Source organism: Rhizobium sp. ZW T2_16 (genome assembly GCF_044987325.1).
GTDB classification, from domain to species: Bacteria; Pseudomonadota; Alphaproteobacteria; order Rhizobiales; family Rhizobiaceae; genus Neorhizobium; species Neorhizobium cellulosilyticum.
This window is the reverse complement of the sequence record NZ_JBJDRG010000005.1, coordinates 1-57,671: the sequence shown is the minus strand read 5'-3', so window position 1 is coordinate 57,671 and position 57,671 is coordinate 1. Positions and strand designations below refer to the sequence as shown.

General features: G+C 59.6%; 50 protein-coding genes (1 of these 50 running past the window's edge). 22 read left to right on the top strand and 28 right to left on the bottom strand.

The genetic code is table 11. The annotated features are described in order from the left end of the window. Positions 1–1,212 carry the 5' portion of a 4Fe-4S binding protein gene (locus tag ACI3K0_RS15045; protein WP_404945547.1) on the bottom strand. Its footprint begins 249 nt before the window's first position, so 1,212 of the gene's 1,461 nt are visible here — the first part of the coding sequence; the start codon lies at positions 1,210–1,212; its stop codon lies beyond the left edge, outside the window. Positions 1,213–1,440: 228 nt separating this feature from the next. Here ACI3K0_RS15045 and ACI3K0_RS15040 point away from each other — a divergent pair, with 228 nt between their 5' ends. From ACI3K0_RS15040 to ACI3K0_RS15030, 3 genes are read left to right on the top strand one after another with little or no spacing between them, the layout of a single operon-like run. Then, positions 1,441–1,992 (top strand): iron transporter, encoded by a 552-nt coding sequence (locus tag ACI3K0_RS15040; RefSeq protein WP_206826657.1) that lies wholly within the window; start codon positions 1,441–1,443, stop codon positions 1,990–1,992. A gap of 40 nt (positions 1,993–2,032) precedes the next feature. After that, positions 2,033–2,365, top strand: coding sequence for a cupredoxin domain-containing protein (locus ACI3K0_RS15035; protein WP_148147068.1), 333 nt, complete (start codon positions 2,033–2,035; stop codon positions 2,363–2,365). 1 nt (position 2,366) lies between these two features. Next, on the top strand, positions 2,367–3,209 hold the full coding sequence (locus tag ACI3K0_RS15030; protein ID WP_206826655.1) for an FTR1 family protein: 843 nt from the start codon (positions 2,367–2,369) through the stop codon (positions 3,207–3,209). 65 nt (positions 3,210–3,274) lie between these two features. On the opposite strand, the gene ACI3K0_RS15025 is transcribed toward ACI3K0_RS15030, so the two are convergent. The 9 genes from ACI3K0_RS15025 to ACI3K0_RS14985 form a co-directional block, all read right to left on the bottom strand. Beyond that, entirely contained in the window at positions 3,275–4,723 is a 1,449-nt protein-coding gene (locus ACI3K0_RS15025; protein ID WP_206826653.1) for a M20 family metallopeptidase, read from the bottom strand. 125 nt (positions 4,724–4,848) lie between these two features. Then, complete coding sequence (locus ACI3K0_RS15020) at positions 4,849–6,393, bottom strand: ABC transporter substrate-binding protein (RefSeq protein ID WP_206826651.1); 1,545 nt, start codon at positions 6,391–6,393, stop codon at positions 4,849–4,851. 31 nt (positions 6,394–6,424) lie between these two features. Further along, positions 6,425–7,267: a serine hydrolase gene (locus ACI3K0_RS15015; RefSeq protein ID WP_404945546.1), complete on the bottom strand. Its 843-nt coding sequence runs from the start codon at positions 7,265–7,267 to the stop codon at positions 6,425–6,427. A gap of 13 nt (positions 7,268–7,280) precedes the next feature. Further along, on the bottom strand, positions 7,281–8,915 hold the full coding sequence (locus tag ACI3K0_RS15010) for an ABC transporter ATP-binding protein (protein WP_206826838.1): 1,635 nt from the start codon (positions 8,913–8,915) through the stop codon (positions 7,281–7,283). An 8-nt stretch (positions 8,916–8,923) separates the two neighbouring features. Beyond that, positions 8,924–9,742 carry an ABC transporter permease gene (locus ACI3K0_RS15005; protein WP_206826649.1) on the bottom strand — a complete coding sequence of 273 codons (819 nt, stop codon included), beginning with the start codon at positions 9,740–9,742 and terminating at the stop codon, positions 8,924–8,926. After that, a complete protein-coding gene (locus tag ACI3K0_RS15000; protein ID WP_148146885.1) occupies positions 9,739–10,683 on the bottom strand; it encodes an ABC transporter permease in 945 nt (314 codons plus the stop codon). The genes ACI3K0_RS15005 and ACI3K0_RS15000 overlap by 4 nt, the downstream gene beginning before the upstream one ends. A gap of 177 nt (positions 10,684–10,860) precedes the next feature. Beyond that, the gene (locus tag ACI3K0_RS14995; RefSeq protein WP_148146883.1) at positions 10,861–11,766 is read right to left on the bottom strand and encodes a LysR family transcriptional regulator; all 906 of its coding nucleotides are present in this window, start codon (positions 11,764–11,766) and stop codon (positions 10,861–10,863) included. A 186-nt stretch (positions 11,767–11,952) separates the two neighbouring features. After that, complete coding sequence (locus ACI3K0_RS14990) at positions 11,953–13,338, bottom strand: heparinase II/III family protein (RefSeq protein WP_404945545.1); 1,386 nt, start codon at positions 13,336–13,338, stop codon at positions 11,953–11,955. Then, positions 13,287–13,592, bottom strand: a complete 306-nt coding sequence (locus ACI3K0_RS14985; protein WP_206826641.1) for a hypothetical protein — start codon at positions 13,590–13,592, stop codon at positions 13,287–13,289. Before ACI3K0_RS14985 ends, ACI3K0_RS14990 begins: the two co-directional genes overlap by 52 nt. 288 nt (positions 13,593–13,880) lie before the next feature. On the opposite strand from ACI3K0_RS14985, the gene ACI3K0_RS14980 reads away from it, so the two are divergent. Next, the gene (locus ACI3K0_RS14980) at positions 13,881–14,879 is read left to right on the top strand and encodes a LacI family DNA-binding transcriptional regulator (protein ID WP_404945544.1); all 999 of its coding nucleotides are present in this window, start codon (positions 13,881–13,883) and stop codon (positions 14,877–14,879) included. Positions 14,880–15,017: 138 nt separating this feature from the next. Here the strand turns inward: ACI3K0_RS14980 and adhE are convergent, their stop codons facing one another. After that, the gene (adhE, locus tag ACI3K0_RS14975; RefSeq protein WP_206826637.1) at positions 15,018–17,672 is read right to left on the bottom strand and encodes a bifunctional acetaldehyde-CoA/alcohol dehydrogenase; all 2,655 of its coding nucleotides are present in this window, start codon (positions 17,670–17,672) and stop codon (positions 15,018–15,020) included. A 303-nt stretch (positions 17,673–17,975) separates the two neighbouring features. On the opposite strand from adhE, the gene ACI3K0_RS14970 reads away from it, so the two are divergent. After that, a complete protein-coding gene (locus ACI3K0_RS14970; RefSeq protein WP_404945543.1) occupies positions 17,976–19,841 on the top strand; it encodes an adenine deaminase in 1,866 nt (621 codons plus the stop codon). Between the two features lie 40 nt (positions 19,842–19,881). Then, the gene (locus ACI3K0_RS14965) at positions 19,882–21,084 is read left to right on the top strand and encodes a M24 family metallopeptidase (RefSeq protein WP_404945542.1); all 1,203 of its coding nucleotides are present in this window, start codon (positions 19,882–19,884) and stop codon (positions 21,082–21,084) included. Between the two features lie 113 nt (positions 21,085–21,197). Here ACI3K0_RS14965 and ACI3K0_RS14960 read toward each other — a convergent pair whose 3' ends face one another. Beyond that, positions 21,198–22,208 carry a GlxA family transcriptional regulator gene (locus ACI3K0_RS14960; protein WP_404945541.1) on the bottom strand — a complete coding sequence of 337 codons (1,011 nt, stop codon included), beginning with the start codon at positions 22,206–22,208 and terminating at the stop codon, positions 21,198–21,200. Between the two features lie 210 nt (positions 22,209–22,418). Here ACI3K0_RS14960 and ACI3K0_RS14955 point away from each other — a divergent pair, with 210 nt between their 5' ends. After that, positions 22,419–23,312: a LysR family transcriptional regulator gene (locus ACI3K0_RS14955; protein ID WP_206826629.1), complete on the top strand. Its 894-nt coding sequence runs from the start codon at positions 22,419–22,421 to the stop codon at positions 23,310–23,312. Between the two features lie 229 nt (positions 23,313–23,541). Next, positions 23,542–24,399 (top strand): VOC family protein, encoded by an 858-nt coding sequence (locus ACI3K0_RS14950; protein WP_206826627.1) that lies wholly within the window; start codon positions 23,542–23,544, stop codon positions 24,397–24,399. 120 nt (positions 24,400–24,519) lie between these two features. Here ACI3K0_RS14950 and ACI3K0_RS14945 read toward each other — a convergent pair whose 3' ends face one another. The 5 genes from ACI3K0_RS14945 to ACI3K0_RS14925 all read right to left on the bottom strand — a co-directional run bounded on the left by ACI3K0_RS14945 (position 24,520) and on the right by ACI3K0_RS14925 (position 28,379). Further along, the gene (locus ACI3K0_RS14945) at positions 24,520–24,681 is read right to left on the bottom strand and encodes a hypothetical protein (RefSeq protein WP_404945540.1); all 162 of its coding nucleotides are present in this window, start codon (positions 24,679–24,681) and stop codon (positions 24,520–24,522) included. Positions 24,682–24,744: 63 nt separating this feature from the next. Further along, the gene (locus tag ACI3K0_RS14940; protein WP_206826625.1) at positions 24,745–25,026 is read right to left on the bottom strand and encodes a hypothetical protein; all 282 of its coding nucleotides are present in this window, start codon (positions 25,024–25,026) and stop codon (positions 24,745–24,747) included. 20 nt (positions 25,027–25,046) lie between these two features. Further along, positions 25,047–26,360 (bottom strand): NAD(P)/FAD-dependent oxidoreductase, encoded by a 1,314-nt coding sequence (locus ACI3K0_RS14935; protein WP_404945539.1) that lies wholly within the window; start codon positions 26,358–26,360, stop codon positions 25,047–25,049. 94 nt (positions 26,361–26,454) lie between these two features. After that, positions 26,455–27,000, bottom strand: a complete 546-nt coding sequence (locus ACI3K0_RS14930) for an OsmC family protein (protein WP_404945538.1) — start codon at positions 26,998–27,000, stop codon at positions 26,455–26,457. 275 nt (positions 27,001–27,275) lie between these two features. Beyond that, complete coding sequence (locus tag ACI3K0_RS14925; RefSeq protein WP_206826619.1) at positions 27,276–28,379, bottom strand: NADH:flavin oxidoreductase/NADH oxidase; 1,104 nt, start codon at positions 28,377–28,379, stop codon at positions 27,276–27,278. A 198-nt stretch (positions 28,380–28,577) separates the two neighbouring features. Between ACI3K0_RS14925 and ACI3K0_RS14920 the strand changes: the two genes are divergently transcribed. Next, complete coding sequence (locus tag ACI3K0_RS14920) at positions 28,578–28,937, top strand: helix-turn-helix transcriptional regulator (RefSeq protein WP_148146848.1); 360 nt, start codon at positions 28,578–28,580, stop codon at positions 28,935–28,937. Between the two features lie 60 nt (positions 28,938–28,997). On the opposite strand, the gene ACI3K0_RS14915 is transcribed toward ACI3K0_RS14920, so the two are convergent. The 7 genes from ACI3K0_RS14915 to ACI3K0_RS14885 all read right to left on the bottom strand — a co-directional run bounded on the left by ACI3K0_RS14915 (position 28,998) and on the right by ACI3K0_RS14885 (position 38,850). After that, positions 28,998–32,171 carry an efflux RND transporter permease subunit gene (locus ACI3K0_RS14915; protein WP_404945537.1) on the bottom strand — a complete coding sequence of 1,058 codons (3,174 nt, stop codon included), beginning with the start codon at positions 32,169–32,171 and terminating at the stop codon, positions 28,998–29,000. After that, a complete protein-coding gene (locus tag ACI3K0_RS14910; RefSeq protein WP_404945536.1) occupies positions 32,168–33,577 on the bottom strand; it encodes an efflux RND transporter periplasmic adaptor subunit in 1,410 nt (469 codons plus the stop codon). The genes ACI3K0_RS14915 and ACI3K0_RS14910 overlap by 4 nt, the downstream gene beginning before the upstream one ends. Then, the gene (locus tag ACI3K0_RS14905; RefSeq protein ID WP_183685562.1) at positions 33,574–33,975 is read right to left on the bottom strand and encodes a FixH family protein; all 402 of its coding nucleotides are present in this window, start codon (positions 33,973–33,975) and stop codon (positions 33,574–33,576) included. The genes ACI3K0_RS14910 and ACI3K0_RS14905 overlap by 4 nt, the downstream gene beginning before the upstream one ends. 121 nt (positions 33,976–34,096) lie before the next feature. Then, complete coding sequence (locus tag ACI3K0_RS14900) at positions 34,097–34,471, bottom strand: hypothetical protein (protein WP_206826615.1); 375 nt, start codon at positions 34,469–34,471, stop codon at positions 34,097–34,099. Between the two features lie 166 nt (positions 34,472–34,637). Further along, on the bottom strand, positions 34,638–37,427 hold the full coding sequence (locus ACI3K0_RS14895; protein WP_148146840.1) for a bifunctional aconitate hydratase 2/2-methylisocitrate dehydratase: 2,790 nt from the start codon (positions 37,425–37,427) through the stop codon (positions 34,638–34,640). A gap of 293 nt (positions 37,428–37,720) precedes the next feature. Beyond that, positions 37,721–38,497 (bottom strand): DUF1194 domain-containing protein, encoded by a 777-nt coding sequence (locus ACI3K0_RS14890; protein WP_148146837.1) that lies wholly within the window; start codon positions 38,495–38,497, stop codon positions 37,721–37,723. A gap of 110 nt (positions 38,498–38,607) precedes the next feature. Continuing rightward, a complete protein-coding gene (locus tag ACI3K0_RS14885; RefSeq protein WP_404945535.1) occupies positions 38,608–38,850 on the bottom strand; it encodes a hypothetical protein in 243 nt (80 codons plus the stop codon). A 446-nt stretch (positions 38,851–39,296) separates the two neighbouring features. On the opposite strand from ACI3K0_RS14885, the gene ACI3K0_RS14880 reads away from it, so the two are divergent. Both ACI3K0_RS14880 and ACI3K0_RS14875 read left to right on the top strand, forming a co-directional pair. Then, on the top strand, positions 39,297–39,614 hold the full coding sequence (locus ACI3K0_RS14880) for a hypothetical protein (RefSeq protein WP_206826613.1): 318 nt from the start codon (positions 39,297–39,299) through the stop codon (positions 39,612–39,614). Positions 39,615–39,727: 113 nt separating this feature from the next. Continuing rightward, the gene (locus ACI3K0_RS14875) at positions 39,728–41,260 is read left to right on the top strand and encodes a DegQ family serine endoprotease (protein ID WP_404945534.1); all 1,533 of its coding nucleotides are present in this window, start codon (positions 39,728–39,730) and stop codon (positions 41,258–41,260) included. A 140-nt stretch (positions 41,261–41,400) separates the two neighbouring features. On the opposite strand, the gene ACI3K0_RS14870 is transcribed toward ACI3K0_RS14875, so the two are convergent. Beyond that, positions 41,401–42,489 (bottom strand): LacI family DNA-binding transcriptional regulator, encoded by a 1,089-nt coding sequence (locus ACI3K0_RS14870; protein WP_148146831.1) that lies wholly within the window; start codon positions 42,487–42,489, stop codon positions 41,401–41,403. A gap of 241 nt (positions 42,490–42,730) precedes the next feature. Between ACI3K0_RS14870 and ACI3K0_RS14865 the strand changes: the two genes are divergently transcribed. The 7 genes from ACI3K0_RS14865 to ACI3K0_RS14835 all read left to right on the top strand — a co-directional run bounded on the left by ACI3K0_RS14865 (position 42,731) and on the right by ACI3K0_RS14835 (position 49,891). Beyond that, on the top strand, positions 42,731–43,708 hold the full coding sequence (locus ACI3K0_RS14865; protein WP_148146828.1) for a substrate-binding domain-containing protein: 978 nt from the start codon (positions 42,731–42,733) through the stop codon (positions 43,706–43,708). A 115-nt stretch (positions 43,709–43,823) separates the two neighbouring features. After that, positions 43,824–45,314: a sugar ABC transporter ATP-binding protein gene (locus ACI3K0_RS14860; protein ID WP_148147064.1), complete on the top strand. Its 1,491-nt coding sequence runs from the start codon at positions 43,824–43,826 to the stop codon at positions 45,312–45,314. Beyond that, entirely contained in the window at positions 45,307–46,335 is a 1,029-nt protein-coding gene (locus ACI3K0_RS14855; protein ID WP_404945533.1) for an ABC transporter permease, read from the top strand. The genes ACI3K0_RS14860 and ACI3K0_RS14855 overlap by 8 nt, the downstream gene beginning before the upstream one ends. Further along, positions 46,335–47,330, top strand: coding sequence for an ABC transporter permease (locus ACI3K0_RS14850; RefSeq protein WP_404945532.1), 996 nt, complete (start codon positions 46,335–46,337; stop codon positions 47,328–47,330). The genes ACI3K0_RS14855 and ACI3K0_RS14850 overlap by 1 nt, the downstream gene beginning before the upstream one ends. Position 47,331: 1 nt before the next feature. Continuing rightward, positions 47,332–48,198, top strand: coding sequence for a sugar phosphate isomerase/epimerase (locus tag ACI3K0_RS14845; protein WP_148146823.1), 867 nt, complete (start codon positions 47,332–47,334; stop codon positions 48,196–48,198). 21 nt (positions 48,199–48,219) lie between these two features. Next, a complete protein-coding gene (locus ACI3K0_RS14840) occupies positions 48,220–48,909 on the top strand; it encodes a nucleoside triphosphate hydrolase (protein WP_404945531.1) in 690 nt (229 codons plus the stop codon). Positions 48,910–49,021: 112 nt separating this feature from the next. Then, complete coding sequence (locus tag ACI3K0_RS14835) at positions 49,022–49,891, top strand: sugar phosphate isomerase/epimerase family protein (protein WP_148146819.1); 870 nt, start codon at positions 49,022–49,024, stop codon at positions 49,889–49,891. A 248-nt stretch (positions 49,892–50,139) separates the two neighbouring features. Here the strand turns inward: ACI3K0_RS14835 and kduI are convergent, their stop codons facing one another. Beyond that, positions 50,140–50,964: a 5-dehydro-4-deoxy-D-glucuronate isomerase gene (gene kduI / locus ACI3K0_RS14830; RefSeq protein WP_148147063.1), complete on the bottom strand. Its 825-nt coding sequence runs from the start codon at positions 50,962–50,964 to the stop codon at positions 50,140–50,142. A gap of 233 nt (positions 50,965–51,197) precedes the next feature. Between kduI and ACI3K0_RS14825 the strand changes: the two genes are divergently transcribed. The 3 genes from ACI3K0_RS14825 (at position 51,198) to ACI3K0_RS14815 (ending at position 54,665) form a co-directional block, all read left to right on the top strand. After that, the gene (locus tag ACI3K0_RS14825) at positions 51,198–52,346 is read left to right on the top strand and encodes a mandelate racemase family protein (protein ID WP_148146817.1); all 1,149 of its coding nucleotides are present in this window, start codon (positions 51,198–51,200) and stop codon (positions 52,344–52,346) included. Between the two features lie 4 nt (positions 52,347–52,350). Continuing rightward, the gene (locus tag ACI3K0_RS14820; RefSeq protein WP_148146815.1) at positions 52,351–52,980 is read left to right on the top strand and encodes an SGNH/GDSL hydrolase family protein; all 630 of its coding nucleotides are present in this window, start codon (positions 52,351–52,353) and stop codon (positions 52,978–52,980) included. Between the two features lie 89 nt (positions 52,981–53,069). Continuing rightward, positions 53,070–54,665, top strand: a complete 1,596-nt coding sequence (locus ACI3K0_RS14815; protein WP_206826607.1) for an ABC transporter substrate-binding protein — start codon at positions 53,070–53,072, stop codon at positions 54,663–54,665. Between the two features lie 135 nt (positions 54,666–54,800). Here the strand turns inward: ACI3K0_RS14815 and ACI3K0_RS14810 are convergent, their stop codons facing one another. Beyond that, on the bottom strand, positions 54,801–55,778 hold the full coding sequence (locus ACI3K0_RS14810; RefSeq protein WP_206826606.1) for an MBL fold metallo-hydrolase: 978 nt from the start codon (positions 55,776–55,778) through the stop codon (positions 54,801–54,803). A gap of 136 nt (positions 55,779–55,914) precedes the next feature. On the opposite strand from ACI3K0_RS14810, the gene ACI3K0_RS14805 reads away from it, so the two are divergent. Next, the gene (locus ACI3K0_RS14805) at positions 55,915–56,811 is read left to right on the top strand and encodes a LysR family transcriptional regulator (protein WP_148146809.1); all 897 of its coding nucleotides are present in this window, start codon (positions 55,915–55,917) and stop codon (positions 56,809–56,811) included. A gap of 85 nt (positions 56,812–56,896) precedes the next feature. On the opposite strand, the gene ACI3K0_RS14800 is transcribed toward ACI3K0_RS14805, so the two are convergent. Next, on the bottom strand, positions 56,897–57,658 hold the full coding sequence (locus tag ACI3K0_RS14800) for an ABC transporter ATP-binding protein (protein ID WP_148146808.1): 762 nt from the start codon (positions 57,656–57,658) through the stop codon (positions 56,897–56,899). Positions 57,659–57,671 lie beyond the last annotated feature (13 nt).

Genomic DNA, 57,671 nt, shown 5'->3' with positions numbered 1-57,671 from the left:
AATCAGCGCAATCGGAGCATATTGATAACCGAGTTCGGTAAACAACTGCCCGAAGCCGCCATCTGCCCCTGCACGCTTCGCCAGAAAGGCACTCGCCGCAGTCAACAAGGCAAGGACAGCGGTCAATGCCGCCATGACCGCCAACATGAAGAAGACGATCATGACGAAATCGAGCCAGCGGAACACTTCCGCACGCGCCGGATGAATACTCATCAGCCAGGATGGGCCGACAGTAGTGACCCAGTTCCAGTGATGCTGGATTGCAAACACGCCAAAAGCCTGCCGCCATTGCTGATATTGCGGCAGCACCAGCCAGAGGAAGCCGCCGAGGGCGACTCCGGTATCCAGAAACAGGAACCAGGCCTCCGCCTTGTTGGCGCGATGATCACGAATATCCTCGATCTCGCGGCCCGGACGACGGATATCCAGCCGGATACTGCCAGCCGCGTGCGGGTGGACGCAGCGAAAGCACTCGATACAGTGCCGGCTTTCACTCTTGCGCGGCAGGTCGATCATCGTCGGGCAGGCACCTTTCTGGCTATAGGCATCGCCGCCCGGCAGCCGGATTTTCGGCGTGAACTGAACCGCGCCAAGCCGGGAATAAAGCCCGAGCACCCGGCCGATCGGGCAGAGATGCCTGCACCAGACGCGTTTCTTGCGGCCATAAAGGCCGCCGATCGCGATTGCCAAAAGCATGGTGCCGCCGAAAAGTCCGGCAGCAGCTTCTGGATGATCCCGCACACCGATCGTCTGGCCGTAAAGCGTCATTACGATGAAGCTGAGCGCAGGCGTGCCTTCCCAGCGGATCCAGGCCGGGATCCGGCGCTGCAGCCCGTAACGATTGGCAAGCTCGGACGCAGCCCCCATCGGGCACAAAAGACCGCACCAGATCCGCCCGAAGACGATGACCGACAGAAAGACAAGCGGGAACCAGATGCCCCAGAGCAGATATTGCAGCGCCAGCGTTCCATTCGACAGCGGCGTCGTTTCCGGCGGCGGATCAGGCAGCAGAAGCGGCAGGCCGAGCACCAGAAGAAACACGAGAAACATGATGCCCTGGATGATCCAGTAATACGGGCGCGTCCGCACGCAGAATGCTTCGAGTGCGATGAGCCAGTTCGGGCGTTCGGGCAGTTCCTCCGCCTCAACCAGCAGCGATGGCGCGAACGTTGCCGCCGGAGCGAAATCACGATGACGGTAAACCTCTGTCATTTCATCTCTCTCGGCACAACAACAATTCCAGCGTGTAAATATGTCGCACGCCCGAATTGGAATGAGATACCAATCAATCAGGATAAACACTCTCATATTTAACATGGAGATCAGCCGAAGTACTTGAATTTTGTCATTTATATCATGACCTTGATGAAAACTTTCAGGCTTGACTCCACATTTTTCCAGGCAGATGTTCGCGCCACATTTTCCCGAAAAGGACCTGTTATGCGCGAAACCCAAATTTTCAAGACGGCATTCCTGCCCGCCGCTTTTGCTGCTGCAACACTCTTTTCCGCCGGCTCGGCATCTGCCCTGGAATATCCGATCGGCGAGCCGCAGGAAGCAGGCGGTATGGAAGTGGCTGCGGTCTATCTGCAGCCGATCCTGATGGAGCCGGCTCACATGATGCGCGCAGCCGCCGATTCCGACGTGCATCTGGAAGCCGATATCCACGCGACGAAGGATAACAAGAACGGGTTTGCCAATGGCGACTGGGTGCCGAACCTGACGATTAGCTATGTGCTGACCAAGGGCGGCGTGAAAGTGTCGGAAGGCCCGCTGATGCCGATGGTTGCCTCCGACGGGCCGCATTACGGCGACAACGTCAAGCTCGACGGCCCCGGCGACTATAACCTCGTGTTCAAGATTGCAGCGCCGGACGGGATGATGTTCGGCCGCCATGTCGATGACGAAACCGGCGTCGCCAAATGGTTCGAGCCGTTCGAGACCAGCTATGACTTCACTTTCACGGGCGTGGGCAAAAAGGGTGGCTACTGATCACTCTTCCCCCCGTAAGGAACAGTGCCTTGGCCTCACCATGGCGCTGTTCCTCGCGTTTTCGATTGTTCCGCCGGCAATAGTGGCGGCCGCTGACGATCCAAGCTTCACCATAACGTTCAACGATGGCGTGGTTTCGCCGTCGCGTCTCGAAGTGCCGGCCGAAACCCGCTTCGAAATCCGGCTGATCAACAACGGCAAGACACCGGCGGAGTTCGAGAGCATTCCGTTGAGCAAGGAGAAGGTGATCGGACCGGGGGTCTCCACCTTCATCGTCATCAAATATCTTGATCCGGGCGAATATTCGTTCTTCGACGATTTTCATCCGGACGCTCCGCCCGCCGTTCTCGTCGCGGTTCCTTCTGAGGACTGACATGTTTGCCTCCATTGCCTTTGTCGTCTGGCGCGAGAGCGTCGAAGCCCTTTTGGTGATCGGCATTCTCGATGCCTGGCTGGTCAGCCGGAGCGTGGAGACGCGCCGCGCCCGCGGTTTTCTCTGGGGCGGCGCAGCGGCGGGGCTCGGCGTCGCCGGTGTGCTTGCAGGACTCCTGCTCTGGCTGGGCGAAACAGTCTCCGACGACGCCCAGACGATCTACCAGACGGTGATCGCGCTGCTCGCAGCCGGGCTGATCCTGCAGATGGTCTTCTGGATGCGCAGCCACGGCCGCTCGATGCGCGGCGAGCTCGAAAGTTCGCTCAGCACGGCGGTTGCCGCAGGCAGTTGGTGGGGTGTCTTCGCCCTTGCGCTCATTGCGGTTGCCCGCGAAGGCAGCGAAACGGTCGTGTTCATCTACGGTATTCTGTCTGCTGGTGTCATGGGCTCGCTGCTTGCCGGAATTCTTGCCGGAGTGACCGGTTTCGTCGCGGCTGCAATCACCTATGCCCTGCTGATGACCGGCAGCCGGGTCATCTCCTGGCGGGTTTTCTTCCGGATTTCCGAGATCGTGCTGCTCTTCCTCGCCTGCGGCCTGCTGATGACAGGGATCGACGGATTGATCAATCTCGATATCCTGCCGCGCCTGTCGCACGCGCTGTGGAACAGCAATTTCCTAATGTCCGACGGCACGACAGCCGGCGGTTTCTTCGCATCCATGACCGGCTATCGCGCCCGGCCGAACCTGATGCAGCTCATTGTCTTCTTTGGCTACTGGATCGCGGTGCTGGCCATCATCTACCGGCCACGCAAAGGTTCGTTCTCCACCGCTGCGCATCACTAGCGATTTGCCCGGGTGCTTTGTGTCAGCATATGGTGTGGCCATTGCCTGAATGGCCGTATCTCTTTTCACACAGAGGAATGTGTGGCGGGCATCACATTGTCGGGGATCGGGCACACATATTTCCGGCCATCGGTCTTCTCTGTCCATTCCGCCTTTGCGGCTTCCAGAAGTTCGGGAGACGTCATAAGCGAGAGGCCAGTCGCCGCCAGCGTCTTTGCTGCATGTGCCATGGCTTTGTGAGCCCCCGCGCTTTTTCCCTGTGCCACCACCTGCCAGGTGTGAGGATTGGTGCCGATTGCCCAGGTGGGCGTCCAGCATTGCGCTGTCGGCGTTACCCAGCTTACATCTCCCACGTCCGTAGATCCGGCACGGAAATGCGAAGACCCCTCGAAGTCGCGCAGACCCAGATGCAACGGTGTCGAACCATCGACCTTTGCATTGGAAAAAACATCGCCCTTGATCTGATAAAGGCGGATGCTGCTCCTGATAGCTTCGTCAGTAAATGTGTCTTGGATAGACTTGGCGAATGCGAGATCCGTTTCATCGAAAGCGATGGGACCGAGCGCCACCATGTTGTCATGCATGGCCGTTTCAAGGGTGATGTTTGGCAGAAGATTGGTGGAGGCCGTGTCGAAGACGATTTCGACCTCTGTCTCGGTCATCATTGCCGCGCCGCGGGCGACCTTGTCGACACGCTTGGCAAGATCGAGCGCCTGCGACATTTCCGGCGCGCGAACCAGATAGACAACTTCCGCATGGGCCTGCACGACATTGGCGGCGCGCCCTCCGGTATCGGTTATCGCATAATGCACGCGGCAATCCTGCGGCATGTGTTCGCGCAGGAAATTGACGCCGACGTTCATCAGTTCAACGGCATCCAGCGCCGAACGGCCGAGATGCGCTGCATTCGAGGCATGGGCGGCGAGGCCCTTGAAGCGATAGAAATATTCAAGAACCGCCAGATTGTTGGTGGAGCGTACGCCGTTGAATGGCGCCGGATGCCAGGTAAGCGCCGTATCGACGTCATCAAACAGGCCCGCACGCACCATGAACGTCTTTCCCGAGCCGCCTTCTTCCCCGGGGCAACCGTAATAACGCACGGTGCCAGCTAGGTTGTTGTCCCTCATATGCCGGGCGAGCGCGATGGCCGCCATCAGGGAACCGACACCCAAAAGATTGTGGCCACAGCCGTGGCCGGTCGCGCCGGAAACGATCGGCTTGGGCTCGGCCACATCCGCAGCCTGGCTCATTCCCGCCAAGGCGTCGAATTCTCCGAGCAGCGCGATCACCGGCTTGCCGCTGCCGAATTCGCCGATGAAGGCCGTGTCCATGCCCGCCACGCCACGACGCACAGCAAACCCATTCTTCTCCAGCGCCTTTGCCAGCATATCCGACGAACGCCTTTCTTCGAACTTCAACTCGGCAAAATCCCAGATTCTGTCGCTGAGTTCGGAGAATTCCGGTTTCATCTCTTCGATCGCGTTGGCAATCGACGTCACGGCATCGCGGTTCATGGCCTGTCCTCGCATGAATGTGTGAGCGCCCTCAGGACGCAGAAAAACATCCGGCGATCTCCCGTCGGTTGAATTTCCTTGAAAAGGTAGACAGGCGCGCCGATCCTTGCCGGCGCGCTCAAGACTCAGTTTTCGACCGAGACTTCCCAGAGGCGGGCATTCGACTGCCAGACCGGCTGGCCTTTCAGCTTCTTCGTCGCGCCCCAGACGTCCACCATGTCGTAGAGAAAGATGCCCGGCATTTCCTTCAGCATCAGCTCATGGAACTCATCGAAGATCTTCTGACGCTTTTCCTGATCGGCTTCAGCATAAGCGGCGTTCATCAGTTCGACGGCTTTCGGATCGTCCCACATCAGCGATGCGTTTTTGTCCTTGTTGCCGACATAGAAAGAATACATCAGCGCCGGGTCGAGACGCGGCGCGACCGACTGCGAGATCACCTGATAATTGCCGGAGCGGCGGCGGTCGACCTGGGTCGCGTAATCCAGCACTTCGATCTGCACGTTGAGGCCCGCCTGCTGCATCATCGCCTGCGCCATGACGGCCGCCGGGAAGCTCGGCACGTTGCCGCGCTTGTTGGCGATGATCGAGATCGGCTCACCCTTGTAGCCGGCATCTGCCAGTTCCTTCTTGGCAGCCTCGATATCGTAGGGAAGACGCGTCTTCTGGGCCTCGTCGAAATAGACGCTGTCCTGCGATACCATCGAGCCGTTCGCCTCGCCGGTCCCGTTCGATGCAGCGGCCACCAGTTCATCGAGATCGAGCGCCATTGCCATGGCGCGACGCACGCCAGGATTGCTCAAGACCTTGTCGCGGGTCTGGATATAGAAAAGGTTCTTGCCGTTGTTGCGCGAAACGATCAGCTGCGTCTTATCGCTGGCCTTGAACTCCGGGATAAGATCGGGTGAAATTTCGGCCGTATCGAGTACACCGGACTCCAGACCGGCCTTCACGGTCGATGCATCCGGGATAATCATGAACTTGATGCCGTCGGCCAGCGGCCGTTTGGAGCCGACCATGCCATCCGGCTTGCCGTCATTCTCCGGCGAGACGTAATCAGCGAATTTCTTCAGATGGATATACTCACCCTTCTTCCACTCGTCCCATTGAAACGGTCCGGTGCCGATCGGCTTGACGAAGCTGCCATCGGCAGCAACGGAATCCGGTGAGATCATGCCGGTATAACCGCATTCCGGACGCGACATCAGGCCGAGGAAAACCGCAGATGGCTTTTCAAGAGTGATTGCGACGGTCGAAGCATCCGCGGCCTTCACGTCCGTAACCGGTGCTGCACCGCCCTTGGCGAAGTCGTTGAGGCAGGTCCATTTGGTTTCCGGCTTCAGGTACCGCGTCCAGTTCCAGACGACCTCCTCCGCCGTCATCGTCTTTCCGTTGTGGAATTTCACATCCGTGCGCAGTTTGAACGTATAGGTCAGGCCGTCGGCGGAGGTTTCGAAACTCTTGGCCAGAAGCGGCTTCACCTCGCCGCTATTGTTGTAACCGACAAGCCCCTCGACGATATGCAGGATGACGCCATCGGTATTGCCATCGCGGTTGACGCCGGGATTGGCGCTGCGCAGATCGGAACTCTGCGCGATCGTGATATCGCGGGCATTGGTTATGCTGGTCATTGCAAGCAGAGCCGTGCCTGCCAGAAGAAGCTTTTTCATTGTTCTACCCTCTTTTTGCTATTGTTGATGTCTACGACTGGAACCTGTTCCAGCAGGCCTGCGCCAGCCGGCCGATCGTTTCGAGCGAAAGCGTGTATCCCGGCGTGCCATCGGCCATGACCTGCGGCACGTCATCGGTATAGGCGGTGATGATGAAGAACGGCGCGCCACCTTTGTAAACGATGCCGGCATCCATGCGGCCGCGCTTGCCGCGCCCGCTTTTGCTCGCCACCAGCGTTTCGAACGGCAGGCGTGAACGGATGCCGTAACGCAGGATCTGGTGCTTCAGCGTCTCCATGGCGAAGGAGCACAGTTCGGCGCTACATCCGAGCTTCTCCTGCGCCTGCGTCGAGGATTGCGCATCGAGAATGGTCTGCAGCAGCAGAACCTGATCGGCGGCCGATGTCGTCGTCACCGTCGTCAGCGCATGGTCGGCCGGCAGGGCGAGCGGCGGAATGAGGAAACGATGATGTGTATTGGCCATGCCGAGCGCCTTGCAATAGCCATCCACCTCTTCCAGCGTCAGCCGCTCCAGCACCATTTTCGTGCAGACATTGTCGCTCAGCGTCATCATGCCGGTGATCGCGTCTCTCAGCGAAATCACGATACCCGGCGTCATGTAGCGGAACATGCCGCTCGCCACTTCCTTGGCCAACCTTTCCTCGTAGGTCACCGGTTCATCCAGATCGAGCCGCCTTTCATGTGCCGCCTTGAGTGCGGCCATCATGATCGACGTCTTGCGGGTGCTGCCGGAAGGCGTTTCTTCGTCGGCGCCACGGCGGATTTCCTCACCCGTCAACAGATTGCGCACCATGAAGCGCGTGACAAAGGGCTGGGCGTCGCAGATCGCGAACAGCTGGTCGGCAGTAGTCATCGTATTCATCCTGTTATGCATCGTTTTCGAGCCGCCATTTGAGTGTCACGCCGCCCCGCTCGTTGTGGCCGAGCGCGGGAATGGCCGAGAGCAGGCGGCGGGTATAGGCTTGCCTGGGGTTGTCGAAGATCGTGTCGCGATCTCCCTCTTCGATGATCCGGCCGTCCTGCATGACGACGACACGGTCAGCCACCTGCTCGACCACGCCGAGATCGTGGCTGATGAACAGGCAGGAAAAGCCGTAGCGTTTCTGCAGGTCGGAAAAGAGGTCGAGCACCTGTGCGCGCACCGTCACGTCGAGCGCCGAGACCGGCTCGTCGGCGATCAGGAAGCGCGGCCGGCGGGCAATCGCGCGGGCAATCGCCACACGCTGCCGCTGGCCACCGGAAAGCTCGTGAGGATAGCGGCTGGCGTAATCGGCGTTAAGGCCTACTTCCTCCAGCGTTTCCAGCGCCCGCTTGCGCTTTGCCTGAGCGTCGAGATCGGGCACCAGTCGGAGCGCCTCCTCGACCAGCGCCAGGATCGTCATGCGCGGATCGAGCGAGGAATACGGGTCCTGAAACACCATCTGGCAGTTCAGGCGATAGTCGCGCCAGTCCTCGTCGCGTGAACGCCCCTGAAAGCGGATATCGCCTTCGCTTTCCTTGACCAGACCGGCAATCGTGCGGCCAAGCGTGGTTTTGCCGGAACCGGAGCCGCCGACCAGCGCGACGACCTCGCCCTCGTGGATATCGATGCTGATGCCATGCAGGGCGCGCTTGGGTTTCGCCTTCTTGAGCAAAGATTTGCGTCCCGCATAATCGACAACGATATTGCGGGCCGAAACCATCGGTGCCTTCGACGTATCGAGCGCACGCGCCTCGCCGCGGAAGGGCAGAGAGGACAGAAGCTTCCTCGTATAATCGTGCTGCGGGGCATCGAGCAGATCTTCGGTGCGCCCCTGTTCGACGATCGAGCCCTTTTCCATCACCACGATGCGGCTCGTATAACGCGCCACCATCGGCAGGTCGTGGCTGATCAGAAGAACGGCGGTGCCTTCGGCCCGCGTCAGCTCGACCATAAGCTCCATGACATCGCGCTGGATGACGGCATCGAGCGCCGTGGTCGGTTCGTCGGCGATCAACAGCGCCGGTTTCAGCAGCATGACCGACGCGAGCATGATACGCTGGCGCATGCCGCCGGAAAACTCGTGCGGATAGGCGGCAAGCGCTCCCTCCGGATTCTTGATGCCGATACGCTTCAGCATGTCGAGAATGCGGGCGCGACGGTCCTGTGGCGACAGTTTGGTGTGAAGGACAAGCCCCTCCTCCAGCTGCCGGCCGATGGTCATCGACGGGTTGAGCGATGTCATCGGCTCCTGGAAAACCACGCCGATTTCGCCGCCGCGCAGATGCCGAAGCTCCCTGTCCTTCATTGTCAGGACATCGCGGCCCTTGTAGCGGACGGAGCCACCCGTAACCTTGATCGCCGGAGGCAGAAGCGAGATCAGCGCACGGGTGGCCAGCGTCTTGCCGGAGCCGCTTTCGCCGACGATGCCAAAGATTTCGCCCGGCGCGATGTCGAAGGAGATGCCCTTGACCACCTCGAGACCGGTATGGGCAACTTCAAGCGAAAGGCTGTTGACGCTCAAAAGCGTTTCTGCGGACATGTCCTTGGTCATTTCAGGCCCCTCATGCGCGGGTCGAGGCGGTCGCGAAGGGCGTCGCCGAGCAGATTGATGCCGAGCAGGGTCAGCGCGATGCAGATACCGGGGAAAAGACCCAGCCAGACGGCCTGCTGGATGAAGGGACGGCCGGCGGCCAGCATATTGCCCCATGTGGGTGCCGGTGGCGGCACGCCGAGACCGAGGAAGGAAAGCGCGCTTTCCGACAGGATCGCCCAGCCGAACATCGAGGTGGCAAGCACGGTGATCGGCGCAAGGCAGTTCGGCAGGACATGTCGGAACAGCGTGAACAGCTCCCCATTGCCCATCACCCGCGAGGCTTCGATGAACTCGCGTTCGCGCAGCGACAGCACGGCGCCGCGCACCACGCGTGCCATCGACGGCGTGTAGGCAATACCGAGCGCAAAGATGATGCCGTATTGGTTGGCGCCGAAGACGGCAAGCAGGCCAAGCGCCAGAAGAATGCCGGGAAAGGCCAAAAGCGCATTGTTGACGGCCATGATGACACCATCCATCCAGCCGCGGGCATAACCGCTGACAAGGCCGATGAGAGTGCCGAAGATCGTGGCGAAGCTGACGGTCAGAAAGCCGATCCAGACGCTCGCCTGGGCTCCGACCATCAGGCGGCTCAGCACATCGCGGCCGAATTCATCAGTCCCGAGAAGATGCGTGGCGCTCGGCCCGGCAAGACGGGCGGTGAACGACAGTTTCATCGGGTCGAACGGCGTCCAGAACAGGCCAAGTGCGGCGGTTGCGATGAGAACGGTGATGAGAAACCCGCCGATAAGGCCGTTGAGAGTGAACTTTTTCATTCGGCGACAACCCGCGGATCGAACAGGGGATAAAGCAGGTCGACGACGAGATTGACCAGCACGTAGGAGAGGGAGACGAACAGCAGGCAGCCCTGGATAACCGGGTAATCGCGGGCAAAAATGCTGTCGACCATCAGGCGGCCGAGACCGGGAATGGTGAACACCGTCTCGATGACCGCAATGCCGCCAAGCAGGTTGCCGAGAATGAGGCCGATCATCGTCCATGTCGGGCCGAATGCATTCTTGAATGCATGCCGCCATAACACGGCGCTTTCCGAAAGACCCTTGGCGCGGGCATGGGTGATGTAGTCGAGACGCAGCACTTCCAGTGTCGAGGCACGCGCCATGCGGATCAGCACGCCCGCCTCATGGATGACAAGCGTCATCACAGGCAACACCAGATAGAGCAGGCCGCCGACTACATTGTCGCCGATCGACACGTAACCGAGAACCGGCAGCCAGCCGAGTTTCAGCCCGAACAGAAGCAGCAGCAGAAGGCCGAGCCAGAATGTCGGGATCGACAAAAGCACCGTCGCGGTACCGACCAGCGCCAGATCGGTTGCGCTATTCTGCCGCCAGGCGGCAATCACACCGGCAGGCACCGCAATCAGGCTGGCCAGCAGAACGGCGATCACGACGATTTCCGCGCTGACCATGAAACGCGAAACAACGAGCGGCAGGACTTCCTCGTCATTGACGATCGAGCGCCCGAAATCACCCTGCAGGACATTTCCGGCCCAGATGGCGAATTGCTGCGGCATCGATTTGTCGAGGCCAAGCTCGGTGCGCATGGCGGCGATCTGGTCGGGCTGCGCCATGTCGCCCAGCATCAGCGCTGCGGGGTCACCGGGAATGAAGCGGATCAGCGCAAACACCGTGATCGAGACAAGCACGATCGTCGGCAGCGCCATCAGAAGACGGCTCAGGATAAATCTCAGCATTGTTTCCCCACGATTGAAGGCGGCTTTCCATTCCGCCAGCATCGGTTTCGTTAATTAAGACTATGACGAAATGACTTTTGATACGCAATATTATGCGATTTTGTCATATGTCTATGCATCTCGCGGGCCGCACTTCGTCGGCCGGAAAGCCCGAGTTTCAGGATTAATTAGCTAATCTCATTCGATTTTTTGAGAAAGCTGAATTTGCCGCTGCAATGCATCGCTCAAGGCTTGCGCCGCGATCGACAGCGGAAAGCCCGCAGCCCGCGCCAGGCCGAAATCCTGCCTGGCCTGTGGAACGAAAGGGCGCTGCACGACAGGCAGATGCCGATACAGATTGGCGTAGAAACTGCTGATGATCGACACACCCAACCCCTGCGCAACATAGGCACAGGCCGAGCTGTTGGTATGCGTCTCGATCTTCACCATCTGCTTCACACCGGCGCGTGCAAACTGCTGGTCGAGTGCCATCCGGTTCGGTCTCTGCCGGCCAATAAGAACCAGCGGCACATTGCGCAGGTCCTTTGCCGAGATCGTTTCCAGTTCCGCCAATGGGTGGTCCTTGGGCACGACGCAGACACTCGTGCCGCTTGCCACCTTGTCGACCACAATCCCCGGCCCTGTCTCCCCTTCCATGCGCAGGAAACCGAGATCGATGATACGTTCCCCAACCAGCTTGTTGATCGCCGTCGTGGTTTCGAAAAAAGTCTCTATGCGCACACCTGGAAAGTCACGAATATAATCCACCAGCATGGCCGGAGCGAAATTTTCCCACATGCTGCTTGGCAGCCCGATGCGCACGATATCCGGGCCGGATGCACCGCTGCGCAGATCTTCCGCATGGCTGGACATACGGTCCACGGCAAGAAGAACATTTTCCGCGTCATGGCCCAGCGCAAGCGCCTCGGGCGTCGCGATGAGACGGCCCTTGTCACGCACAAACAACGTGATCGAGAGATCCTGCTCCAGCTGCTGCAGCATGCGGCTGACACCGGACTGACTGAGGCCCATCGTCTTTGCAGCGGCAATCGTCGAGCCGGTTGCCAGAAGCGTGCGAAGCACTTCCAGTTGCTTGATGTTCATGGATTGGATCTCGTGATTTCGATAATGACTGCCAGGCCGGATCTTCCGCTTCCGACAACATATGCCACATCTCTCACGATATGCTATCTGCCAGCATCCGGCACGGAGCTCGGGGCCAACATCGGCAGCGCTTTCACTCACCCTCTGATGGATCAACGATAAGCGCTGCGCAGAACTCAACAGAGATCAGCCGATCTCGATCGAGAAACCGAAGATCGCCTTTTCGATGTCAATCGCCTCGAAACCGATCTTGAAAACCCGGCTTCCCCAGACATCGAGGTGGCGCGGATCTGTAATCTCGATCGGCTCCAAACCGGTGACGCGAAGATTTTCCGGGGTGATGGCCAGTACGCTGTGCGTCCCGTAGAGCCGGCACACCCCTTCAGTCCCAACCACTATTTTTCGATCCGAGACATAAAGAGGAAGTTCAAAGCGGGTGAGCGGCTCGCCCAAATCGATCTCGTCGCTGATCTCTATCTTTGCCGTGTCATGGCTGAAATTGAGGTATCGGATCATTCGCCGCGATCCGGGATCAGGGAAATAAGCCGGGCTTGCGTCGAGAGACAGATAGCTGCTGGTACCCTCGTGGCGGTACGCAACATCGCGCGCTTGCGAGCCTTTTCCCGCATATTGCAGGCGGCCATTCACGGCGGGAATGTTGTGCCCCTTCGAACTGATATGCCACATATCATATCGCGTCTCGGTGAAAGTAGCGCGCGAATAGGCCCCCTGCCCCAGATCGATAATCATCGGCTCACCGTCCAGATAGACGCTGAAATGGCCGACGTCGTTATGAGAGTGATGGTTGACCTCCGGGTCGTTACTGCCGGCGATCGCGCTCAACATCAGCCCGGCCCCGGCCTTTTCCTCGGATCGGGCAATCATCATCTGCATGTCGGCGAGCCAGACGCTTTTCTCACATGTCCTTGCCGCCGACTTTCTGTTTTCCGGTGTCCAGAAAAGCAGTCGGGTCAGGTGAACGAGGAACTGGCGGGCATAGTCATTGCGCCCACGGCCCCGGCCCGGATTGGCGAGCTTGTGACGGGCCGAACGGTCGATATCATCGGCGACAAGACCGGACAGCTGGTCAGAGCCGATAAGGCTCGCATAGCGGCTGAGCAGCCCCTGATCCAGATCGATCTTCAGACTGCCATCCGCGAAGTTGACGAAGAGGTTGCCGCCGATATTGAGCGGCAGGATATGCTCCCCGAAATTGCGGAATTTCTGATTATCCCCCGCCTTCAGATCGATGCCGAAGCGTTCCTCGACAAGGCTGACGAAACCGGCAAGCCGTCCGGCGCTGACCACCCAGTAGCCCGGTCCCTCGATGCAGGCGCCGGATGGCTCGATTGTATCGAAGAAGCGCTGCATCGGCACCATCAGCTTCATCGCGATAGCTGCGAGGCGCTGGTCGTCTTCGACCGTGTAGCAGGCGGCGAGCAAGAGATTGTGCGCGCACCATGCCGTCCAGTTGTTCCGGCCCAGATACCAGCCGTAATGTTTCGGCCCTTCGAGAAGCTTCAACGCACGGCGATCGATCTCGCCCTGTATGCGATAGTAGAGGGAAGGCACGGCTTCGAGCAGAGATCCGGCAGGCTGCCACCCGCAGCGGCACGTGTGAGACGCGTTTCAAAATCGATATTTGCGAGAAAGAGGTCCACCTTGATCCCTGTCTCGGCCGTAAACCCGTCAACGATGCGCGCAATCGTCGGCCGTTCGGCATCGCCGTATCGCATCCAGACATTGATCGTCTCTGCCGAATAGGCCGTAGACACCATCGTCGTGCTTGCCAGCGCTGCAAACGCGAACGCCCTTACCTTCTTCATGGGAAACCTCCTCTAAAATAGCCATTCGCCCTGCACGCCTCCAGAACATGCCAAACGTCTGTCCCCGGCAGAGCCGCTTTCCTCTAAGCCAGCGGCTCAAAGGCACGCTTCCCATAAAAGGAAAACGTTTAACTGATATTTTTAGCGCGGCAGGAGCTTGATAGAATGATATGGATCAACCGAAATCGCGGAAAATAATGTGTTATTGTCAACACCCGAAATGAGAACGAAATCCGCATCGCCGGCAGTTACGTTAAACAGAAGAAAACAAGGAAAGCGTTTATCTGCATGAAGCGCCCGAAAAGACCGACCATCCGGGATGTTGCGGAGAAAGCCGGCGTATCGATCGCGACGGTGTCGAAATATGTGAATGGCCAGCAGTCATTCTCACCGGCAGTGGAAGAGAAGCTGCGCGAAGCGATCGAGGATCTGGGCTACAGCCAGAATTCTCTTGCCCGCGCCATGGTCACCGGCCGTACGACCGCAATCGGGCTTGCGGTGATGGATCTCGCCAATCCTCATTATTCCAATGTCGTGAAGGGTGCCAATCGGGTGGCGCTGGCAAACGGCTACTATCTCTTCGTCGTGGACATGGAGGAGAGTATTGCGGCAGTTCGCCCGCTATTGGAGGCCTTGGCGCCGCGCACGGATGGTTTGATCGTCAGCGCCCGCATTCCGAAAGACGTCACTGACTGGCTGGCCGAACTCGACAAACCGGTCGCCTTTTTAGGACAGCCAGAGCGCGATGATGTCCTGACAGTGGGGACGGACAGCGTTCAGGTTGCTGCACTGCTCGCGCAATATCTCGTTCGGCAGAGATTCAAGCGGTTCGGTTACATGGGCTACTCGCGCGCACCATCGAATGCCGACCGCATTCAGGGCTTGAGGCAAATCCTGGAGCCGGCAGGGATGGAACTTCTGATCTTCGACGTGGATGAACCGACGAATGAAGCAGGAGAACGCGCCGCGGCCCGCGTGTTGCTGCGTCCGGATCGCCCGGATGTGATCATTGGCTGGAATGACCTTGTGGCGATCGGCATGATGAACGAGGCCCGTTCGCTTGGCTTCAAGGTTCCCGATGACGTGGCCTTTGCCGGGATCGATAATATTCCGATCAGCCGCTACGTCACGCCACCGCTGACAACTGTCGACGTTTGTAGCCAGGCAACCGGCGAAGTGGTGATGAAGAAGATCATTGCGATGATCGAAGAAAAGCCGCAACCCACGGATCTTACGCTGGAGCCTGCGCTGATCATTCGCGAGTCGACCCAGCGCCATTTCACCTGAATGCGATTCCAGCCTGATCCATTGGATACCGGCCAACAACATCAGGCTTGGTGACCCTGCCCAAGCCAGTCGCAACCCAGATTTAAGGCGGCCCTGCGCGCCGGCGACCGCCAGCGCGCAGGTTGTTTTACGTCAGTGTCAGCCCTTGGCCTTCATCGGAACCACACGCGGTTCCTTGGCGGCCGGCTTGTCCTGTTCCTCGACATAAGCCTCGCCGTGGTAGCTGGCGATCAGAACGTCGCGGATTTCGGCGATCAGCGGATAACGCGGGTTGGCACCCGTGCACTGGTCGTCGAAGGCCATTTCGGCGAGCTTGTCGACCTTGGCCATGAAGTCGGCTTCGCCGACACCGGCTGCCTGGATCGAGGCCGGAATGTCGAGATCCTTCTTCAGCTGTTCCAGCCACTGGACGAGGTTCTCGACGGATGCCGCGTCGTTCTTACCGCCGAGGCCGAGATGCTGGGCAATCTCGGCATAACGGCATAGCGCCTTCGGCCGGTCATACTGGCTGAACGCCGCCTGCTTGCTCGGATTGTCGACTGCGTTGTAGCGGACGACGTTGGAGATCAGCAGCGCGTTAGACAGGCCATGCGGAATGTGGAATTCCGCACCGATCTTGTGCGCCATCGAATGGCATACGCCGAGGAAGGCATTGGCAAAGGCAATCCCGGCAAGCGTTGCGGCATTATGAACCTGCTCGCGAGCCTTCGGGTCCTTGGCGCCGTTCTTGTAGGCCGAGGGAAGATAGGTCTTGAGCAGCTTCAATGCCTGCAGCGCCTGGCCATCGGAATACTCGTTGGCCATGACCGAAACATAGGCCTCAAGCGCATGCGTAACCGCGTCGATACCACCATGCGCGGTCAAAGACTTCGGCATGTTCATGACCAGATTGGCGTCGACGATCGCCATATGCGGCGTCAGCTGGTAGTCGGCGATCGGATACTTGATGCCGGTCTTCTCGTCGGTCACCACCGCAAACGGGGTCACTTCCGAACCGGTGCCCGAGGTCGTCGGAACGGCCACGAACATGGCCTTCTTGCCGAGCGTCGGGAAGCGGTAGATGCGCTTGCGGATATCCATGAAGCGCAACGCCAGATCGGTGAACTCGACATCCGGATGCTCGTACATGACCCACATGATCTTGGCCGCATCCATCGGTGAACCGCCACCGACGGCAAGGATCAGGTCCGGCTGGAAGGCGTTGGCGAGTGCTGTCGCCTTGCGCACGACGGCAAGCGTCGGGTCGGCGCTGACTTCGAAGAAGACTTCGACCTCGAGACCGAGATCCTTGAGGATGCGGATCGTGTCGTTGACATTGCCGTTTTCGAACAGGAAGCGGTCGGTGACGATCAGGCAACGCTTTTTGTCCTTCAGGTCTTCAAGCGCAAACGGCAGGCTGCCGCGGCGGAAGTAGATCGATGGCGGCAACTTGTGCCAGAGCATGTTCTCTGCGCGCATGGCCACCGTCTTCCTGTTGATCAGATGCTGCGGGCCGACATTTTCCGAGATCGAATTGCCCCCCCACGAGCCGCAACCGAGCGTCAGCGACGGCGCGAGACGGAAGTTGTAGAGATCGCCGATACCGCCATGCGAGGCCGGCGAGTTGATCAGGATGCGCGAGGTCTTCATCTTCGCGCCGTAAGTAGCAATGCGCTCGGGCTGAAGATCCTGGTCGGTATAGAGAACCGAGGTGTGACCGACGCCGCCGAAGGCAACCAGCGCCTCGGCCTTGTCGCAGGCAGCCTCGAAGTTCTTCGCCTTGTACATGGCCAGAAGTGGCGACAGCTTCTCATAGGCAAAGGGTTCGGTCTCGTCGATCGCCTCGACTTCGGCAATCAGAACCTTGGTGCCGTTCGGAACCTCGAAGCCTGCCATCTCGGCAATCTTGTGCGCTGACTGGCCGACGATCTCGGCATTGATCGAGCCCTTCTTCAGGATCAGGCTCTTGATCGCACCCGCCTCGTTGCTCGACAGAACATAACCGCCATGGGTGCGGAAACGCTCGCGTACCGCATCATAGACGGCATCGACCACGACAACGGACTGTTCCGAGGCGCAGACGACGCCATTGTCGAAGGTCTTCGACATCAGGATCGAGGCAACAGCGCGCTTGATATCGGCAAATTCATCAATGACGGCAGGCGTATTGCCGGCACCCACGCCGATTGCCGGCTTGCCTGATGAATAGGCGGCCTTGACCATGCCGGGGCCACCGGTTGCCAGGATCAGGTCGATCGCCGGATGATGCATCAACGCATTGGAAAGCTCGACGCTTGGCTCGTCGATCCAGCCGATAATATCCTTCGGCGCACCGGCCTTGACGGCGGCTTCCAGAACGAGGCGAGCCGCCTCGCAGGTGGCGCGCTTGGCGCGCGGATGGGGAGAGAAGACGATACCGTTGCGGGTCTTCAGCGCAATCAGCGCCTTGAAGATCGCCGTCGAGGTCGGATTGGTGGTCGGCACGATGGCGCAGATCAGGCCGATCGGCTCAGCAACCGTTGCAATCCCGTATTCCGGCTCCTCGGAGAGAACGCCACAGGTCTTCTCGTCCTTGTATTTGTTGTAGATATATTCGGAGGCAAAATGGTTCTTCACCACTTTGTCCTCCATCACACCCATGCCGGTCTCCTCAACCGCCATCTTGGCAAGCGGGATACGAGCATTCGCAGCCGCCAGTGCGGCGTTGCGGAAGATTTCGTCAACCTGCTCCTGGCTGAAACTCGCATAAGCCTTCTGTGCAGCTTCAACCCGCGCCACAAGCGCGTCCAGCTCCGCAATCGTGCTAACTGTCATGATAATTCCACCTCAAATTGAATCATGGTGCGTGGTAAGTCGCGCTCATCACGCGTACTAAATCGATTTAGAAGACTAAATTCTGGACCAATGCGGCCAGGAAGCAAGCCTTTCGCGGCCTCCCGGAAACTATGTCGCGGCTGCAAAAACCCACAATGACATATGTCAATTTTCGCTCGCCCCGTGCATAGCGGCGAAAGCTTGGCTCACAATCCGGCCCGATGGATTTGAACGGTTGACTGGCCCCCGCCACGGACTATCACTGCAGGGCCCGCGACCCGGAAATACGACGCAGAGAAAACCATGCCTTTTGAAATTCAAGACACCATCATCGATGCCGACAGCGAAGTGCGGATCCGCCAGCGCCTGACGCTGGTCGCGCTCGGCAAGGAAAAGGCCGATGTGGCTCTGCGTGTCGGACGGCTTCTCGATGTCGCGACCCGCACATGGTCGCAAGACCAAGAAATCATCATCAAGGATCGCCGCATCGCCTATGTCGGCAAGGCCGGCTCCTATCCGGGCGAAGTGAGCACTCGTGTTAACGAACCGGATCTTTCCGCCGTGCCGGGCCTTGGCGAAGTGCACAAGCATATCGAAAGCTCGCATCTGACGCCTGAATGGGAAGCCGCTCTCGTCCTGCCGCGCGGCAATACCTGGACCTGCGAGGCAAGCCACGAATTTTCCAATGTCAACGGCGCAAAGACGCTGGAATTCTGGCTGAAGGCCCGCGAGGCCGGTTCGCCGCTGAAGATTTTTCCCCTGCCCGGCTCCGCCGTCCCACCCACAGCCTACGAGCATGGCGGCGGTTATCTCGGGTATGACGAGCAGAAGGCCTTTCTTCAACAGAGCCTGATGACGGCAGGCCTCGACGAGGTGATGGACTGGCCGGCAGTGTGGAACCCGGAAAATCCGTCGCATGAACGCCTCTGGGGCATGATCCGCGCGACGTTCGAAAAACGCGCCGTCGTCGAGGGCCATGCCGCCGGCATTCGCGACCTGCCATCGATCAATGCCTTCGCCGCAGCAGGCCTTGCCTCCGACCATGAAGCGTGGACGCCGGAAGAGTTCTGGGACAAGCTCACCCACGGCCTGTTCATGGAGCTTCGCCCGCACAGCCTGCCGGAAGTGATCAAGGGGCTTCTCGACCGCGGCCTTGCCGACTGGTCGCAGATCGCGCTCACCACCGACGACCGCTCGGCTTCCGATACGCTGAAACTCGGCGCCACCGACCACAATGTGCGCCTTGCGATCGAGGCCGGGCTTGCACCGGAGATCGCCATCCAGTGCGTCACAATCAATCCGGCCCGCCACATGCGCCTTACCCCCTGGGTCGGCTCGATCGCACCGGGCCGTTATGCCGATATCGTGCTTCTGTCGGATGTCGAAAAATTCGAGATCGCAAGGGTCTGGGCGGATGGAAAACAGGTGTCTGACCGCAAAACCTATCTGCCGGACGTGCCAAAGATCGACTGGCCGGAATGGGCGACCAACACCATCAATATCGGCCGCGACCTGACGGCGGATGATTTTGCCATCAAGGCCGAACCCGGCCGCCAGACGATGACGGCCGCCGTGCTGCGCCCCTTCCACTGGACCGATGATTTCCTGGCCTTCGACCTACCGGTCAGGGACGGTCTCGTGGAGCGGGACCACAGCCGCAACATCACCAAATTCTCGATCATCGACCGTTTTTCCGGCAAGGCTGCCGTGTCGAAAATGTTCTGGCTCGGTTGCGGCCCGTCGACACCCGATACGGCACTCGCCTGCTCGATGGCGCATGACAAGCATAATATCTGGTGCGTCGGCTCTTCCGACGAAGCCATGGCGAAAGCTGTCAACGCGGTTGCCGACAATGATGGCGGCTGGGCGCTGGTGCGGGAAGGAAAGGTCGTCGCCCGCGTGCGATACGAAGTGGCCGGCCTGATGAGCTGCCGCCCGGCGGAAGACCTGCATGAGGAAATGCAGGCGCTTTATGCCGAAGGCGAAAAGATCGACTGGATGTACGAGCCAAGCTTCCATCCGCGCTGGTTCGCCGGTTTCCCGGAGCGGCTGGCCTTCGCCACGCTCACCTGCGCGCCGTGGCGCTGGGTTCTGGTCGCGCCAAGCGATCACGCTCCGCAAGGCCTCGTCAATGTCGAGACCGGCGCCACCCACCCCGTTGTCTTCTAGTCAGAATATGTGAAATCCAGTCCGTCTGAGGAACAAGCCCATGAGTGCCCCCGTCTACAAATCTTTCGAACAGTCGCTTGCCGAATTCGACAATATCGCTGCCGCCGTTGCTCCGATCTCCGTCGAAGAGCTTCAATCCCGCATCGCCAAGCTGCAGGCCTTGATGCGGGAGGCGGGCGTCAAGGCCGTCTATCTCGACACCTCGACCAGCCTCACCTACTTCACCGGCATGACGCTCGGCGCCAGCGAGCGCCTGCACGGCGCGATCATCCCGTCCACCGGCGCGCCGATCTATATCAGCCCGGCATTCGAGGAGCCGAAGACGGTAACCCTGATCAAGATCCAGGGCGAGATCGCCACCTGGGAAGAGCATGAAGACCCGGCCCTGCTCGTTGCAAACCTGATCTGCGATCTGCCCGCAGAGGGCAGGACGCTCGCCTTCGACCCGGCCACGCCCTTCATGTTCTCAAGCCCGATCACCGCCCATATCGGCGCGCGGCTGACGATCATCGGCGCCGGTGATCTGATCGCAGCCTGCCGCCAGATCAAGTCGGCTACCGAAATCGCCATCATCCAAACGGCGATGACCGCCAGCCTGCGCGTCCACAAGGCCGTGTGGGAAGGGCTTTACGAAGGCGTTTCGACCACCGAAGTGACGGATTTCATCGCCAGCGCCCATGCAAAACTCGGCATGCGCCATGTCTTCGCCGCCGCCCAGTTCGGCGAGGCGACGGCCTATCCGCATGGGGTGCCCTACGCGCAGACGCTTGCCAAGGGTGACATGGTGCTGATCGATCTCGGCGCACATATCCATCGCTATTGCTCGGATATCACCCGCACCTATGTCTTCGGCGAGGCGACGGAGCGCCAGCGCGAACTCTGGAACATCGAAAAGAAAGCCCATCGCGCCGCCTTCGAGGCAGCCCAACTGGGTTCTCCCTGCGAGGACGTCGATGCCGCCGCCCGCAAGGTGCTGACGGATGCCGGCTACGGACCGGACTATCAGGTCCCCGGCCTGCCGCATCGCACCGGCCACGGTCTCGGCATGGACCTGCACGAAAACCCGTTCATCGTTCGCGGCAACAAGACGAAACTTCAGCCCGGCATGGTGTTTTCCGACGAGCCGATGCTCTGCGTATACGGCGAATGCGGCGTGCGGCTGGAAGACATCATCTACATGTCAGGAGAAGGCCCGGTCTTCTTCACCGAACCGGCCCATTCGATCGACAGGCCTTTCGGCTAAGTCGAGATATCAAACAAATTTTGACGGGGGTGCGGCTTTCTGGCCGCGCCCCCGCACTATCCATACCAGACCAGTCGTAATCGACAGGGCGAATGGTTCGACATCCCTGTTCCTCAATGGATTGCAGCTTGGCCTTCTCTCATACCCAACGGCGTTTTGCCGAAGGCAAGCCTGAACGCCTTGGTAAAATGCGATGCGCTTGAATATCCGACGTCGAAGGCAATATCGATCACGGCGCGGTTTGTGTTCTGAAGCAGTTCTCTGGCGCGCTCCAGGCGTATCTTGCGGTAGGCCGCTCCCGGGGAAAGCCCCGTCTGCTCCTCGAACAGCCGTTCAAGCTGACGCCGGGAAAGCCCGACCGACTTTGCCAACCCCTCCAGCGACACGTCGCCTTCCAGATTTTGCTCCATGGTAATCAGCACCGAGATGATACGCGGATCTCTCGCTTCAACGACAAACGGGCGCCGGGCCTGCGAATGGGTAGCCGATCTGGCCTGATCGATCTGCAGGACTTCAAGAGCATTCCTGGCTGCGTCTCTGCCGATATGGCGCTGAACCAGAACGTTAGCCAGATCCGCCGAACTGCTGCCGCCGGCACAGGAACCACGCTCACCGTCGATATGGAAAAGCCGATCCGAGCGAACCTTCAAATCCGGAAACCGCTCGCGAAAATCCTGGTGATGGAGCCAGCTGACGCAGCTCTCGTGGTTCGCCATCAGGCCGGCCTCGGCCAAAATGAAGGAGCCGGTACAGACGCCGATAAGCGGCACGCCCCTGGCGGACGCCTGTTTCAGGTAGGAGGCAGTCTCGTTGTCCACCGGCTGCGACACCGACAGGAGCCCGCCGACCACGACGATATAATTGAATCGGGCCGGGTCGATGAAATCCGTGGTCGGAGCAACCTGTATTCCGCAGCTTGACGTGACCATATGGCGGGTGCTGCTGAGAACCTGCCAGTCGGCAAGAACCCTGCCGGATCGATCCTTTTGATCACTGGCAAGACGCAACGTGTCGACGAACATGGCAAACGCCGACAGTGTGAACGACCGGGCGAGAATGAAACCCACCTTGAGAGATTTTTGCGGCTGTGCGGCGTCCTGCCGCTTGCGTTGTTCGGGCTGCACCGATCTCTCCCTTGCTGCGGCTTCGTGCGATGCCGCAATACATCACCTGATTTGAAAACCATGGGCAAGCAGATCGCGCTCGTCAACGAAGATCGGTCGTGGCCGATCACTCTCGCGCGTCTGAGCGCCTTTATGCTCTCGGCTTTGTCATTGGCGCACCCAGCCATCCATGCGCTAAATCCTACATGGACATATGCTGGAGATTAATAAATGCGGCGCGATGAAATTGGCGATCTTCTGGCGTTCATGGCCGTTGCAGAGGAACGGAGCTTTACCCGCGCGGCCGCAAGGATGGGCACGTCGCAATCGTCGCTCAGTCACACGATCCGGCGGATGGAGGAGCGGATGGGCGTACGCCTGCTCACCCGCACGACGCGCAACGTCGCACCGACCGATGCTGGCGAACAATTGCTTGAAACGCTGCGCCCGGCATTCGATGACATCGAAACTCGCGTCGATGCGATAAGCGCGCTCGGTGCCAAGCCCGCCGGAACCATTCGTCTGACATCGAGCCGCCAGCCAGCGGTCGGCATCGTCATGCCCGCGGCAAGCCGGATTATGGCGGAATATCCCGACATCAATATCGAAATCTCGGTCGACCAGCGTTTCACCGACATCGTCACCGAACGTTACGATGCGGGCATTCGGCTGGGCGAGCGGGTGGAGAAGGATATGGTGGCGGTACGGATTGGCCCGGAACTGCGCATGGTCGTTGCCGGATCACCCGCCTATTTCGAGAGGAAAGGCAGGCCGCTATCGCCGCATGACCTGACACAGCATGTCTGCATGAACCTTCGGCTTCCCACACTTGGCGGCCTTTATGCCTGGGAATTCGAGAAGGACGACAGACCGCTCAATGTGCGCGTCCAGGGCCAGTTCACCTGCAATGATGTGCCCATGCTGGTCGAGGCAGCCGTCAACGGCCTCGGCCTTGTGTGTCTTCCGGACGATCAGTTCGGCAAGCTGTTCGATGAGGGAAAGCTGGAACGTGTGCTTGAGGACTGGTGCCCGCCATTCCCCGGATATCACCTCTATTATCCCAGCCGCCGACAGGTATCTCCCGCCTTCCGCCTGCTGATCGAAGCCTTGCGTTATCGTGACTGAGAGACCGGAGCTTTCTAGGGATTTGTCCATCGATCGTCGCCGGTTTTATGTCTGGAACACGATTGTTCCAGACGCACCGGGGCCGCAAAGAAACTTCCGCACTTGCCCTGAAAATAGAATACCAAGTCAGTAGAAATCTGTCGGGACCAGATAGGCTCGTGATCATCGATCAATCGCTCGGCCGGCTTGCCGCCGGCGGGTACCATCCTTCGATCCGATGAGGAAAATCATGTCCCACCCCGTGCTTGGCGTGGATCACAGCTATCTGCTGGTCAATGATCTCGATGACAGCGCCGAACGTTACCGCCGCCTTGGCTTCACGCTTTCTCCCCGAGGGCTTCACAGTCCGCAAAAAGGATCGGCCAACTACACGATCATTTTTCAGGACGACTATCTCGAGCTTCTTGGACTGGTCGCCGAGACCGAACTCAATGCACCGCAGCGCAAGACGCTCGCGACCTATGGCCAGGGCCTGCAGGCGATTGCCAATCGCACCGCAAGTGCGGACGCAGCCAAGCCTGCGCTTGCCGAACTCGGCATCAGGACGGGAGAGATCAGCGCGTTTTCACGTCCACTCCCCCTGCCCGGCGGCGGCGAAGGCATTGCAAGCTTCAGGACATTGGGCTTCGACCCTGAGCAAGTACCGCTCGGGCACTTCTTCCTTTGCCAGCACGAAACGCGCGACATGGTGTGGAGGCCGGAACTTCAGGACCATGCCAATGGCGCGATTGGTCTTGGCGGCATAACCGGCATCAGCGACGATCCTCGCAAGACGGCGGAAACCTATGCAAGCTTCTATGCCGCAGGTCGTGTCGAGGAAATCGAAGGCGGTTTTCGTGTTGAGACCGGCCAGAATTCGGCACCGCTGTTCTTCTTCGAACCGGCAGCGATTGCCGCGCTTTACCCGGGTCTCGATATTGCCAGGACACCCGCCAATGGCTTTGCCGTGCTGCGCATTCGGGTGAAGGATCGCGAAAAGACAGCAGAGCTTCTCTCCGCTCAGGGCATCGCGTTCATCAGGACATCTGCCGGAGGCATTGCCGTTTCACCGGCGGATGCGAGCGGAGCAGTGGTCGAGTTCATCTGAGATCACAGGAATGCCGTGGCGATCTCGCCGCGGCATTCCTTGAGAATTAGAGGCTGAGGCCCGACAAAGAGAAGCGCTCTCTGTCGGGCCCGATATTCGCGAAAAATCGAAGAGCCTTGATCAGGCGGCAGGCCCCGGTTCCACCACAAGCTTGCAGCACCCCTCTTCACCTGGCCTCCAGGTTTCCCCCTTGAAGACAAAACCGGCCGCCTTGAACAGGCCGCCATCAATCGCTCCGCCCGCCTTGCACAAGAGTTCGAGATCGTCATCGGACCGCCCCATCGCCTGCCATGCTTCCTTCAGCGGACAGCGATGAAACTTGATTTCCAGGCGCTCGTCGTCGTTTCAACGAACTTCCGGCTGAAAGAGGATATCACCTGCCGGAATGGTGCCGAGAAACCGCTCCTTCAGGGCCATCAATCTATCCGGGCCGAGATCGGCAAACCGGGCGCCGGCGGTAATACCCATACGGCGCGTCGCTTCGGACAGAAGCTCGACGGACTTTTGCGTGCCGAACGCGTCCCGCAGCACGTCGAATATGTTGGCATAGGCTGCGGCGCGCATATTGAAAGCCGCCTGCAGCCATTCGATCGGCACCAGATGGCCGGTTTTGCTGTTCTCACTCATGACGCAGATCGTCTCCCAGTTCACTTATAGGCAGGCTCAAGCCTGTCCTTCAGCCGGTACCAACCGAGCATGGCCGGAGCGACACGTTTTGCAATCGGATGGAAGGGAATGGTGCGGACCGGGGTTATCGGAACAGCCAGATCCCGCTGACCGACACCTTCGATCGCGTCGGCAAAGACCTTGCCGAGCGAGGTTGCCAAGGCGACACCGCGGCCGTTACAGGCGCTCCATGTCCACAGCCCGGGCGCGGGATTATAGAATTGCGGCATCCGGTCCACCGTCATGCCGATACGGCCATTCCAGACGAAGTCGAATTTCGGCCTGCCCATCTGCGGAAAGATCCCGGCCAATCGTTTGCCGATCCGCTCTTTCAGCCGCTCCGCACCGTTGAACGGAAACATCAGCGCCCCACCGGTCACAAGCCGACCACGGGCATCCCAGCGGAAGAAACGCAGGTCACCATGGGTATCCGACAATGCCTGTCGCCCTGGCAGAACACTGGCGCGCACCGCGTCCGGCTGCGGTTCAGTCGCCATCTGCCACGACAGGATTGGTACGAGCGAATGCGCGACCTTCGGCGCCAGCCGGCTTTCGAACCAGTCCGTGTAGCCATTCGAGGCTAAAATGACCTGATCGGATATGACGCGCCCAGCGGGGGTCGAGATCACCCATCCCGACGATGTTTTCTCGATCGACCGGACAGGCGTGTTTTCGTGTAGCACTGCGCCGGCGGCGGTGAGGCGATCGGCAAGCCCTCTGGCAAAGGCCAGCGGATTGATGTGCCCGCCACTGCTGTTGAGCATGCCGCCATACCAGTCTCGCGAGCCGATTAGATCGGCAGTCTCTGCCGCATCGAGCAGGCGAACCGGTGCGCCGCGGCGCGACCAGGCTTCCACGCGACTTGCCGAAAGCCGCACACGCCCGGGCGAATGCGCCGGCTGAAACCAGCCGTTCTGTTGCGCCTCGCAATCGATGTCGTGTCTACGTACGAGGTCGAAAAGATAGGAAGCGCTATCGCTGACCAGCTGGGCGAACCGCTCCCCGGCCTCCCCATGGGTTTTCGCAATGCTGTCCGGTTCGGCACCGGTCATGGTGGGAATGACCTGACCGTTATTACGGCCGGACGCCCCCCAGCCAACCTGAACGACCTCGAGCATGATCACCTTGTGGCCACGCTCGGCAAGATGAAGAGCGGCCGAAAGGCCGGTAAAGCCGGCTCCGATGATCGCAACCCCTGCCCTCGCCTCGCCTGAGAGGCTGGAATTGGAGGTCCGCGGGCGCGTTACCGCGTTCCAGAGTGAAGGAGGAAAATCGGGGGATGCAATATCACTCATAATTATGTTCCATAATATCGAAACCGGAAAAGCAATCCGCACCAATCGCCTTGCGGATCACCTATTTTCGAGCATTGCCTGGTCGCGTTGGAAGTTAAGCGGCAGCTACGGATGCAGGAGACTTGTGGTCGATACGACCGGTAACATTGGTACCGCGCTTGAGAAGATTGAGGATCGGGCAGGCCTTTTCGACAGCCGCCGCAACACGGGCAATCGCATCCGGGCTGGCGTCCGAAACCAACGAAACCGTGTATTCGAAATCATGCGGATAGACCGGAATATCCTCATGCCCTTCGGAGCCGCCTCGCGGGTCGATCCTTGCCGAGACTTCCGCATGCAACTCTTCCAGAGCGACCTGCTGATCTGCCGCGTGGATGAGCCAGGTATGGGTCAGGCAACTAGAAAGCGCACCGACCAGCAACTCCGGAGACGCCGGTCCGAGATTGTAACCGGCAAAATCCGGCGGACTGTCGGAGACGACCTGGAAATCCCGAATACGAATACGGCGCACACCGCTGCGGCCTTCCGCACTCGCACTCGCCTTCAGTGTTGCGACACCAAGTTCGCCGGATTTGATACGCCTGCGCCGCTCAAGCAGTGCCGCCCGCTTTTGAGCCAGGTAATCCTTCAATGTCGACATCTGTTTCGTCTCCTGATCGATGAACCGGCCGTTGTTCAGATGAACACCGCCGGGCACAGGAGCTTACCGCCGGCCGACTCTGGCAGTATACAAAAATTATATACTATTGCCGCCCACAAGCGGAAACGAAGTTACGACCTTTGGCGGAACCGCGGAAATTCCACCTCATGCCCGCAAGCTGTTGACGAAAGCCAGAAGAGCCGGGATCGCTCTCCTTGATTTGCAAAAAGGCCCTCGATCCATGCCGGAGCGAAGGCCTTTGCGTCATTCTTCACTCACGCCTTGAACAGCGACTTCAGCGTCGATGGCTGGCTGCGGTGATACTGAGGGGCGGCGGAAACCTCGCCGCCCAAAGCGGCAGCGGCATGCCACGGCCAGCGCGGATCATAGAGGATCGTACGGGCGAGGCCGATAAGATCTGCATCACCTGTCGCAACGATCGCTTCTGCCTGAGACGGTTCGGTGATCAACCCGACGGCGACGACCGGCATTTTCACCGCGGCCTTGACGGCACGCGCGAACGGCACCTGATAGCTCGGCGACACGGGGATTTTCTGGTCGACATGCAGCCCGCCGGTCGACACGTTGATCGCGTCGCAGCCATGGCTCTCCAATGCCTTGGCAAACTCGATCGTTTCATCCAGGTTCCAGCCGCCATCATACCAGTCGGTTGCCGAGACGCGAACCGATACGACCTTGTCGGCCGGGAAAGCGGCCCGCACCGCGTCGAACACTTCCAGCGGGAAGCGCATGCGGTTTTCGAGGCTTCCGCCGTATTCGTCGGTCCGCTGGTTGGCGAGCGGAGACAGGAATGAATGCAGCAGATAGCCGTGCGCGGCATGGATCTGCACCGCATCGATGCCGATACGCGCCGCGCGAATTGCGGCCTGGACAAATGCGTCGCGGATCTCGTTCATCCGCTCGCGGGAAAGTTCGGTCGGCACCGTGTCGGTCGATTTGAACGGAACTGCGGACGGTGCCTCGGTCTGCCAGCCATCCTTGTGATCGGCGGGAAGCTGCGCACCACCGAGCCACGGCAGGTTTGACGATGCCTTGCGCCCGGCATGGGCAAGCTGAACGGCGATCGGAATGTTCGACCACTTGCGGACGCTTTCCAGCGTCCGGCGCATCGCCGCTTCCGTCGCGTCATCATACAAGCCGACATCGGCATAGCTGATCCGACCTTCGGGAACGACAGCCGTCGCCTCGATCGTCAACAGACCGGCACCGGAAAGCGCCAATTGCCCCAGATGGATCAGATGCCAGTCGGTCATGCATCCATCCACCGCGGAATAGGTGCACATCGGTGCGATGGTGATACGGTTCTCAAGCTCGAGATTGCGGATCTTGAACGGTGTGAAAAGCTGTGGCTGAGGCATGTCGCTCACTTTCGGAATGATAGGGTTCGACGCCGCATTCAATATCGAGACGCCGCCGGCTGCTTGTAGATTCGACCGATATCCGCAGGTGCAATAGAAGTGCTGGTATGGTGTAAGACATACCTATGCCTTACAAAGGTATGCGTCAAGACATACCTGTTACTTGCATCGAGATGCCAATTTTCGTAGAATTACCCTATGTCAGAACTGCTTCCCCAGCCAGCACGCGACGAGATCGACCTGAGCACTGTCTTCTCGACGCTGTCCGATCCGCTTCGCCGCACCGCAATCGCCATCCTGGCGACCTTGCCGGACGGCATGGAGCGTAATTGCGTGTCCTTCGGTTTTCCGGTCGCCAAGGCTTCGCTCACCCACCACTTCAAGATCCTGCGCGAGGCGGGGTTGATCAGCCAGATCGATTACGGAAACCGTCGCGCCTCCTCGCTTCGCCGCGAAGACATCGACGCGCGGTTTCCCGGTCTCCTTGCCATGCTGGTCAAGGAACTCGAGCAGGATGGCGGCGCCGAAAAAGCGGTCACCTCGGCTGGAAAACGCTGACTTTAGCGATCGGAAGAGCCGGGCTGTACCCGGCTCCCGAATTTTTCAATCGCGTTCAGCTCATCTTGCCGGCGCATTGATGCCGAGATCGGCTTCAGCCACATTGGCCGAACTGGCACTTTCGCTACCCAGCCTCCTCCCCTTCACCAGGGCATAGATCGCCGGAATGACGATCAGGGTCAGCAGCGTCGAGGACACCATGCCACCGATCATCGGCACCGCGATGCGCTGCATGATCTCCGCTCCCGTTCCCGTGCTCCACAGGATCGGCAGGAGACCCGCCATGATGGCCACCACGGTCATCATCTTCGGCCGAACACGTTCGACAGCGCCAACCATGATGGCGTGATGAAGATCCTCTCTTGTCAGCGGCCTCCCCTCGCTGGCGCATAAGGCACGCCCCTCCTTCAAGGCGTGATCGAGATAGATCAGCATGATCACACCCGTCTCCGCGGCAACCCCCGCCAGCGCGATGAAGCCGACGGCCACCGCAACCGACGCATTGAACCCGAGCCACCACATCAGCCAGATGCCGCCGACGAGCGCGAAGGGCAGGGAGAGCATGACGATCAGGGTTTCGGTCAGCGCCCTGAAGTTCAGATAGAGCAGAAGGAAAATCAACGCGAGCGTCAGCGGAATGACGATGGACAGTCGCGCGGCCGCCCGTTCGAGATATTCGAACTGACCGCTCCATGCCACGGAATAGCCCGTTGGAAGCTCCACCCGTGCCGCCACCGCCTGCCGGGCCTCGGCGACATAACCGCCGAGATCGCGGCCCGTGATATCGACATAGATATAGACGGCGAGCTGGCCGTTTTCGGTGCGCACCGTCGTGGCACCCCGCGTCAGGCTCACCTCGGCCACTTCACCGAGAGGAACGGTTCCGCCGCCGGGCAGCGAGACAAGCACGTCTCTTGCGATCGACTGCGGATCGCTGCGCGACGCGCGCGGATAGCGGATCGCCACGCCATAACGTTCGCGGCCCTCCACGGTAGAGGTCACGACTTCCGAGCCGAGCGCCATCGACACGACGTCCTGCACATCCCCGATCGTCAGACCGTAACGCCCGAGCGCCATCCGGTCCGGCACGATATCGAGATAATAACCACCGATCACCCGTTCCGCATAAGCGCTGGACGTTCCATCTACATCCTTCAGCACGGTTTCGATCTGCCGGGCGACCGTCTCCAGTTCATTCAGATCGGTACCGTAAACCTTCACGCCGACCGGAGTTCGAATGCCTGTCGACAGCATGTCGATGCGGGCGCGGATCGGCATCGTCCAGGCATTGGCGACGCCGGGAAACTGCAGAGCTTCGTCCATCTCCTTTTTCAGGCTTGCCGTCGTCACGCCCTGCCGCCACTCGGTTTTCGGCTTCAGCGTGATGATCGTCTCGAACATCTCGACAGGCGCGGGATCGGTCGCCGTCAAGGCACGCCCGGCCTTGCCGAAGACGCTTTCGACTTCCGGAAAGGACTTGATGATCCGGTCCTGGGTCTGCAGCAGTTCCGCTGCCTTGGTCACCGACAGGCCGGGCAGGGTCGTCGGCATATACATCAGCGTACCTTCGTCCAAATCCGGCATGAACTCGCTGCCGATACGCTGGATCGGCCAGACCGTGGCCCCGAGGACGAGAAGCCCCACCACTATCGTCAGCACCTTCGCCTTCAGCACCCCGGCGATGACCGGACGGTAGATCCAGATCAGGAAGCGATTGACGGGATTTTTATGCTCCGGAACGATCCGCCCCCTGACGAAGACGACCATCAGCGCCGGCACCAGCGTCACCGACAGGATCGCGGCCGCCGCCATTGCAAAGGTCTTGGTGAAGGCAAGCGGGCTGAACAGCCTCCCCTCCTGTGATTCCAACGTGAAGATCGGCAGGAAGGAGACGGTGATGATCAGCAGGCTGAAGAACAGCGCCGGACCGACCTCGCTCGCCGCCTCGATGAGGATGTCGATACGCTGCTTGTCCGGCGGTGCCCGCTCCAGATGCTTGTGGGCATTCTCGATCATCACGATCGCCGCATCGATCATCGCCCCGATGGCAATCGCAATGCCGCCGAGGCTCATGATATTGGCGCCGATATTGAGGAAGTGCATGGCAATGAAGGCCATCAGCACGCCCACGGGCAGCATGATGATGGCGACGAGCGCACTGCGAACATGCAGGAGAAAGACGATCGTGACGAGAGCAACGACGATCGCCTCCTCCACAAGCGTGCTTTTCAACGTTTCGATCGCAGCCTCGATCAATTGCGAGCGATCATAGACCGGCACGATCTCGGTACCGGCCGGCAGGCTGCCCTTGATCCCCTCGAGACTCGCCTTGGCATTATCGATGACCGACAGCGCATTGGCCCCGAACCGCTGCAGCACGATGCCGCTCGCGACTTCGCCCTCACCATTCAGTTCGGTAATCCCCCGCCTTTCGTCGGGAACCAGTTCGACCCTTGCAACATCGCCGAGCCTGAGCGACGTGCCGCCCATGCTTTTCAGGACGATATTCTCGATATCGGTTATGCCCTTCAGATAACCGCGCCCGCGCACCATGAACTCGAATTCGGAAAGCTCGACCGTGCGGCCCCCGACATCCGTGTTGCTGGCACGCACGGCACTGGCGATGTTGGTGAGCGAAATGTCCTGCGCCTTCAGCCGGACCGGATCGACCACGATGGAATATTGCTTGACGAAACCGCCGACGCTGGCGACCTCGGCAACACCTTCGGATTTCGAAACCGCGAAGCGCACGACCCAGTCCTGCAACGACCGCAGCTGGGCAAGCGACATCTCTTTCGCCACCACGGCATATTGATAGACCCAGCCGACCCCCGTCGCATCGGGACCGAGCGTCGGCGTGATCCCGCCCGGAAGGCGGCTTTGCGCGACATTGAGATATTCAAGCACACGGCTGCGCGCCCAGTACGGATCGGTGCCATCCTCAAAAATCACATAAACGAACGAAGCGCCGAAAAAGGAGAAACCGCGCACCACTTTGGATTTCGGCACTGTCAGCATGGAGGTCGTCAGCGGATAGGTCACCTGGTCCTCGACGACCTGCGGCGCCTGACCGGGATAATCGGTGTAGACGATCACCTGAACATCGGAGAGATCGGGAATGGCGTCGAGCGGCAGCGACCGCAAGGCGTAAATTCCACCGGCGACGGCCAGCATGGCAGCGACAAAGATCAGGACCAGATTGCGGGCGGACCAGGATATCACACGGGCGATCATTGTTTCGCGCCCTCCGCCGTCATCGCGCTCAGCGCCGAGTTGAGATTGCTCTCGGCATCGAGCAGGAAGTTTGCCGCGACCACAACCTGATCTCCGGCCTTGATGCCGGTGATGATTTCCGTCTGCGCGTCGCCGCGCGCGCCAAGCTTGACGTCTCTCGGTTCGAACCGCCCTTCTCCCCTGTCGAGGAACACGAGTTTGCGATCACCCGTGTCGATCACGGCGCTGTTCGGAACCACGATGACAGGGTCTTCGGAGCGCGTATCGATCTCCACCTCCGCATACATGTTGATGAGCAGCGCACCATCCGGATTGGCAAGTTCGATGCGGACCTTCGTTGTCCGCGTCTGGGTATCGACCTGCGGGTAGATAAGGTCGACAGTGCCATGGAATGTGCGGCCGGGCAGGCTGCGAACGGTCAACTGCACGTCGGCGCCGATCCGGACGGCGGCCAGGTCATATTCCGGAAGATCGGCCAGCACCCACAGATGCGACATATCCGCGATGCGAAACAGCACATCGCCGGGCTTGGCCATCATGCCCGCAATGGCAAGCCGTTCGACGACGATGCCATCCCGCGGCGAGGTATAGTTTATGGTTGCCGGCACCTGCCGCCGCTCAGCGATCGTGCTGATCGCCTCATCCGGCACGCCGAGATTTTTCAGACGAAGCGCCGAACCTGCCTTGTCGCCTCCCGGTGCGGCATATTCCGTCCCGGCAGTGGCAATTTCCTTGGAATAGAAGCCGAAAAGCACCTGTCTTTTCCCGATCCGGTCGCCTGTCGTCACGGTCGAAACCGTGTCGATAAAGGCATCGGTGCGCATCGCGATCACGCTGACGCGGGTCTCGTCCAGCGTCACGGTGGCGGGTGCGCGGACTGCCCGGCCGATCCGGGCCATCACGGCGGTCGCGGTTTTCACCCCCGTCCGCTGCAGTTTTCCGGGAGAGACCCTGATCGTCGCCCCGTCCTGCTGCTCGTCGGCAAAAACGGGCAGGTAGTCCATGCCCATACTGTCCTTCTTCGGCACCGGCGACGTGTCGGCCAGCCCCATCGGATTGCGATAATAAAGGATGCGCCGGGGCGCGGTGGAGCCAAGCTCCGCCAGCATGGCCTTGGCAGGTTTGGCGGCCTCAGCATTTCCGCCTGCCTCACCCGCTTTTTTCCTCACTGCGAGATAAGGCCTGCCGTCATCCGTGGTTTTCGGCTGTGCCGAAAATTGCGGCAATCCATCCGGGTGCCGATAGTAGAGGATGCGTCCATCCTCATGCGAATGTTCATGTGCCGCGCCGGCAGCAGCGCCATGCGCCGCACCCGAATGACGCTCCTCGGCAAACACCCGATAACCACTGGAACCGATAACGGCGGAAGCAGCGAGGATCATTCCAAAACGGGGCAGCCAGTTCATGGCGACACCTTGAGGATAAGATCACGCTCGACCGGTTCAGGCTCGCCCTGGATCATCGCTCCGATCCGCAAGCGCCAGGCGCCTACCATCGAAAGGTCCGCCTTGAAGTGATAGACCCCGGGTTCACTCGACCCGACCGGCTCGATCGCCGCGCCCATATCCGGCATGCCATCTGGAGCCATGTCGAGCGCCGTGTTGAAAATGATGGCGTCCGAAACGGGCGCGCCGCTGCGCCGGTCCGTCATCCGAAGTTCGACCATCGCATTGCGACTTTGCCTGATATCGCTTTTCAGGAGGGTGAATTCATAATCCTGTGCGGCGGCACCGGCACTGACCGGGTTCATGGCCAAAAGGCCGAGGAGGAGCACGGCTCTCCCGGAAGACAATGTTCTGTTCATGGTTCTGGATCTCGCTGCGACGTCTGTCCTTGCGTCGCGAGGTGAAACTACGAGCCATCCGACACTGCCCGCGCGGTATGCGCTCGGCCTTGGTCAGAGGGCAGTTCGATTTCAGCGGAGATCAGGCTTTGGGCGGCGGCCCGGCAGGAACGATCGTTGCAGATATCATCTGTCGCGCAGGGGCCGCATCGTAGCGGACGTGCTTGAAGGCAAACTCCATGTCCGAAGTTGTGGCGGCCGGTATCGAAGCGACAGGCGGTGCGCAAAGAAGCGCCGATGGGCAGGAATGATGGCGCTGGCTATCGGAGCCCTGATCATCAGAAGGGCACGGCTGTTCGCAGTTGACGTGATCGCCAACCATCGAGACCTGCATCTGATCCGAGTTCATATGAGACGAATGCAGCGTATCAGGCCCGGCAAGCGGCGTCACGCCCTGGCTGCCGGTTGCCGTTGCGAGCAATGCAATGATCAAAAAGAGATTGCGAATAAGTCTCATGGCGCATTCCCCGCCTGTAACCAGACGAGGAACCTGTTTCCTACTACGAGCTCGATTATCCCGTTTATGCTGAAAGTAAGGAATAGGCCAAAAGACCGCAGGCAGAAAAGCAAATGCCCCGGCAAGGCGTCACCTTACCGGGGCATCGTAAGTCAGGCTCGAAAGCTTAGTAGTGGACCGACAGACTGTCGATCGGTGTCGTCTTCGGCGGCGCGAACTTCGTCAGGTTGATCCCTTCGACCGCGACGCGATATTCCTCGATGCTCGGCGTACGGCCGAGGATCGCGGAAAGCACGACCAGCGGCGTCGAAGCAAGAAGCGATTCACCCTTCTTTTCCGCCGTGTCTTCAACAACGCGGCCCTGGAACAGACGGGTCGAGGTGGCCAGAACCGTATCGCCCTTTTCCGCCTTTTCCTGGTTGCCCATGCAAAGGTTGCAGCCCGGGCGCTCCAAATAGAGAATGTTCTCGTATTCGGTGCGGTTGGACGTCTTCGGCTTCAGGTCGTCGAATTCGAAGCCCGAATACTTCTGCAGGATTTCCCAGTCACCTTCGGCCTTCAGCTCGTCGATGATGTTGTAGGTCGGCGCGGCAACGACGAGCGGTGCCTTGAATTCGACCTTGCCCTCGGCCTTTTCGAGGTTCTTCAGCATCTGGGCGACGATCTTGATGTCGCCCTTGTGCACCATGCAGGAACCGACGAATCCGAGGTCGACCTTCTTGGTGCCGCCGTAATAGGAAACCGGGCGGATCGTATCGTGGGTGTAGCGGCGCGAGACGTCGGCATTGTTGACGTCCGGGTCGGCGATCATCGGCTCGTCGATCAAGTCGAGATCGACGACGACTTCGGCGAAATACTTCGCGTTATCGTCCGGCTTCAGCGCCGGCTTTGCGCCGGAGCGGATTTCGGCGATGCGGGCATCTGCCTTGTCGATCAGGCCCTGTAGCGTCTGCGCGGCATTGTCCATGCCCTTGTCGATCATGATCTGGATGCGCGACTTGGCGATTTCCAGGCTTTCGATCAGCGTCTCGTCCTCGGAGATACAGATCGACGCCTTGGCCTTCATTTCGGCCGTCCAGTCGGTGAAGGTGAAGGCCTGGTCGGCGAGCAGCGTGCCGATATGGACTTCGATGATACGGCCCTGGAAGACGTTGTCGCCATGCTGCTTGAGCATCTGCGCCTGGGTGGCATGCACCACGTCGCGGAAGTCCATGTAAGGCTGCATCGTGCCCTTGAAGGTCACCTTGACCGACTGCGGGATCGGCATGGTCGCTTCGCCGGTTGCGAGCGCCAAAGCAACGGTGCCCGAATCCGCACCGAAAGCGACGCCCTTGGACATGCGCGTATGGCTGTCGCCGCCGATGATGATCGCCCAATCATCCACGGTGATGTCGTTCAGCACCTTGTGGATGACGTCGGTCATCGAGTGATAGACGCCCTTCGGGTCACGCGCGGTGATGACGCCAAAGTTGTTCATGAAGGACATCAGCTTCGGAATGTTGACCTGAGCCTTCTTGTCCCAGACGGAAGCCGTGTGGCAACCCGACTGGTATGCGCCGTCGACGAGCGGCGAAATGACGGTTGCCGCCATCGCTTCCAGTTCCTGCGCCGTCATCAGACCGGTCGTATCCTGCGAGCCGACGATGTTGACGGTGACGCGAACGTCGGAGCCGGCATGCAGAACCTTGCCCGGCGTCACGCCGACGGCGTTGCGGTTGAAGATCTTCTCAACCGCGGTCAGGCCCTGGCCTTCGAGCGAGATTTCCTTGTTCGGAGCGAAAACCGGCGTTGCTTCGACGCCGAGCGTCTGGGCGGCAAAAGTCTGCAGCTTCTTGCCGAAGACGATCGCGTAGGACGAGCCCGCCTTCATGAACTCCGTCTTCTGCGGCGTGAAGGAGGAGGCGATGTCGACCAGCTCTTCGCCGTTTTCGTCACGCAGCTTCCGGTTCTTCGCATCGATCTTCAGAACGGTACCGGTCTCGACCGAGTATTTCTGCTCGAGGATCGGGTTGCCGTCATTGTTGAGGATCGGCTTGCCGTTCTCGTCGAGCTTCTTGACCCAGTTCTTCAGGTTGATGCCGATACCGCCGGTCACGTCGACGGTGGTCGCGAAGATCGGCGAAATGCCGTTGGTGCCGGCGACGATCGGAGCGAAGTTGACGAAGGGCACGTAAGGGCTGGATTGCTTGCCGGTCCACAAGGCGACGTTGTTGACGCCGGACATGCGCGACGAGCCGACGCCCATCGTGCCTTTTTCGGCGATCATCATCACCCGCTTGTCGGGATGCTGCTTCTGAAGCGCGACGATTTCCGCCTGCGCTTCCGGCGTGATCATACACTGACCATGCAGCTGGCGGTCGGAACGCGAATGCGCCTGGTTGCCCGGCGACAGAAGGTCGGTCGAGATATCGCCTTCGGCGGCAATGAAGGTAACGACCTTGATCTCGTCTTCGACGTCGGGAAGCTTGGTGAAGAACTCGGCCTTGGCGTAGCTTTCCAGCACGTCCTTCGCGATGGCGTTGCCGGCCTTGTAGGCATCGCGCAGGCGGAACATGTCGGCGTCATAAAGGAAGACCTGCGTCTTCAGGACGTCACCGGCTTCCTTGGCGATTGCCGCGTCATCGCCAAGCGCGATGTCGAGCAGCACTTCTACCGAAGGACCGCCCTTCATGTGCGACAGGAGTTCGAGCGCAAATGTCGGTGTGATTTCCGGAACGACCGTTTCGCCGAGAATGATCTTCTTCAGGAAGGCGGCCTTGACGCCGGCGGCACTCGTCGTGCCCGGCAGCGTGTTGTAAATGAAAAATTTCAGGGCATCCGCCCGATGCTCGTTACCGGCATCCTCGATCAATGTGATGATTTCAGCGATCAGCGCGCCATCATCGATCGGCTTGGGGGCAAGCCCTTGGGGTTCTCTGCTTTTGATTTCAGCCAGGTATTCCGAGTACAGGTTCATCACAGTCCCAACGTCATTAGCTTTTTGGCGCTGAAACGCAGCGCCACCGGAAAATTATGCGGCCCAAGGCCTTCGGGTTTGGAGTACGTCAACCGAGCCCGTGTGACAAGATACCGCAATTCGGTAAATGCAGTCCTTCGGCTCCAGCATTTATCGGCTGACGATGACCGAGCGCGTTCTTAGCGGATCGACGCGCCGGAAGCCATCGATTTAACTACGACCGGCATTCCCGATTCGCCCTGCAGAAACGGTGTCCGGCAAGGCTTTTCGGCGGAAATTCTTGAGGTTTTCACTCAACGATCAAACATGTCCTGCCATTGCTTTTCGCCGACCATGCAATCGCTTTTGACCGGCTTGTCGGCAATCCGGCGAATGAGCGGCTGGGCTTCGATACCGCTGACTTCCATCACCAGCTTGCGGCGAACCGCAACACCGAAATCATCGATATCGTGAACCGGCAGAACGAAAGACCCCGGCCCACCCGCAACGCAGTCGCTGTAATATTGGTCGAGCCCGCCCGGCGTTCCCGACGGCCTGAGCATGATGGCGAGACCATTGATGACGATGCCCGCCTCGACAGCCTTGTCGCGCGCCGGCGTGACCGGGTTGCCTGAATTGTTCGGCCCGTCACCCGAGACATCGATCACCTGGCGAAGACCATGATAGGAATTGGAGACGAGCATGGTCGCACCGTGCACGATGGCGGCCGAAATCGATGTCCTGCGCTGCATCTCGACCGGCCGTGCCTCGACCTTGTTGGCGAAGGCGATCGCATCCTGTTCGTTCTCGATGATCTGCCAGTCAATCACCGAACCCTGAACGACATCGCCTGCCCACTCGAAATAACTGATGGCGATGCGCCCGGTCAGCCCGTTCCTGACCGCATCGATAAACTCTTTGTGCTTGAGTGCCGACACGTAACCTTCGCGCTGGATGCGAGCTTCTTCCGTGTCCATAGATCGGGACGTATCGACTGCGAGTACGAGTTCGACATCCACTTCCTGCCCGCCTTGCACGATTGCGGTATTGGTCGCGGTCAGGGTCATTAACATTGCAAGTGTTGTGAGCATGGCAATCCATTCACTGCAGTGTCGATTGCCGGACTGTAACACAGGATATTGCCAGCGCGATCCCCTCCCCTGACGCAAGGGCAGCGCGTGGCTCAAATTTCAGTGATGTCTTATTCTGCAGCCGCGGGGTGCGGACCATCCTTCATCGCTTCGATCAGGCATTCCATGATCGCCGCTCGCAGGGCGTAAGTATTGGCACTTGTTTGTTTCCGGTCCAGGCTTTGGGCGGCCTCTATGAGCCGCATGCCTTGATGCACTACGATCTGGTGCGCGCGATTCATGGCCCAGTGTTCAATTGAACTGCCATGATCCAGTGCATGACTTTGCGCGTTCAATGTAGCCTCGCTATTCATCAGCGTTACTGCGAATCATCTCGCAAAACCGACGCTAATACAGATTCATGTCCAAGTGAATCCGTGAGACATCGAAGTATTGATGGGAAGAAGAGAAAAATACGAACATTTTCAACAAACCCGATTTTTCATCGGTAAAAACAGACACCATAACGCGTTGAACAATCGCATTTACATTCACGCGTTCCGACACGATACGCACAGAACGGCATGTATGCTGAGAGATTTTCATTCTCTTCTTCACGACCTCATGCAACGATGAGGGCGATCCGCACAAAGTGCGGCGCCGATCTTCACCACTAGATGTGCAGACACGGGATTTCGCGCAAAGCTTACCAAGCTTTAACGAGACGGATATCCAACGGTAATCAAGCGAGGACTAACGTGGCTTCATGGTCATGACGCCTGAAACAGGCGAATACAGACCGCAACTTAGGATCAGAGCCATGTGGATCACAGCACGTAAATTCGTCACCACCGGTCTGGTCGCCTTGACGATTGCCGGAACGGCTCTCGCCACCGCCTCCCAGGCTGAAGCACATAACAATTTCGGCCGCGGCTTCGCCGCTGGCATAGCGGGCGCAGTCATCGGCGGAGCGCTGATTGCCGGCGCCAGCCACGCGCCTGCCTATGCTGCAGCACCCTATGGCCCTCCTCCTATGCGATACGGACCTCCACCGGTCGCTGCCTATTACCCTTCCTGCCATGTTATCTGGCATCAGGACCACTGGGGCGACATGTATCGCACCCGCGTCTGCGACTGAGCCGACACAGGCGGTATCACAGCCCCCTCCCGACATAACTTCAAGTTCCGGCGCGCCGCTTTCTCGGCTTTCGCGCCCTTACATCTCTCAACTTACCTGAAGAGTGAAACGCCATGTCCAACATCATTCGCAGAAAACGCATCCTGGCTCTCGTTGGCGCTGCAATCATCGCAGTTCCCCTGGCGACGCCGATCATTCTCGGCAACAACGCAGCGTTTGCCGCATCTTCGTCTCCCGCCGCAGGCGTAGGCGGCATTATCGCGCCGGCAGGGTCGTTTGCCTCGATCGTCGCCGCTGACAAACCTGCAGTTGTCACCATCACCACAACGATGAAAGCAGAGGCTGCTGCCAGCGACGAAACATCTCCCTTTGGCGAGAACTCTCCCTTCAATGAGCAATTCAGACAGTTCTTCGGCCAGAACGGAATTCCGATGCCGCATGAAGCGCCTCGGCAACGTCAGTCCGAACGTGCCGAAGCACTCGGCTCCGGCTTCATTATTTCTCCCGACGGCTATATCGTTACCAACAACCACGTGATCGACAAGGCACTGGACATAAAGGTGACGCTGGATGACGGCGCCGAACTTCCCGCCAAACTGATTGGCGCCGATCCGAAGTCCGATCTCGCCGTGGTCAAGATCGAAGCCAAGAAACCGCTCGCAACCGTCACCTGGGGTGATTCCGACACCCTGAAACTCGGGGACCAGATCCTGGCGATCGGCAACCCTTTCGGGATCGGCACGACAGTCACGGCCGGCATCGTGTCAGCCCGCGGCCGCGACCTGCATTCCGGCCCTTATGATGACTTCATCCAGATCGATGCGCCGATCAACCATGGCAATTCCGGCGGCCCTCTGGTGGATCACGACGGCCATGTCGTCGGTATCAATACGGCCATCTACTCCCCGAATGGCGGAAGTGTCGGGGTTGGCTTCGCCATCCCCTCCGATCAGGCGAGGCAGGTTGTCGCCAAGCTGATGAAAGACGGCTCGATCGATCATGGTTTCATCGGCGTACAGATCCAGCCGGTAACTGCAGATATCGCCGACGCGATTGGCCTCGGCAAGGCTGAAGGCGCACTGGTCGCCGGCGTCAACGACAACACGCCAGCAGCCAAGGCCGGCGTCGAGGCCGGCGACGTCATTACTGCGCTGGGCGGTAAACCAATCTCGTCACCACGTGATCTTTCGCGCATGGTTGCCGATCTTGCTCCCGGATCGAAAGAGGAGTTGACGGTATGGCGCCAGGGCACACCGAAAGACCTGCGTTTGACGATCGGTGAAAACAGCGAGGATCAGCAGCAAGCTTCGTCTGATGAAGGAAAATCCGGCCCGGCAGCTCACAAAATCCCAAACATCGGAGTTGGGCTTGCCGATATCACGGCGGAGGTACGGCAGGCCCTGAACCTTCCAGCGAAAGAAAAAGGTGCTGTCATCGCAAGCGTTGTACCCGGCAAACCCGCGGCGGACGCAGGCCTGCAAGAGGGCGACATCATCGTGTCGGTCAACCAACATGCGGTCAATTCTGCAAACGAAGCCAAGACCGCGGTCGCTGATGCCGGCAAGGCCGGACGCAAGGCAGTGCTGCTGCTGATCCAGCGTGGCGACAACCAGAGCTTTGTCACCGTTCCATTCTCGATCGGCTGACTTTTGTCATACGACTACCTGACCCCGCTGTCGAAAGACATGCGGGGTCAAACCTACTTACTTGTGCCTGTCGTTACAGAAAAACGATCACGCAGAACGAGAGAGCCCATACCATGAACCCGGCCTGGAGATGGATGCTCTCAGGATGTGGGCGCAGGGATGCGTGATGCAGGCACCGGATCCCTGATATCATCGAGAGGGCCTTCAAGCGCCGTCCGCGGAGGGATCAATTGCGGTTCGATAATGGTAACGACGGGATGAACCGGCGCCGCCTCGAGCAGTTCGAACCCCTTCTCCAGCATCGCAGAAATATTCGGTTTGGCCATGTAGACTGGAAAAGGCAGAAACGATGCGAACGGATCATAATCGAAGCAGCCAGCGACGATGTTTGCGAAGACCGCTTCATCGTGCCGTCCCATGAAACGAAGCAGGCCTTCGAAATTGATGGACGAGTTTATGAAAAGACAGCGCGGCAACCGGCCCTCGCGGGCGAAAAACCGTTCAAAAGCCAGCTCCGTCATACGCGGCGAGTAACCAGTAATCTCGATGTCGTTTTGGCTTTCAATGCCGAAGAACGCATCCTTCGCCGCATGAAAGCCGGCAATACGCTCGCGGCTGGCATGGTCGTCGTGGCCGCCGAACAAGACGACATCATCAGGAACCAGTGCGCCTCCTTGGGCCGCATGCCGCAGAATTGCCGAGGTCAGCACCTCGGCTCCGTTCCTGTTATCGGAAATCACCGAGGATGCCAGCTTGCCGGGAAGATCGATATTCACATGGGGAAGGCCGGCCCGCGCGCAGACTTGATGGACGCCGTCCGGGTCCGTAACGCCTGCGATAAACAGCGCATCGATCGAATAGGCGATCAAGGTTTCCACAGTCCGGCGCTCTTCGTCAGGATCACGACGCCCGGAGACAACCATGGGGGACAGACCGCGCAAACGCGCCTGCGCCTCGAACGTCTGCGCCATGGAGGAAAAGAAGCGGTTATCGTAAACCGGAACCAATAGCCCGACGAGACCGGACTTCGAGCTTCTCAAGCCACGCGCCTGAAGATTTGTCGTGTAACGCTGCGCTTTGGCAAGCGAGAGTATCCTCTCGGCCGTCTCCGTGGAAATCCGCCGTTTGCGCCATGACCCGTTCAAAACCGCGCTCACGGTCGAGGCCGAAGCGCCGGACAGGACTGACAGGTCGTAAATGGTGGCTTTCTTGGAATTCTGAACCGTCATCCTCATCTCCCGAATGATTCTGATTGGTAGAATATTAGTCCACTTGACGAAAGGCATGTTCGTGCTATGGTTATTGCACCATCGATTGTGCAAAAATGCAATATCGATTGTGCGTATGTAGATTGCTATGGGAGTGGCAAGGGAGCGTCTCGAATGGGCGAGCCGGGAGATTTTCAAGCGCAGCGGGGAAGAGCTGTTGCGCGGATCTGCTTGCCGCAGTGTCTTTGGAGGAGGAACATCCATGAAGAAAATGATCGCGGCCGCTATCGGCCTGTCGCTGGCGCTGCTTTCATCCGCGGCATTTGCCGATGGACCGAAGGTCGGCGTCGTCGTGAAAATCGGTGGCATTCCGTGGTTCAACGCCATGGAAGCCGGTATCAAGGAGCAGAGCGCCAAGCTCGGCGTCCAGGGCTTCATGGTCGGCCCGACGAGCGCAGACCCGGCGCTTCAGGTGCGCGCCATCGAAGACTTGATCGCTCAGAAGGTTGACTTCATCGGCGTCGTCCCGAACGATGCCAAGGTGCTGGAGCCCGTGCTGAAAAAAGCGCAGGACGCAGGCATCAAGGTCATCACCCATGAATCGCCCAATCAGGCCGGGGCCACCTGGGATTTCGAACTTGCATCCGCCAAGGGTTTTGGTGAGGCACATGGCAAGCTGCTTGCCGAAAAGATGGGCGGCAAGGGTTCCTACGCGGTGTTTGTCGGCTCGCTGACCGTGCCGCTGCACAATGCCTGGGCGGATGGAGCCATCGCGTACATCAAGGCCAACTATCCCGACATGAAACTCATCGGTGATCGTTACGGCGTGGCCGAGGATCTGGATAAGAGCCGCTCGACGGCACTCGATCTCATGTCGGCCAACGCTGATCTCAAGGGCTTCCTGGCCTTCGGTTCGCAGGGACCGATTGGCGCTGGCCGCGCGGTGGAAGAACGCCGCAAGGACGGCAAGGTCTTCGTGATCGGTCCGTTCTCGCCGGGACAGGGTGCAAAGCTGATCAAGTCCGGTGCGCTGACAGGCGGGTTCATGTGGAATCCCAAACAGGCCGGGGAAGTGTTCATCACGCTTGCCGATCGCATCGCCAAGGGTCAGGATCCCAAGGCTGGCGACGACATTCCGGGCCTCGGCAAGATCAATCCTGAAGGTAACACGATCGTCGTCGATCAGCTGCTGAAGATCGATAAGGAAAGCATCGACAAGCTGGTTTCCATGGGCCTCTGATCCTCCCCAAGCCCAACGGGTCGCGCCCGGACATGCCGGGCGCGACCCATCCTCGACAATTCCGTCGTCCACAGCATCCGCCCACAAAGGCGGCTGAGCGAAGAGATTTGCCATGATGAGCGCCGAACCGCTCCTGTCCCTCAAGAACATCAAGATCACATTCGGCGGCGTTCGCGCCCTGAAAGGCGTCTCGTTCGAGGTCAATCCCGGGGAAGTGCATTGCCTTGCCGGCGAAAACGGCTGCGGCAAGAGTACGCTGATCAAGATCATTACCGGTGTCTACAAGCCTGAAGACGGCGCGGAGTTTTACTTCGACGGGCAACCGATCACCGCCATGACGCCGAGCATGGCCCAGTCGCTCGGCATTCAGGTGATCTGGCAGGATCTGGCGCTGTTCGGCGAGATGACCGTCGCCGAGAATATCGGCTTCCAATACGCAGTGAGCGGCAAATATGGCCTTGTAGACAAGCGCGCGATGGAGAAGGCCGCCGAAAAGGCGCTTGCCCGCCTCGGCGTCTCGCTCGACCTGCATCTGCCGTTGAAGGAGCTGCCGATCGCGCAGCGCCAGATCGTCGCCATCGCCCGCGCGCTGGTCGGCGAAGCGCGACTTGTCTTCATGGACGAGCCGACGGCGTCACTGACCCAATCCGAAACCGATTACCTGATCGAGATCGTCCGCAATCTCTCAGCATCCGGCGTGGCAGTTGTCTTCGTTTCGCATCGCCTGGCCGAAGTGCTGGAGATTTCCGATCGCATGACCGTCCTGCGTGATGGCGCGCTGGTCGGCGTCTTCCCCGTCGAAGGCATGACCCAGTCACGAGTGACAGAGCTGATGACCGGCCGCAATTTCGACAGCGCCGTCATCGCTGCCGATCACGACGATCAGCCGGTCGTTCTGTCGGTGAAGAACCTTTCCCGTGCCAACGAATTCGAGAATATTTCCTTCGATCTACGCCGCGGCGAAACGCTGGGCGTGACCGGGCTTCTGGGTGCCGGCCGTACAGAACTGGCGCTCACCCTTTTCGGCATGCGCAAACCGCATTCCGGCGAGATCGTGCTCGATGGAGAGACGGTCCACTTCGGCTCCAACCGGGAAGCCATTCGTGCGGGTGTCGCCTATCTTTCGGAGGATCGGCTGTCGCTCGGCCTCAACCAGCCGCAGTCGATCGCTGACAATCTCGTCATGGCTTCGCTTGATCGCATCCTGTCGGGTGGCCTCATCTCGCCTCCGAAAAAGGAAAATGTCGTCGCGCACTGGATTTCCGCGCTCGGCGTCAAGATCGGCAAGCCGGAAGATCCAATCCGAACGTTGTCGGGCGGTAACCAGCAGCGCGTCGCGATCGCCAAATGGCTCGCGATCGGACCCAAAATTCTCATCCTCGATGCGCCGACGGTCGGTGTCGATGTCGGCGCCCGCGCAGGCATCTTCGAGATCGTACGCAAGCTTGCTGCCGACGGTCTGTCGATCATCCTCATCTCCGACGAGCCGCCGGAGGTCTATTTCAACGCGGATCGCATCATCCATATGGCCGAAGGCCGGATCAAGGCGACCTATGACCCGCGGCAGATGTCGCTGACCGACCTGGAAGGAAAAGTCTATGCGTAGGTTGATGCTTGGCCACACGACCGAGTTCACACTGTTCGCCGTGATGATCGTCCTTTGCATCGCGCTTTCGTTCGCGACGGACAGGTTCTTCACGATCTCCAATGCCTTCGACGTTTTGAACGTCTCGGCCGTCAACATCATTTTCGCGGTCGGCCTGCTTGTCGTGCTGATCTCCGGCGGCATCGACATCTCATTCGCGGTGGCGGCCTCCGTGGTGCAGTATGTGACCGCGCTGGCAATTGCGTATCTGGGCGGCGGCAATTGGGCCGAAGGCTTCATCATCGCTGGTGCGGTCGGCATCGGGCTCGGGCTGATCAATGCAGCGCTTGTCTACAAGCTGCAGATCATCTCGATCGTCGCGACCATCTCGACCTTCAATATCTTCTTCGGCTTGCTGATGTTCTTCACCAAGGGCGTATCGATCTACGACCTGCCGGAATGGCTGACCACGCGTGTCGTCTTCTACGAACGTGAGATGAGTGACGGCTCCTGGCTGGAACTGACATTGCCGGTCGTGGTGATGATCCTCTGCTGCGTCGCCACCTGGTTCATGATGTCCCGCACTACGATCGGCCACCAGCTTTATGCCTTCGGCGACAATCCGGAAGGTGCGCGCCGCTTCGGCATCAATATCGGCGCCATGCATTACATCTCGTTTGGATGGCTTGGCCTGATGGCGGGAATCGGCGGGTTGATGCAGGCGCATTATGCCGAAGAAGTCGTGCCGAACGCCCTTTACGGCCGTGAACTCGACGTGCTTGCCGCAACCGTTCTCGGCGGTGCGCGGCTTGGCGGCGGCAAGGGATCGGTCATCGGTTGTGTGCTTGGCGTGCTGATGGTGTCGATTACCCAGAACGGTCTCAACCTGATGGGCGTTTCGCCCTTCGCCTTCAAGATGATCGTCGGCGCCATCATCCTCGTCGCGATCACGCTCTCCTCCGCGCGGATCGACAAGCTTCTGCCGTTCTTTGCCAAGGGCAATATCCAGAAGGGTCAAGCCCAGAAGAGGGAGGCGCACTGATGTCGTCGCTGATACAGAAGTTCAACAAAACGTTCGGCGCTGACATGGCAGGCCCGGTCATCGCCTTCGTGGTGGTGATGGTCATCTTCGGCCTTGGCGCAGACAACTTCCTGTCGCTTGGCACATTTGGTTCGGTTGCGTTCCAGCTTCCTGAACTCGGCCTGCTCACACTTGCCATGCTGCTGCCTCTCCTGACCGGTGGCATCAATCTGTCGGTGACCTTCACCGCCAATCTCTCCGGCCTTGCCGCCGCAAGCGTTCTGCAGGCCTTTGGCGGCGTCGATGCGTCGGGTGGCGCCTTCGTGATTGCGGTTGCGGCCGCCGTGGCAACCGGTGCCGCGGCCGGCCTGATGACCGGCGCGGCGATTGCCTACACACGCGCTCACCCGATCCTTGTCACCCTGTCGATGATGATCTTCCTGCGCGGTCTTGGCGAGTTCCTGACGCGTGGCGGCGATGTCTCGGGCTTCCCGAGCTATATGGAGCCGATCGGTCATGGATCGATCTTCGGTCTGCCGATCCCGCTTCTGATCTTCATTGTCTGTGTTGGGATCTGGCAGGTTCTCCTGACCCGCAGCAAACTCGGCTTCGGGCTGCTGATGATCGGCTCCAATGTCGAGGCCGGGCAGTATTCGGGCCTCAACACCCGCCGCATCATCATGCTCGTCTACACGCTGTCGGGTGTCATGTGTGCCGTCGGCGGCATTATCATGCTTGCCCGTTTCAACTCGGTTCGTATCGGCCACGGGGAATCCTATCTGCTGATCACCGTGCTTGCGGCATTTCTCGGGGGTATCAATCCGTTCGGCGGCTTTGGTCGCGTATTGCCAGTGTTCGTCGCGCTCGTCGTGCTGCAGCTTCTTTCTTCCGGCCTCAACCTGATGGGCGCCAACCAGCATCTGGCAACGGCGCTCTGGGGCGTGCTGATGATCGTGGTGATGGCGGCCCGCACCATCGTTTCCTCCTATTTCGCATCCCGTAGAAAGAAGATCTGACATGCAAGGTTTCGGTATTCATGCAATGGTCTGGTCCACCGTCTGGGACCATGCCGGTGCCGAGCGCGCCATTGCCGGTGCTGCCCAGCATGGCCAGGATTATATCGAGATCCCGCTGATCGATCTTGCGTCTGTCGATACAGGCCATACGCGTGCGCTGCTCGAAAAGCATAGTCTCCGTTCCGTCTGCTCGCTCGTGCTGCCGGAAAGAGCCTGGGCCTCGGTTCGCCCTGATGCGGCGATCGAGCATCTGACGGCGGCCCTTGATAAGGCCAAGGAGATCGGCGCCGAGGCACTCACCGGCGTGACCTTCGGTGGCACCAATGAGCGGACCGGTTTTCCGCCGACTGAAGGCGAATACGACAACCTGACCCGTGCGCTCGGTACCGCCGCCAAACATGCCAAGGCGCTCGGGCTGGAATTCGGCATCGAGGCAGTCAACCGCTATGAGAGCCACTTGATCAATTCCGCCGAGCAGGCCGTCGCGTTGGTCGAGCGGATCGGCCTCGACAATGTCTTTGTCCACCTCGACACATTCCATATGAACATGGAGGAAAAGGGCATTGCCAACGGCATCATTGCCGCGCGTGATCATCTGAAATGCATGCATATGTCGGAAAGCGACCGCGGCACGCCGGGTTATGGCAACATCGCCTGGGATGAACTGTTTGGTGCGCTCGCAGCGATCGGCTTCAAGGGCCTGCTGACGCTTGAAAGCTTCGTGACCATGCAGGCTGTGATGCCGGGCGATATCTCGACCTGGCGCCCCGTCGCCCGTGATGTTGACGAAGTGCTCGACAATGGCCTGTCATTCCTGCGCAACAAGGCGGAACAATACCGGATTTTCCAAGCGACCGCCCACCCTTGAGACGGCCGGCCCTATTCTTCAATGACCGTGGTGAGGACCACCTTGAGCAAGATAGAAGACAATGCGCGCGAGATCGCCGCACAAGCCCACCATCGCTTCGGCCAGGAGAAAGGCCGACGGGTGATGATCGCGATCGCCGGAGCTCCCGGATCGGGTAAATCGACGATCGCCGAGCGGGTCGTGGATGAGCTGAACGGCAAGGGCGATATTTCGGCAGCGCTCTTCCCGATGGATGGCTACCATTATGATGACTTGGTGCTGGAAGACATGGGACGTCGACCGTTCAAGGGCGCTATCGATACATTCGATGCGCATGGGCTTCGACATATGCTGGAGCGCCTCAGGGCCAATCAGGATGACGTGATCGCCGTGCCGGTCTTCGATCGCTCGATTGAAATCGCCCGTGCCGGCGGTCGTCTGATCGCGCAATCCATCGATATCATCGTCTGCGAAGGCAATTACCTGCTCGCCAGCCAGTCACCTTGGGATCGTCTGAAGCCGATCTTCGACTTCACCGTCTTCGTCGATGTCGATGAAAGCGATCTGCGAACCAGGTTGCAGGATCGCTGGCGCGGCTTTGGTCTGGATGAGGCCGAGATCACCAGGAAGGTCGAGGAAAACGATCTTCCCAACGGCCTGTCGATCATCGCCAACAGCAGTGAGCCCGACCTTCGCGTGAAAAATCCGGGGAGCAGTCAGACAAAGGACTGACGCTCCAAATGCCTTCGACACTGGTCAGAGGGAGGAGATGCCGAATGAGGCAAGCCCTTGGCCGCTTTATCGAAACCCCGACAGCGACAGCTGAAAATTGAGAGAGGCTCCCATGAAACACGGCATCTATTACTCCTACTGGGAACATGAATGGAGCGCCAAATTCGGCCCCTATGTCGAAAAGGTCGCCAAGCTCGGCTTCGACATTATCGAAGTCGCGGCCCATCACATCAACGAATATAGCGATGCCGATCTCGCCGCCATCAAGCAGAGCGCCAAGGATAATGGTATCATCCTGACCGCGGGTATCGGCCCATCAAAGACGAAGAACCTTTCGTCGCCCGATGCCGACGTGCGCAAGGCCGGCAAGGCATTCTTCGAACAGACGCTGACCAATGTCGCCAAGCTCGACATCAAGACGATCGGCGGCGCGCTTCATTCCTACTGGCCGGTCGATTATTCGAAACCGGTCGACAAGGAAGGCGATCGCGCCCGCGGCGTCGAAGGCATCCACGGCATCGCCGACTTCGCCAATAACCTTGGCATCAACCTGTGCATCGAAGTGCTCAACCGCTTTGAGAACCACGTTCTCAACACTGCAGCCGAAGGTGTGGCCTTCGTCAAGGAAGTCGGCAAGCCGAACGTCAAGGTCATGCTCGACACGTTCCATATGAACATCGAGGAAGACAGCTTTGGCGAAGCCATCCGCACCGCCGGCCCGCTGCTTGGCCATTTCCACACGGGCGAAAGCAATCGTCGCGTGCCGGGTGTCGGCAGAATGCCGTGGCATGAGATCGGTCTTGCGCTGCGCGAGATCAACTACACGGGCGCCGTGGTGATGGAACCCTTCGTCAAGACCGGCGGAACGATCGGATCAGACATCAAGGTCTGGCGCGACCTGACCAATGGTGCAGACGAGGCGAAGATGGACGAAGACGCACGCAATGCGCTCGCTTTCTCACGCTTTGTGCTCGGTGGCTGATCAGGCAGTCGCTACCCTGTCGTAGTCTTGCACTACGTTTGACTGGAACGCATGCGAGAGACCTGTCTCTCGCATCGTCTATCAGTTGAATCATGAGGTGACGGATCACCAACGATCGCCGCCCGATAATCTTTACTTCTCCAGCGCGCTTGCGGCGCAAGCACCCGAACTGGCTTCGTTTTGAAAGAGAATGGTTCTTGTTCCATTTGGAAACGAGGGCCCTGCGGCCCTCGAGTTTGGCCGCATGCCTAGAGAAGATCCTCAGGCTGGATGAAATCCATGTCGGTGTAATCGATATTGTCCCCGGCCATCGCCCAGATAAAAGTATAGCTGCCGATGCCGGCACCGGAATGAATGGACCACGGCGGAGAAATCGCGCCTTCCTCGTTGCCGATAAAGAGGTGGCGGGTTTCCTGCGGTTCGCCCATCAGGTGCAGGACCCGGGATTTCGGCTCCATGCCGAAATAGAGGTAAGCTTCCATACGGCGATCATGGATATGTGAGGGGATCGTGTTCCAGACGGAGCCGTCTTCGAGTTCCGTATATCCAAGAACGAGCTGGCAGCTTTCCATCACCAGCGGGTGAATGAACTGGTTGATGGTCCGCTTGTTGGAAGTCTCGGACGCGCCAAGCTTCACTTCCTTGCTGTCCGCCTTGGTGATCAATCGGTTGGGGCAGGAACGGTGTGCCGGGCAAGAAGTGATATAGAAACGCCCTGCACCGCTGAAGGTAACAGCACCTGCGCCCGCGCCGATATAAAGCACGTCACCGTGTTGCAGCTCCCAGCTCTCGCTGGCAATGCTTACCGTGCCGGTGTCACCGATATTGACGATGCCCATTTCCCGCCGATCAAGTAAGGAAGGGGTTTTGGTTTCCTCCACTTTATCGAGCACCAACGTTCCGCCGGCAGGAACAGCGCCACCGACAATGAAACGGTCGTAATGCGTATATATCAGCCGGATTTCGCCTTCGCGAAACATATCCGAGGCAAGGAAATGCGCACGAAGTTCCGCGGTGCCCATGGCTTTCGCTTGAGCGGGGTGCACCGCGTGCCTCGTCTCGACGTTTAGCATAGACATCTCCTCCTATTGGCCGCAGCCATCTCATCCTACGTGTTGCGTATATCTGTACGACAACCTCATTCAGGTCAAGGCATCTTCGTGGCCGAGCAGATGAGGTGACAGCACCTGTCTGCCAGAAACGATCAAATTGGCGATCAGGCAACGGATATGCAGAACGCATTTGACATGCTGTCAACAACATGCGTAAATCTGTCTGGCAAGTTAGAATATTTCTGGGAGGAACTATGATCATCACCGACGTCGAAGTCCGCGTCTTCCGCACGACCACTCGTCGGCATTCCGACAGCGCCGGTCACGCGCATCCCGGTCCGCCGCATCAGGTGGAACAGGCGATGCTGACCATTCGTACCGAGGACGGCCACGAAGGCCACTCCTTCACCGCGCCGGAAATCGTTCGCCCGCATGTCATCGAGAAATTCGTCAAGAAGGTCTTGATTGGTCAGGATTACCGGGATCGGGAAAGGTTGTGGCAGGATCTTGCCCATTGGCAGCGCGGCTCCGCCGCACAGCTGACCGATCGCACCCTTGCCGTCGTCGATTGCGCGCTCTGGGATCTCGCCGGCCGCGCGACCAACACACCTGTTTACAAGTTGATCGGCGCCTATCGCGACAAGGTGCTCGCCTATGGCTCCATCATGTGCGGCGACGAGATCGAGGGCGGCCTTGCAACGCCCGAAGATTACGGACGTTTTGCCGAAACGCTGGTAAAGCGCGGTTACAAGGGCATCAAGCTGCATACCTGGATGCCGCCGGTCAGCTGGGCCCCGGATGTGAAGATGGACATCAAGGCCTGCGCCGCTGTACGCGAAGCTGTTGGCCCCGATATCCGGCTGATGATCGATGCGTTCCACTGGTATTCGCGCACCGATGCGCTGGAACTCGGACGCGGTCTTGAAAAGCTCGGCTTCGACTGGATCGAGGAGCCGATGGACGAGCAGTCAATGTCTTCCTACAAGTGGCTTGCCGACAATCTGGATATCCCGGTCGTCGGCCCGGAAAGCGCCGCCGGCAAGCACTGGCATCGTGCCGAGTGGGTAAAATCCGGCGCTTGCGACATCCTGCGCACCGGCGTCAACGATGTCGGCGGCATCACGCCGGCCTTGAAGACGATGCATATGGCCGAATCCTTCGGAATCGAATGCGAGGTGCACGGCAACACGGCGATGAACCTGCATGTCGTTGCGGCGGTGAAAAATTGCCGCTGGTATGAGCGCGGCCTGCTTCATCCCTTCCTCGAATATGATGATGGCCACGACTATCTCAAGTCGCTTTCGGATCCGATGGACAGGGACGGCTACGTGCATGTCCCCGATCGTCCGGGCCTCGGTGAAGACATCGATTTCGCCTTCATCGAAAACAACCGGGTGAGGTGAAATCATGAAAACACTTCTGGCCTTCGGCGACAGCCTGACCTGGGGAGCAGATCCGAAAACGGGCCTGCGCCATCCGCGTCAGCATCGCTGGCCGGAAGTGTTGAAGGCTGAACTCGGCTTTCGGGTGGATGTCCTGTCCGACGGGCTTGGCGGTCGCACCACCTGTTATGACGATCACACGGGGCCGGCCTGCCGAAACGGCGCCCGGGCCTTGTCGGTGGCGCTCGCAGTCCACATGCCGCTCGATCTCGTGGTGATCATGCTCGGCACCAACGACCTCAAGCCGGTCCATGGTGGCCGCGCCGAGGCGGCTTTTTCCGGCATGCGCCGGCTTGCCGAGATCGTCGAGACCTTTCCCTATAAGCCGCGCTCGGCACGTCCGCGGCTGATGCTGGTTGCTCCACCACCCTGCGTGACGGACGACAACGGCCAGGTGGCAGGCGGCCGTAGCATTGCGGAATCACAAAGACTTGCGCCGCTCTACCGCAAACTTGCCGCAGAACTCGGACACGACTTCTTCGATGCAGGCAGTGCCGCAAGCGCTTCGCCGATCGACGGCGTGCACATGGATATCGCAAACACGGAGGCTTTGGGCAGGGCGCTGTCGGGCCCGGTGGCAGACATTCTCGGGTGATCGGCCTGGCTTGGGAGAGCGATAGGCCGAAAGGATAGAAATCATGGAGGGGCCGTATTCCACGCGAAGCGGCATCAAACGGAGGAAACATGCGACACTTTTTTGCAACTGCAGCCGTCGGAGCGCTCCTGCTCGGCGCCATGCCTCTCAACGCTCTGGCGGAAACGCCGAAAGACCAGCTTGTCGTGGCGACCACGATGAACAACATCCTGACGCTCGATCCGGCCGCCATTACCGGCCGCGAGACTGTTCAGGTACTCAACAATATCTACGATACGCTGGTCGTCCTGAGCGACAAGGATCGCTCGATCCAGCCGCGCATCGCGGAAAGCTGGGAGATTTCCGAGGACCGGATGTCGATCCGCTTCCACCTGCGCAAGGCGACCTTCGCCTCCGGCAATCCGGTCACCGCCAATGACGTGGTCTGGAGCCTTAAACGCCTGCTCACCCGCAACCTTGCACAGGCATCGCTGCTCAAGACCCGCGGCTTTAAAGCGGATGCCGCCGACAAGCTTTTCGTCGCCGAAGACGAACAGACCTTCGTTCTCAACCTGCCCCAGCCGGATGACCCTAACCTCGTGCTGATGGTGCTGGCGCAGAACGGTCCCGGCTCGATCATCGACAGCAAGACGGCGCTTGAAAACGAGAAGGACGGCGATCTCGGCGCCGGATGGCTGACCTTGAATTCGGCCGGCTCCGGTCCGTTCACGCTCGGCCAGTGGAAGTCGAACGAATATATCATCCTCACCCGAAACAGCGATTACTGGGGCGAGGCTCCGGCGATGAAGCGCGTGCTGATGCGCCATCTGCCGGAATCGCAGTCGCAGCGCCTGATGCTCGAAAAAGGTGATATCGACGTCGCCTATTCGCTGCAGGCGCCAGACCTGAAGTCGCTCGAAACCAATGCCGAGATCAAGATAGAATCGACCCCCGGTTCCGGCTTCTATTATCTCGGCGTATCGATGAAGGACGAACGTTTCGCCAAGCCGAAGGTGCGCGAGGCGCTGCGTTACCTCATCGATTATGAAGGTCTCGACAAGGCCGTCATGCCCTATTACGGCAAGGTTCGCCAGCGCCAGATCAGCACCGGCGTCATGGGCTCGCTGCCGGATCCGGGCTACAAGCTCGACGTTGCAAAGGCAAAGGCACTGCTGGCGGAAGCCGGTTATCCGAACGGGTTCAAGACAACGCTCCGCGTCCTGTCGGAAGATCCTTTCATGAAGGCGGCAACCGCCATCCAGAATACGCTCGCCCAGGCCGGCATCCAGGCCGAACTGATCACCGGTTCCGGCGACCAGATCTATGGCGCAATGCGCGAGCGCAAGTTCGAGCTGCTTGTCGGCCGCGGCGGCGGCGGCCAGCAGCCTCACCCGGACAACAACCTGCGCGCGCTTGCCTATAATCCGGACAACTCGGATGAAGCCAAGCTCACCAATTATCAGAGCTGGCGTACGAGCTTCTATGACGAAAAGCTCAACAAGATGATCGGCGACGCGCTTGTCGAGCGCGATCCGGCAAAGCAGACCAAGGCCTATGAAGACATCCAAGCCTACATGGAAGAGATCGTCATGTCGCTCCAGCCGTTCTCGGAAGTGTTCGATACCGCCGCATTCCGCAGCGATGTCGGCGGCATGATCGTAAATCCTTGGCTCTCCCGTTTCGAGGGCATCACGAAACAGCGCTAACCCCTCCAGGCAGCTGTTTCGATGAAGAGGCGCATGGCAACATGCGCCTCTTTTCGCACGGGGCATCCTCTAGGTGGTTGGCCCAGACAGGAAGGTCGAAATTGCACCGCATGCCCACATCGTGCCGAACGGGCCTCAGTTCTGCAGCGCCCAGTCCGCCACCTGCCAGCGCATTTGTCCGCGATCGGCGACGACACGGCCGAGACCTGGGAAAGGCATGTGCGTGGCGGCAATAAGCGCACCTTCTGAAGCAGCCATGGGGAAAAAGCGGTCGCGCATCGCCTTGGCGGCTTCGCGGTCCTGCTCGAACAGGAAGAACACATCGGTTGCGGCAGGATGCACGACCGGGAAGATCATGTCCGAAACCATGATCAGGCTCTGCCCGCCTTCTTCGACCCGCACCCCGATATGGCCGGGTGTATGCCCCGTCAGGTCAACGATCGAAACGCCCGGTGAGATCTCGCGCTCGCCGTCGATCGCCTGAAGCTTCGGATAAAGCCGCACGACCTCCTCCGCCATCTTGAAGCTGGGCTGCAGAAAATCGGGCGCACCGTTGCGCTTGGCGGGGTCTGTCCAATGGGCGACATCGCGGCGATCGATATAGAGTTCCGCCTTCGGAAAATTGTTCTTACCGCCGGCGATCAGCCCACCCATGTGGTCCTGATGCAGATGCGTCACGATCACGGCGTCGATCTCGTCAAGTTTCAAGCCCAGCGCGGATAGAGCCTGCGGCAACTGGCCCGTCTGGCCGATCGAGCCCGCGGCACCGGCATCGATCAGTATGCGGCGCTGGCCATCCTCGATGAGATACTGGTTGAACAGAAACCGCACGCCGCTCGGCCGGGCGGTGAACTGCGCGGTAGCCGCCTTTTCGACCTCGGCCGCCTCGCGTCCCGGAAAATAGGTGAAGGGCATATCGGCATAACCGTCCGTCAGGGCCGTGACCGTGAAGCGGCCGATGCGGATCTGCGCGAGCGGCGTAACGCTGACCGGCGAGCCCGTGGCCGCCTGCGCCGCCGCAATGACCGTTGTTGGCGCGCCTCCGATCAGGCTTGCCCCGGCGAGGCCGAGAGGAAGAGTGGAGACAAAGGATCTGCGTGAAAATTCAGCCATGATGCGGCCCCCCGGAAAATTGAAAAATACGGGCGACAGCCGCCGCCCCCAAGAACGCGTGCAGGCTATGACACACGCAACCGATAAGATACTCTGCCGATCGGAAAGCTGCCCTCTCAAATTCCGGAAGGTTTAGATGGACCGTTTCGAAGCAATGTCGGTTCTGCTCGCCGTTGTCGAGGCTGGCAGCCTCTCGGCCGGCGCGCGGCGATTGCGTTCACCGCTCGCCACGGTCAGCCGCAAGGTCGCCGATCTTGAAAAGCATCTCGGCGTGCGGCTGGTTCTGCGCACCCGCAGCGGCCTCGCCCTGACGGAAGAAGGCCGCGCCTTCGTCGCCGCGTCCCGGAGCATTCTCGAGGCGCTGGATGCCGCAGAGAAACAGGCCGGCAGCGATCATGGCGCTCTGCGCGGCGGGCTGCACGTGACGGCTCCGATTGCCTTTGGCGAGCGCCACCTTCTGCCGATCGCACTGGAATTCCTCAAGGAACAACCCGAAATCGACCTGCGCCTGACCCTGGCCGACCGGCAGCTTAGCCTCGCCGAAGAGCATGTTGATGTGGCCCTTCGGATTGGGCATCTGGCGGACAGCGCACTGATCGCGACGCGTGTGGGCGCCGTGCGTCGGGTGATCTGCGCCAGCCCCGACTATCTTGCCCGCCGGGGTGTGCCGCGCCGGCCGGAAGACCTCGCCCGGCATGACGGCATAAGCTTTCAGGGGTTCGCGACCTCTCCGGAATGGCGTTATCGCCGCGATGGCGCCGCCTTCACCATAGAGCCGCGCTCGAAGCTCTCCGTCAACACGACGGAGGCTGCCATTCAGGCGGCGCTGGCCGGTATCGGCATCATTCGCGTGCTTTCCTACCAAATCTCCGATGAGTTGCGCTCCGGCGCACTGCAAGAGTTACTGACGGAGTTTGCGCCAGAACCCCTGCCGGTCAACGTGATCCATCACCCAGCAGACCCCATGCCGCAAAAGGTGCGATGCTTCCTCGACTGGATCTCTCCCCGCCTGCGCGCGCAGATGGCTCTGTAATTCTCATTCCCCTCTCCTCCAGCCAAAAAAAGAGCCCGGCACTCAAGGCCGGGCCAGGGAGGAGTTTTTTTAACCGCACTGCCTGTCAGACATGCCCTTCATATTCCAGAGACGCGCCGATCAGCTCGCGGGAATAGGGATGAACCGCCTCGCAGCCTGGGATCGCCTCGCGCGGCAATATCTCGGTAATCTCACCGCGCAGCATCACGGCGAACCGGTCGCACATGTGATCGACCACCGCCAGATCATGCGTCACCATGATGTAGGTGAATCCGTGTTCTTCGCGCAGGCGCTGCAAAAGGTTGAGGATTTCCGCCTGCACGGAAACATCGAGAGCCGATGTCGGCTCGTCCAGAAGCAGCAGCGAAGGCTCGAGGATCAGCGCCCGCGCAATTGCGACACGCTGGCGCTGCCCGCCGGAAAGCTGATGCGGAAAACGATCGAGAAAGGACCCGGGCAGTCCGACATCGGACAGCACCTTCTGCATCCGCTCCTCGTGATTTGTGAGCTTGTGGATTCTCAGCGGCTCCGAAAGCACGGTTCTTACCGACTGGCGCGGATGCAGCGAACCGTAGGGATCCTGGAAAACCATCTGCAGCGTGCGGCAGCGTTCGATGAGCGGCATGTCGCGCACGGACTTTCCGTTGATCAGGATCTCTCCCTTCCAGAAGTCGGTCAGCATCGAGATGCAGCGCAGCACGGTGGATTTGCCCGATCCGCTTTCGCCCACCAGGCCGAAACATTCTCCCGGCTCCACCAGGAAGGATATGTCGGGAAGGACCTTGAGCGCTGTTGGCCCGTGGCCGAAAGTAATGGAGAGATTGCGTGTCTCGACTGATACCGTCATCGGGAAACCTCCT

Bases quoted from the DNA above. Each gene is read 5' to 3' on its own strand.
- ACI3K0_RS15040 (WP_206826657.1), top strand. From the start codon at position 1,441: ATGCGCGAAACCCAAATTTTCAAGACGGCATTCCTGCCCGCCGCTTTT.
- ACI3K0_RS15025 (WP_206826653.1), bottom strand. From the start codon at position 4,723: ATGAACCGCGATGCCGTGACGTCGATTGCCAACGCGATCGAAGAGATG.
- ACI3K0_RS14870 (WP_148146831.1), bottom strand. From the start codon at position 42,489: ATGACGGTTCAGAATTCCAAGAAAGCCACCATTTACGACCTGTCAGTC.
- kduI (WP_148147063.1), bottom strand. From the start codon at position 50,964: ATGCTAAACGTCGAGACGAGGCACGCGGTGCACCCCGCTCAAGCGAAA.
- ACI3K0_RS14955 (WP_206826629.1), top strand. From the start codon at position 22,419: ATGCGGCGCGATGAAATTGGCGATCTTCTGGCGTTCATGGCCGTTGCA.
- ACI3K0_RS14885 (WP_404945535.1), bottom strand. From the start codon at position 38,850: ATGAATAGCGAGGCTACATTGAACGCGCAAAGTCATGCACTGGATCAT.
- ACI3K0_RS15015 (WP_404945546.1), bottom strand. From the start codon at position 7,267: ATGACTACTGCCGACCAGCTGTTCGCGATCTGCGACGCCCAGCCCTTT.
- ACI3K0_RS14930 (WP_404945538.1), bottom strand. From the start codon at position 27,000: ATGTCGACATTGAAGGATTACCTGGCTCAAAAGCGGGCGGCACTGCTT.
- ACI3K0_RS14985 (WP_206826641.1), bottom strand. From the start codon at position 13,592: ATGAAGAAGGTAAGGGCGTTCGCGTTTGCAGCGCTGGCAAGCACGACG.
- ACI3K0_RS14900 (WP_206826615.1), bottom strand. From the start codon at position 34,471: ATGAGACTTATTCGCAATCTCTTTTTGATCATTGCATTGCTCGCAACG.
- ACI3K0_RS14805 (WP_148146809.1), top strand. From the start codon at position 55,915: ATGGACCGTTTCGAAGCAATGTCGGTTCTGCTCGCCGTTGTCGAGGCT.
- ACI3K0_RS14875 (WP_404945534.1), top strand. From the start codon at position 39,728: ATGTCCAACATCATTCGCAGAAAACGCATCCTGGCTCTCGTTGGCGCT.
- ACI3K0_RS14925 (WP_206826619.1), bottom strand. From the start codon at position 28,379: ATGCCTCAGCCACAGCTTTTCACACCGTTCAAGATCCGCAATCTCGAG.
- ACI3K0_RS14905 (WP_183685562.1), bottom strand. From the start codon at position 33,975: ATGAACAGAACATTGTCTTCCGGGAGAGCCGTGCTCCTCCTCGGCCTT.
- ACI3K0_RS14980 (WP_404945544.1), top strand. From the start codon at position 13,881: ATGAAGCGCCCGAAAAGACCGACCATCCGGGATGTTGCGGAGAAAGCC.
- ACI3K0_RS14815 (WP_206826607.1), top strand. From the start codon at position 53,070: ATGCGACACTTTTTTGCAACTGCAGCCGTCGGAGCGCTCCTGCTCGGC.
- ACI3K0_RS14810 (WP_206826606.1), bottom strand. From the start codon at position 55,778: ATGGCTGAATTTTCACGCAGATCCTTTGTCTCCACTCTTCCTCTCGGC.
- ACI3K0_RS14965 (WP_404945542.1), top strand. From the start codon at position 19,882: ATGAGTGCCCCCGTCTACAAATCTTTCGAACAGTCGCTTGCCGAATTC.
- ACI3K0_RS14845 (WP_148146823.1), top strand. From the start codon at position 47,332: ATGCAAGGTTTCGGTATTCATGCAATGGTCTGGTCCACCGTCTGGGAC.
- ACI3K0_RS14865 (WP_148146828.1), top strand. From the start codon at position 42,731: ATGAAGAAAATGATCGCGGCCGCTATCGGCCTGTCGCTGGCGCTGCTT.
- ACI3K0_RS14970 (WP_404945543.1), top strand. From the start codon at position 17,976: ATGCCTTTTGAAATTCAAGACACCATCATCGATGCCGACAGCGAAGTG.
- ACI3K0_RS14945 (WP_404945540.1), bottom strand. From the start codon at position 24,681: ATGGGGCGGTCCGATGACGATCTCGAACTCTTGTGCAAGGCGGGCGGA.
- ACI3K0_RS14820 (WP_148146815.1), top strand. From the start codon at position 52,351: ATGAAAACACTTCTGGCCTTCGGCGACAGCCTGACCTGGGGAGCAGAT.
- adhE (WP_206826637.1), bottom strand. From the start codon at position 17,672: ATGACAGTTAGCACGATTGCGGAGCTGGACGCGCTTGTGGCGCGGGTT.
- ACI3K0_RS15000 (WP_148146885.1), bottom strand. From the start codon at position 10,683: ATGCTGAGATTTATCCTGAGCCGTCTTCTGATGGCGCTGCCGACGATC.
- ACI3K0_RS14950 (WP_206826627.1), top strand. From the start codon at position 23,542: ATGTCCCACCCCGTGCTTGGCGTGGATCACAGCTATCTGCTGGTCAAT.
- ACI3K0_RS14890 (WP_148146837.1), bottom strand. From the start codon at position 38,497: ATGCTCACAACACTTGCAATGTTAATGACCCTGACCGCGACCAATACC.
- ACI3K0_RS14800 (WP_148146808.1), bottom strand. From the start codon at position 57,658: ATGACGGTATCAGTCGAGACACGCAATCTCTCCATTACTTTCGGCCAC.
- ACI3K0_RS15020 (WP_206826651.1), bottom strand. From the start codon at position 6,393: ATGAAAAAGCTTCTTCTGGCAGGCACGGCTCTGCTTGCAATGACCAGC.
- ACI3K0_RS15010 (WP_206826838.1), bottom strand. From the start codon at position 8,915: ATGTCCGCAGAAACGCTTTTGAGCGTCAACAGCCTTTCGCTTGAAGTT.
- ACI3K0_RS14910 (WP_404945536.1), bottom strand. From the start codon at position 33,577: ATGAACTGGCTGCCCCGTTTTGGAATGATCCTCGCTGCTTCCGCCGTT.
- ACI3K0_RS14860 (WP_148147064.1), top strand. From the start codon at position 43,824: ATGAGCGCCGAACCGCTCCTGTCCCTCAAGAACATCAAGATCACATTC.
- ACI3K0_RS15030 (WP_206826655.1), top strand. From the start codon at position 2,367: ATGTTTGCCTCCATTGCCTTTGTCGTCTGGCGCGAGAGCGTCGAAGCC.
- ACI3K0_RS14825 (WP_148146817.1), top strand. From the start codon at position 51,198: ATGATCATCACCGACGTCGAAGTCCGCGTCTTCCGCACGACCACTCGT.
- ACI3K0_RS14840 (WP_404945531.1), top strand. From the start codon at position 48,220: ATGACCGTGGTGAGGACCACCTTGAGCAAGATAGAAGACAATGCGCGC.
- ACI3K0_RS14915 (WP_404945537.1), bottom strand. From the start codon at position 32,171: ATGATCGCCCGTGTGATATCCTGGTCCGCCCGCAATCTGGTCCTGATC.
- ACI3K0_RS14880 (WP_206826613.1), top strand. From the start codon at position 39,297: ATGTGGATCACAGCACGTAAATTCGTCACCACCGGTCTGGTCGCCTTG.
- ACI3K0_RS14940 (WP_206826625.1), bottom strand. From the start codon at position 25,026: ATGAGTGAGAACAGCAAAACCGGCCATCTGGTGCCGATCGAATGGCTG.
- ACI3K0_RS14895 (WP_148146840.1), bottom strand. From the start codon at position 37,427: ATGAACCTGTACTCGGAATACCTGGCTGAAATCAAAAGCAGAGAACCC.
- ACI3K0_RS14995 (WP_148146883.1), bottom strand. From the start codon at position 11,766: ATGAACATCAAGCAACTGGAAGTGCTTCGCACGCTTCTGGCAACCGGC.
- ACI3K0_RS14920 (WP_148146848.1), top strand. From the start codon at position 28,578: ATGTCAGAACTGCTTCCCCAGCCAGCACGCGACGAGATCGACCTGAGC.
- ACI3K0_RS14935 (WP_404945539.1), bottom strand. From the start codon at position 26,360: ATGAGTGATATTGCATCCCCCGATTTTCCTCCTTCACTCTGGAACGCG.
- ACI3K0_RS15035 (WP_148147068.1), top strand. From the start codon at position 2,033: ATGGCGCTGTTCCTCGCGTTTTCGATTGTTCCGCCGGCAATAGTGGCG.
- ACI3K0_RS15005 (WP_206826649.1), bottom strand. From the start codon at position 9,742: ATGAAAAAGTTCACTCTCAACGGCCTTATCGGCGGGTTTCTCATCACC.
- ACI3K0_RS14855 (WP_404945533.1), top strand. From the start codon at position 45,307: ATGCGTAGGTTGATGCTTGGCCACACGACCGAGTTCACACTGTTCGCC.
- ACI3K0_RS14835 (WP_148146819.1), top strand. From the start codon at position 49,022: ATGAAACACGGCATCTATTACTCCTACTGGGAACATGAATGGAGCGCC.
- ACI3K0_RS14850 (WP_404945532.1), top strand. From the start codon at position 46,335: ATGTCGTCGCTGATACAGAAGTTCAACAAAACGTTCGGCGCTGACATG.